Raw genomic sequence first — 57,671 nt, forward strand, 5'->3', positions numbered from 1 at the left:
CCGCGCTCGCGATGAAGGCGGGCGCCCGTTCCAGAAAGGCTTCGTAGCGCGGGCGGGCCGTTTTGGACGCCAGCGTCTTTGCCAGGATCAGCCGCTGGCGGTTTCCGGGATCGCCATCGGCCGCGATGGCCGCCAGTGCCTGCTCCATATCGGCAATGCCAAGACCCGCATAGCGTAGCGCCTTTCCGGGCGATCCTTCCCCGGCGCGGACCAACGCGTCCAGTTCGGCGGGCGACAATGCTTCATCCGTCGCGCGCAATACCGTTCGCAGGGCTTCATCGCTCAAAGGTTCGAAGCGCATGGTGCGGCACCGGGAGCGGATGGTGGGGAGAAGGCGTCCGGGGGCATGGCTGACCAGCAGGAACAGCATGTCGGCGGGCGGCTCTTCCAGATTTTTGAGGAGGGCGTTGGCGGCTCCGCGCTCCAGATCGTCGGCGCTGTCGATCACCACGATGCGGCGCGTGGACATGGAGGGTGCGGACTGGATCAGCCGCTGAAGGCCGCGAATCTGGTCCACCGTGATGTTGCGCGCCGTGCCGCTATCCTTTTCCAGGCAGAAGAGTTCCGCATAGTCCGGATGCGCTTCGGCCTCGAACAGGCGACGGATCGGGTGATCCTGCGGCACGTAGAGCCCTTCGCCGGGCATGGCCGGGCCGGCAGCCTCGGCCAGCAAACGCAACGCCATGGCACGGGCAAAGCTGGCCTTGCCGATGCCCCGCGGCCCGGAGAGGATCCAGCCATGATGCAGCCGCCCGCTGCGCGCGGCGGCCAGCAAGGTGTGCCCCTGTTCATCATGGCCGAGAAGTGACGTCATGGCAGCAGGTCTTGCAGGGCGATGAGCAGGCGGCCGGTCACCACCTCGGCGGCGCCTGACGCGTCAATGGCAAGGAAACGATCAGGTTCTTCCCTGACGAAGCGCGCGAAAGCCGCCGCCACGGCGAGATGGAAGGCCCGGTCACGTCCCCCGATCCGATCGGAAGCCTCGCCGTCACGGCTGCGGGTCCGTGCGCTCGACTCCTCCTCCGGCAAGGTCAGGAAGAGGGTGCGGTCAGGCAGGAAGCCCTCGCTGCCGATCCGGTGAAGCGCCAATATGTCGGCATCGGTCAGTTCGCCCATGCCCTGATAGGCACGGCTGCTGTCCAGGAAGCGATCCGACAACACCCATGCCCCACGATCCAGTGCCGGACGGATCATCTTTTCGACATGGTCGGCCCGGGCGGCCGCGAACAGCAAGGCTTCGGCGCGGGGATTCCAGCGGTCGGCACCGCCGGTCAGCAACAATGCGCGGATCGCCTCCGCGCCTTCGCTGCCGCCCGGTTCGCGGGTTTCGACCACCTCCACACCGCGCGCGCGCAAAGCTGCCGCAAGTGCCCGAAGCTGGGTCGACTTGCCCGCCCCCTCCCCGCCTTCCAGAGAGATGAAACGCCCCTTTGTCGGCCGAACCGTCACCCGAAGAACGACTTCAACCCGTTCCACAGGCGCCAGAAAATGCCCGCTTCGGACACATCCTCGCCGGCGACCAGCGGCAGGATCTGCGGCGGAGTGTCAGGGGTGGAGATGATGAGCTGCGCGATCTTCTGGCCCTTGGCGATGGGTGCCTTGATCGGGCCGGTATAGGCGACCTTGACCGAAATCTGGGACGAAGCCGCCCGCGGCAGGGTCACGGCCATGTCCTGCGGCGCGACCAGCGCGACCTTGGTGGCGCTGCCCAACTGGACCTCGGCGGTTTCGACGGTCTGCCCCTTCTTGAACAGCGGCTGCGCCTTCCACGCGCGGAAACCCCAGTCCATGAAACGCACGGATTCGGCAATGCGCTGGTTTGCGCTGGTGAGACCCGCGACGACCATCACCAGGCGACGGCCTTCCTGCTCCGCAGAGCCGGTGAAGCCATAGCCCGCCTCCTCGGTATGGCCGGTCTTGAGGCCGTCGGCGCCCTGTACCTTGCCCAATATGGGATTGCGGTTGCCCTGCTCGATATCCGCGCCGCCCATGGTCTTGCCCCAGGTGAAGGCACGGGTGGCGTAGAATTTCTTGTAGAGGCTGGGCGTTTCCTCGATCGTCGCTTCCGCGAGCGAGGCAAGGTCGGCGGCTGTCACATAGGTCACGCCTTCATCCGGCCAGCCGTTGCTGGTGCCGAAATGGCTGTTCTTGAGACCCAGCCGCTTCGCCTCCTGGTTCATCAGCGCGACAAAGGCCTGTTCGGTGCCGGCAATGCCCTCCGCCAGAACGACGCAGGCATCATTGCCGGACAGCGTCACGATGCCGTGCAGCAGATTTTCCACCGACACCTGCTCGCCGGGCGAAAGGAACATGGTGGACCCTGCCTGGGGACCATGCCATTGCTGCCAGGTTTCGGGACGGACAGTGAATGTCTGATCGAGTTTAAGGTCCCCCTTCTGGATCATGCGGAAGGCGACATGGACCGTCATCATCTTCGCCATGGAGGCCGGAGGCATCCGGGTTTCGCCGCCCTGGTCGAAGAGTACGGCGCCGGAGGACAGATCCTTCATATAGGCGATCGGCGCTCCGCTGCTGTAGGGCGGCGCGGCCGCCACCAGCGGCTGGGACAGCAACCCGACGAACAGGAGGGCGGCGACGGACTTCTTCATGCAGGACAGCCTTCGGATGAATGGATTCTTGTTTCATTAGCCCTGACCGGGCCAATCGCAAAGAGGTCTATTGCCGGACCGCGTCCGCCAGCAGGCCGACGGACAGGGCATAGAAATTGGAGCAATTATAATCCAGGATCGCGCGGTAATTGCTGGTAAGCAGATAGGCCGTCTTGCCGGGGCCGTCCGGTTCCAGGAGCGTCGCCATCACCGGGTCGGCGGGCCAGTTGCCGCCGCTCGAGACCACCCCCATGCGCCGCCATTCCGCCATGCTGAGCCAGCGGCTGTGCCGGTTGAATACCCGCTCGCAGCGGGCCGGCCTGGTACGCGCGGCGATCGACGCGCGATCGAGCCCCATGGGCACGGACACGGCGATGCCCCAGGGCTGGCCGCGCCGCCAGCCGGCGTGGACGAAATAATTGGCGATGGAGGCCAGCGCATCCGCTTCGCTGTTCCAGATATCGACCCGGCCGTCACCATCGCCATCCTTGCCCAGGCGCAGATAAACGCTCGGCAGGAATTGCGGATAGCCGGTGGCGCCCGCCCAGCTTCCGATCAGGCGGCTGCGGGGTACGCCATTGTCCAGCATCTTGAGCGTTGCGAGCAATTCAGGTTCGAACAAGCTACGGCGGCGTCCCTCATAGGAGAGGGTGGCCAGCGAACGGATCAGATCGAAATCACCGGTATAGGCGCCGTAATTGGTCTCATGACCGTAAATGGCGACCATGATCTCCTCCGGCACGCCGGTCTCCGCCTCGATCCGGGCGAGCCGGGCGCGATTGGCGAGATAGGCGGTGCGCCCCCGGCCGATGCGTGCGGCATCGACATGGGTGCGGCGATAGGGCTCGAAATTCGGAATGGGTGCATAAGCGCCGCCGCCCGGCTGGTTCTGGTCCAGTTGCACGACGCGCGGATTGGGCGTCAGCGTGGCGAAGACGTCGTTCAATGTCGCGTCCCTGATCCCCATGGCGCGGGCGCGGGGGCGGAGGGATTCGAGATAGGACCGGAACGCGACATCCTCCTGCGCCATCACGCTGTCCGCCGTCAGGCTGCCCACCATGACGGCGGCCATGCCCAGCAACAGCGACACTATCGACGAACGCATTGAAGAATCTCCTTGTCCCCTTTTGTTGCACAGGGATGCCGCGGCGTGAATCCCCTTATTGGCACATGACCGGATAATGGCGACGAAAGCGATTTTTCATGATTTTTGCGCTTGGCATGGCTGCCCGGTTCGCTAGGAAGCGGGACGACGGACAGGTGGCCGAGTGGTTTAAGGCAGCGGTCTTGAAAACCGCCGTGGGTTTACGCTCACCGTGGGTTCGAATCCCACCCTGTCCGCCATCTGTTCACAAGATCTTGCCATATCATTCCAGGCCGGTCCTCCCATGCGCATTCGCTTGCACCGGCGCAATCCTCTCCCGCCAATTTGATCCCCGTTAATGTGGACCCGTCTTTTTCCTGCTAATGATGGCCTTCACTATCGGGAGATGACGATGTCTGTCGACACCGACGCGCGCTACCTGTTCCAGCGTGCCCGTGAAGAAGCCGCGAAAGCCGATGCCGCCTTGAAAAGAAGTGGCCCGCGGCAAGAAATTGCGGCGCATCGCGAATTGGCGCTCCGTTACAAGGTCAGAGCCCTGGCGATGTCCTGTTCCGATCAGGTCCTGCATGATGCCATGGAGAAGGACCAGGGTTGAGTCGGCTGTCTTTCCGCCGATGTGTCCGACCCGGTCGCCGGGCGGGAACCTTTTGCCAATGAGCGGATTGAGATAAAAAAAAGCGCTCCCGGGCAAGGGACTGCCGGGAGCGCGACTTGTCTGCTGTCGGGCATCCAAATCGCGTTCGCCATAACAGGAACATGCGTTTTGGACAATCTATCTAATGGGCTACCCTTCCATTTCCGTAGCGTCATTCCCAAAATTCACCTCAAAGTCGGTGCGCCCCGGCTATGAGGTCCCACGCCGTGGACAAAAAGCCCAATTGAACTGCGTCCAGGGAAATGCCATTCCGCATCGGTCAGGAAGACGGAATGATGGATCAGATGGAAACTCATGCAGCCCCTCCCTTGCCGACCGTTGAGGACGGTCAGCGCTGGAAGCGGCTTTCGCCCGTCGAAACAGGCCCCTTTGGCCGCTGTCCCCGCTGCGGCGAAGGCCATATATTCCACGGATTTCTAACCTTGCGCGACCGATGCGAGGTTTGTGGGCTTAGCTACGACTTTGCCGATCCTGCGGACGGCCCCGCCGTGTTCGTCCAGCTCTTCGCCTGCGTGCCGGGTGTCATCTTCATCGTCATGCTGGAGATACTGGCTCGGCCGGGCCTGTGGGTGCATCTGGCGGTCGGTATTCCCGTTCTGATCCTGACCGCGGTGTTGCCCCTGCGGCCGATCAAGGGATGGCTGGTAGCCGCCCAATATGTGAACAAGGCGCAGGAGGCAGGGACCGCCCAATTATGGGCGAAGCTGAATGATGAACGGCCTGCCGATTAGGCAGGATTCGGCCTGAGGGCGTCGATTCATCGGCATCAACGCCCCCTGGCATGAAGGCGCTTAGCTCAGCGCACCATGGCAATGTTTATATTTCTGCCCCGATCCGCAGGGGCATGGCGCATTGCGGCTGATATCCAGATTGGCGAATTCGTCCGGTTGCGCATTGCCGACCGGCGGCCGCGGAATGGTGGTCGTGATGCCCAGTTGCGCACCATCGACATCCGCGCTGTTATCCTCGCCCGAAAACGGGTCGATATGCGTCGTGATGAAGTCTGGCAGCACCGGCAGCTCGAATTCGGGCAGCGGCTCTTCCATCCGGAACTGGACGCGTGCGATCGATCCAGTCACATCCTCGCGGATATTGCCCAGCATGCGCTCGAACAGGGCGAAGGCTTCCTGCTTATATTCGTTGATCGGCGTCTTCTGTGCATAGGCGCGCAGGTGGACGACCTGGCGGAGCGCGTCGAGCGTCGACAGATGCTCCTTCCAATGATGGTCGAGGCTCTGGAGCAGGATCGACTTCTCGATCATGTGCCAGTTTTCGGGGTCGAGTTCCTTGACCTTCTCGGCCACGGCTTCGTCCGCCATGGCGGTCAGCCGTTCCTCGATCATCTCCGGATCGACATGGTCCTCCGCCAGCCAGGCGTCGAAATCGGGTTCGAGGTTCAGCACTTCGGCCGTGCGGACCTTCAGACGCTCCATGTCCCACTGTTCGGGATAGGTGCCCGGCGGGCAGGAGGCGCCGACCAGATCGTTGACCGTCTCATGCCGCATGTCGACGACGACATCGTCCACGGTTTCCGCATCCATGATGTCGCTGCGCTGCTCGTAGATGACCTTGCGCTGATCGTTCATCACGTCGTCATATTCGACGACCTGCTTGCGGATATCGTAATTGCGCGCCTCGACCTTCTTCTGCGCGGTCTCGATCGCCTTGCTGAGCCACTTCGACGGGGGCAGCGCCTCGCCATCCTCCAGGTTCGATCGGATCATCTTGGCGAACATCGTGTCCGGGCCGAAGATGCGCATCAGATCGTCATCGAGGCTGAGGTAGAAGCGGGACAGGCCCGGGTCGCCCTGACGGCCCGAACGGCCGCGCAACTGGTTGTCGATGCGGCGGCTTTCATGCCGCTCGGTCGCCAGCACGAACAGGCCGCCGGCAGCCAGCACTTCGGCCTTTTCCGCTTCGATCTCTGCGTCGATGCGGGCGATGGCGGCTTCGCGTTCCGGGCCTTCGGGCATGTCGCGCAGTTCGTCCTCGACGCGCATTTCCAGGTTGCCGCCCAATTTGATGTCGGTGCCGCGACCGGCCATGTTGGTGGCGATGGTGACGGCGCCCTTGCGGCCCGCCTGCGCCACGATATGCGCTTCGCTCTCATGGAAGCGGGCGTTGAGGACGGCGTGCTTCACCCCTTCCTGGTTCAGGAATTCGGACAGCATTTCCGACTTTTCGATCGAAACCGTGCCGACCAGGACCGGCTGCCCCTGATCGGCGTGGATTTTGATGGTCTTGGCGATGCCGCGGAACTTGTCTTCCAGATTCTTGTAGAAGCTGTCTTCCTCATCGACGCGCTGCACCGGCCGGTTGGTCGGGATGGTGACGACGTTCATCTTGTAGATTTCGAAAAATTCGGTCGCTTCGGTCGCGGCCGTGCCGGTCATGCCACCCAGCTTGGGGTACATGCGGAAATAATTCTGGAAGGTGATGGAGGCGAGCGTCTGGTTTTCAGGCTCGATATTCACCGCTTCCTTGGCTTCCACCGCCTGGTGCAGACCGTCCGACCAGCGGCGGCCATCCATCATGCGGCCGGTGAACTCGTCGATGATGATGACCTTGCCGTCCTTGACGATATAATCGATGTCGCGGCGGAACATGACGTTCGCGCGCAGCGCCTGATTCACATGATGGACGACGGCCGTGTTCTCGAAATCATAGAGGTTGGCGCCTTCCAGCAGGTTGGCTTCCTCCAGCATGCGCTCGATCTTCTCGGTCCCGTCCTCGGTCAGGGTGACGGTGCGCTGCTTCTCGTCCTTCTCATAATCGTTCTCGTCCAGCCGCTTCACGATGGCGTCGACGGCGACATACAGCTCCGACTTGTCGTCGGTGGGACCGGAGATGATCAGCGGCGTGCGCGCTTCGTCGATCAGGATCGAGTCCACCTCGTCGACGATCGCGAAGTTGAAGGGCCGCTGCACCATCGACGCGCGGTCATATTTCATATTGTCGCGCAGATAGTCGAAGCCGAGTTCGTTGTTCGTGGCGTAGGTGATGTCGGCGTTATAGGCCTCACGCCGCTGGTCTTCCGACAGATTGGGCACGATCACCCCGGTGGTGAGGCCCAGGAAGCGATAGACCTGCCCCATCCACTCGCAGTCGCGGCTGGCGAGATAGTCGTTCACGGTGACGACGTGGACGCCCTTCCCTTCGAGCGCGTTCAGATAGGTGGCGAGCGTCGCGACCAGCGTCTTGCCCTCGCCCGTGCGCATTTCCGCGATCTCGCCGCGATGGAGGACGATTCCGCCGACCATCTGCACGTCATAATGCCGCTGGCCCAGGGTCCGCTTGGCCGCCTCGCGCACCGTGGCGAAGGCTTCGGGCAGCAGATCGTCCAGCGTCTCACCCTGGGCCAGCCGATCGCGGAAGCGCACGGTCTGCACCGCCAGTTCCTCGTCTGTCATGGCGGAGATGGCGGGTTCGAAAGACGCGATCTGTTCGACGGTCTTGCCCAGCGACTTCACATAGCGGTCGTTGGAGGAGCCGAAAATGGACTTGGCGAGTGCGCCGAACATGCAAGTTCCTGACAAAAGGGGACGCGCCCGCCTTGATGGCGAAACACGCAAACATGCGCGGCGATTTAGGGTGCACACAGGCGTTAGTCAATCAGAGCAGACATGTCCCGAACCGGTCATGCAAGATAAGAGAGCCGATTTCCTCATGCCGAAAAATACAGGAATGACGGGATATTGGCGGCGCGCGGCGTCTTGTGGCACGTGTCGGAACATGGAAGGCGCTTAACGTGAATATCGGACCAGCCCGCCTGAAGTTGCGTGGCGCGACTTTGCTCATGCCCGCAATGGCTGCTCTGGCTTGCCTCTGGTTCGGGCTGGTCGCCCTCGCCACGCCGTTCGACCATGACGAGAGCCAATATATAGCCGGCGCCTATTTCAGTGCGCGCCTCCTCATTTATCGCGATTTCCTTTATCTCCAGCCGCCTCTGCATAGCTGGCTGTTTGCTCCCCTTGCTTTGGCTTTCCCGGCACAAACGGTCGTGGCGATGCGGCTGGCGACGGCGGCCTGCGCGATGGGCACGCTTTGCCTCCTTTTCGCTGCGCAGCGTGTCGCGGGCATTTCTCGCTGGAGTGCCTTGATCGCGACGGGCCTGATGGGGGCTACGGCCGCATTCCAGTTCACCGGCGGCGTGGTTCGCAACGACATGCTGCCGACGCTGCTCGCGACAACGGGCATGTGGGCAATGCTTAGCGCGCTAACGATGCGGAAGCGGTCATTTTGGTTCGTGGGGGGGCTGTGTTTCGGATTGGCGATCACCGCCAAGCTCAACTTCATCCCCCTCGGAGCCGCGGCAGGGGGCTTCGTCCTGCTCGACCGACGCCGGCACGGGTGGCGACCGGCGATCGGGTTCGCCCTGGGCGGGGTGAGCGGCATCCTGCCGGCTATCCTGGCCTGGGCCATGGCACCTGCCGCCTTCCTTTACGGCGTGATCACCTATGGCGCGACCGGCCCCTTCGCCTGGTACATGGCCAATGGCGCGGGCGACGAGCTCGCGCTGGGAGAGAAATTGGGAGATCTGGCGAAATATCTCTGGCGCGGGCCTTCCCTGGTGGCACTGGTCATGCTGGCGGGGCATGGATGGATGCGCCGCGCCCATGCCATCGAACCGGAAAGGCGGCTTGCCCTGTGGTTGATCGGCGGAGGACTGGTCGGCGCGGCCCTGCCCACGCCCTCCCAGCTCCAATATATCATGCCGCTCCTGCCGCCGTTGGGCCTTGCGCTCGGCCATATGCTGGACGATGCGCGACGATGGCGCGATATAGCGTTCGCAGCCATGGCCCTGGTGCTGGGCCTCGCCGCCCTGCCCGGCCTCCTGCCGACTGGTCGCCATGTCATCGCGATGGCGCGTCATGGCTCGCCTGTGCTGGCGGCCGCTGCCAATGCCCGCTGGGCCGGGGCGCAGGTTCGCGCGCTGACGGGCGATGACGAGGTCGTCAGCCTTTCGCCCCAGCAACTGGTGGATGGCGGTCTCGCCATGGACCGGCGCTTTGCGGCGGGACCTTTCGTCTATCGCACCGGATGGACGATGGACAAGGGCGATGCCCGCCAGATGAACGCCATGATCCCTGCGACTCTGAGCGATCTCGACCGCGATCCGCCCGAGGCGATCCTGGTCGGCTATGAAAAGGGCACACGCAAATTGCCGCTCCGCCCCGACGACAGCCTGATCGCCTATGCCCGGAAACGGGCCTATCGGATGCTGATCATGCCCGATGGCGTGGGCAGGCTCTACGTCCGGACGGCCCTTCGAAAGCGGTGAGCCCATCTCGGCGTTGACGGGCGGGCATATTGCGCTAAGCGACGGGCATGACACAGCGCTCTCCCCTCGCCCCCGCCGCCTTCCCCGCTCTTCCCGCCATTGCCGGCGTGACCGCGCGCGCGGCACGAGCGCGCTACAAGAATTGGGACCGGTGCGACCTCACCTATGTCGAACTGGCCGAGGGCACGACCGTCGCGGGCGTCACGACGCAGAGCAGATGCCCCTCCCCCGAGGTCGAATGGTGCCGGGACGCGATTCCGCTCGGAAGCGCGCGGGCGCTGGTGGTGAATGCGGGAAATGCCAATGCCTTCACCGGGCATCGGGGCCGCGCCGCGGTGGAAGCGATCGCGGCGAAGGTTGCCAATCATCTGGATTGCAAGCCTTCGGACATCTTCATTTCCTCGACCGGCGTGATCGGCGTGCCGCTGCCGGTGGAAAAGGCCGAGGCCGGTCTTGAAGCCGCCTTCACCGCCGTGCCCTGTAGCTGGGAGGATGCGGCAACGACCATCGGTACGACCGACACCTATGCCAAGGGCGCCCATGCCGCGGCCATGATCGGCGGCACGCGCGTCGAACTGGTGGGGATCATCAAGGGCTCGGGCATGATCGCGCCCGACATGGCGACGATGCTCGGCTATATCTTCACCGACGCGGCGATCGATGCCAGGCTGTTGCAGCAGATGCTGTCCGCCGCCAACAGGCAGAGTTTTTCCTGCATCACGGTCGATAGCGACACCTCCACCAGTGACACGGTGCTGGCCTTTGCGACGGGTCAGGCGGGCAATGCGCCTCTGGCCACGATGGACGATGCCGGGGCGGACGCCTTTGCGGCGGCGCTCGGCGATCTCTGCCGCCAGCTCGCGCATCTGGTGGTTCGCGACGGCGAAGGCGCATCGAAGTTCATCGAGATCGTGGTCGAGGGCGCGGAGACCGACGCCAGCGCGCACCGCATCGCCCTGTCCATCGCCAATTCGCCGCTGGTCAAGACCGCCATCGCGGGCGAGGACGCCAATTGGGGCCGCGTCGTCATGGCCGTCGGCAAGGCGGGCGAGCCTGCGGATCGCGACAAGCTCTCGATCCGCTTCGGCGCGACCCAGGTGGCTTCGGGCGGCCTGGCTCTGGAGGGGTATGACGAAGCGCCGGTGGCGGCCCATCTCAAGGGACAGGATATAGAGATCGGCGTCGATCTGGGACTGGGCAATGGCCGGGCGACGGTTTGGACCTGCGACCTGACGCATGGCTATATCTCGATCAACGCGGATTACCGTAGCTGAGAATAAGGCGAAGCTGATGCCGATCGAATTGCACGAGCCGGTCGTCGCGCTGATGCGTGGGGTGGCGCGCGACATCGTCATGCCGCGCTACCGGAATCTCGCCAGCCATGAAGTGAGCGCGAAAACGGCCGCCGACGACCTTGTCACCATCGCGGACAAGGAAAGCGAGTTGCGCCTGGCCGAAGGATTGTCCGCCATCCTGCCGGAAGCGGGCGTCATCGGGGAGGAAGCCTGCGCCGCCGATCCTGCGATCCTTGACCAAGCGGGCAACGGCCTCAACTGGATCATCGATCCCATCGACGGAACGGGCAATTTCGCTGCGGGCCAGCCGCCCTTCGGCATCATGGTCGCGCTGGCCGATGCGGGGACGATCCTGGCAGGCTGGATATTGGACCCGCTGACCGGACGCCTGTGCCATGCCATATTGGGTGCGGGCAGCCATATCGATGGCGAACAGGTCCATGCGCGGGAAAGCGGCGAAGCTTTACCCATTGCCGCGCTGGCCGTCTATTTCATGACCGAGGAAGAGCGCGCCGACATCCAGCGTCGGTCGAAGGCCAGTTTCCGGTTGGTGGATATTCCCCGCTGCGCCGCCGAACAATATCCGCGCCTGGTATTGGGGCAGAATGACGTTTCGGTCTTCGCGCGCACCTTGCCCTGGGATCATGCGGCGGGGACGCTGTTCCTGAATGAGGCGGGCGGGCAATGCCAGCGGCTGGACGGATCGCCCTACGTCGTGGGCGATCTGCGGCGCGGACTGCTGGGTGCTTCCTCCCCGCGTCTTTGGGATCTGGCGGCGGAGCGGCTGTTTCTCTGAGAATGGAAAGGGACGGATATGCTGACGATCTGGGGACGCCTCAACTCGCATAATGTGAAGAAGGTGGCCTGGTTCGCCGGCGAAATCGGCCTGCCTCATGTCCGCCATGATGTCGGCGGCCCATTCGGCATGAACGACGCCTATCTCGCGATGAACCCCAACCGGCTGATCCCCACCATCGAGGATGGCGATGTGGTGCTGTGGGAGTCGAACGCGATCCTGCGCTATCTGGCGGCACGATATGCGCCGGATGCGATGTGGCCCACCGATCCTGCCGCGCGGGCGCAGGGCGACAAATGGATGGACTGGCAGTTCAGCTTCGCCGACGCACAGCGCGATGCCTTTCTGAACCTCGTCCGCAAAAAGCCCCAGGATCGGGATGCCGTAGCGCTGGCCGGCTCGGCCCAGCGGTCAGGCGAGCAGATGCGGATTCTCGACCGGGCGCTGGCCGCTCAGCCCTGGCTGTCGGGCGGCGATTTCGGCGTCGCGGACGTGCCGATGGGCGTTTATGCCCATACCTTCTTCACGCTGGAGATCGACCGACCCGACGTGCCGCATCTACGCGCCTGGTATGACAGGCTGCGGGAAAGGCCGGCTTACGTCGAAACGGTCATGATTCCGCTGACTTAAGCCGGCCTTTCCGAAAGATTTCAGAGGACGCTTTCGATCCATCCCTTGAGCGCGCTCTTGGGCGCCGCGCCGACCTTGGTCGCGGCGGCTTCGCCATTTTTGAAGAGGATCATCGTGGGAATGCCGCGCACGCCATATTTGCCGGGTGCGTCGGGATTCTCGTCGATATTGATCTTCGCGATGACGACCTTGTCAGCCAGTTCCTCGGAAATCTCTTCCAGAGCGGGGCCGATCATCTTGCAGGGGCCGCACCATTCCGCCCAGAAATCGACAAGGACGGGCTTGTCCGCATCGATGACGTCCTGCTGGAAGCTGTTGTCGGTGACTGCCTTGGTAGCCATGTTGGAATTCTCCTTCAGTTGGGAGCTATCTAGGACGGGTGCGCATCCGTCTCAACGGGTGGAAGCGGCAAATTCTCCTGTGCGCTGGAAAAGCCCGGCTTGTGGTGGGCCAGAAGCTCGGGCGGCAGCGTGATCAGGCGCGGCGCTGCAGTGTAAAGCAGGGACGCCTCGACCCGGTGGCCGGGGAAGATCACCTGCAAGGCCGCCGTATAGGCAGCCATCTGCCGGACATGCGCGAGCGGCACCTCCGCCACCGAAAGCGGAGATATGCGCCCGGTCTTGAAATCGACCAACTGGATCAGATCGTCGCCGATCAGCAGACGGTCGACAGTACCCGCAATCACCGCCTCGCCCACGACGGCGGCGATGGGAGCCTCCGCCAACGCGCCGGTTCCGAAAAGCGAAGAAAATTGCGGGTTTTCGATCACGCCCAAGGCCTGTTCGATGACGTCATGCCGCCGCGCTGGATCGCCAAGCCCCTGTTGCGCCAGCCAGCTATCCGCGCGGGGCCGGCGGCTTTCGCTCGGCACGTCGGCCAGTCGCTCGAACAGCCGGTGCAGCCAGCGGCCACGCTCGGCGGCATCGCGCATGGCGGGGGTCGGCGGTGGATAGGGCACGTCATCCTCCACGGCGGCGGAGGGCGCAAGCGGCCGCGGCGGCCGCGCTTCCGCCGGTGCGGGCTGTCGCAGCCAATGCGGTTCGGCCTGTACGGGTCGATCCTCGGCCACGACGGTATCGTGGTCTTTAGCGGCGAGAAGCTCGCTCCCGCGCCAACTGCGCCGCGCCCCCCAGAGCGGATCGGCCTCCCATTCGGCATCCAGCGAAACGAGCGCGCCTTCGACGGCCGCGTACCAGCTTTCCGGTTTCACCTCGCCCTTGGCCCGAGGCCCGAGCGAACCGGCGACGACAAGCCTTTCCTCGGCCCGGGTAAGGGCGACATAGAGCAGCCGCCAATGTTCCGCCCGTTCCACGGCGGCGGCGGCTTGCGCCACCTCCCCGATCGCCCCCTGCCTTTCCGCCTTGCGCGGTGCGATGATCGGCAGGCCGTTCCATTCCAGCGAATCCGCGCGATTGCCCGCGTCGGGATCAAGGCAGGCATCGGCCAAGATGACGATCGGCGCCTGCAGGCCCTTGGCGCCGTGGACCGTCAGCAGGCGCAGCGAATCGCCCTGCGCGGCGGCGTCGCGCACGATTTCCACCTCGCCCCGGTCGAACCAGTCGATGAAGCGCTGGAGCGAAGGATGGTCGTCGCTTTCAAAGGCCAGCGCGGCATTCAGCAATTCCTCGATCGGATCGGCCGCTTCGGAACCCAGCCGCTCGATCAGGCGGCGGCGGCCATCCATCGGCCCGGACAATATGGCTTCCAGATAGCGATAGGGCGTGGTGAAGTCCGCCTGCCCCAGCAAAGCCCGCAATGGCGCCAGCTGCGCTTCGTCCAACGTCCGGTTGAGATGCTGCCACAGGCCGATGCGCCGCCCGATCAGGCGCTCCATCAATTCATCCTGCGTCCATCCGATCAGCGGCGAAACGAGCAGCGCTGCCAGGTTCAGATCATCCTCCGGCTGCACCGCGAAACGCAGCGCCGCCAGCAGATCGCGCACCGCCAGCGGCGCGTTCAGGCGGAGCCGGTCGATGCCCGCCACCGCGACCTTCTCCTCATAGAGCCGCGCGACGATCAGCCGCGCCAACTCGCTGCGGCGGCGGACCAGGATCATGATATCGCCTGCCGTCACCGGGCGTCCGCGGCTTTCGAGCATCAGCCCGTCATCGATCCACTGCCTGATCTGGCGTGCAATCGTCTGCGCCAGGACCCGTTCCTGATCGGCGGCCCAATCCTCCTCGCCCTCGGCATCCTCGGACAGACCGGCAATGATCGGCTTCCAGAGCAGCACTTCGCCGGGAAAGCGGTTGGCACTGATATGGCGGACTTCACCGGCATCGAGGCCCAGCCGCTCGGCACGCAGCGTCTCGATCGTCCGGTCCACCACGTCCAGCACGGCAGGCGTGGAACGGAAGCTGTGCTGAAGCGACAGGTCGTGGAAGACATGGCTCGCATCCTCCGCATGGCGCTGGAAGACGATCTGCGCGGCGCGGAACGCTTCCGGGCTGGTTCCCTGGAAGCCGAATATCGCCTGCTTGAAATCGCCGACGGTGAAGATGGTGCGGACCTTGTCGCCCTTCGCTCCTTCGCCCGCGAAGAATTCCGCCGCCAGCGCGCCCACGATCTGCCACTGGCTGACATTGGTATCCTGCGCTTCGTCCACCAATATATGATCGATGCGCTGGTCGAGCTTGAACCTGATCCAGTCCGCAATGCCGGGCTGTGACAGCAATTGGGCGGTGTTGGTGATCAGATCGTCGAAATCGACCGCACCCGCCAGTTGCTTCGCCTCGGCATAGGCCCGCGCATAGGCACGCCCCGCGTGCAGCGCCCGGGCAAGCAAGGCGGCATAATCCGCCTGCGTTTTCAGGCCCAGCAGTTCCGTACAGCGCTCGTGCATCCGGGCGATGGCGTCGCCATAGCCGTCGACCGGGGGTGCCCATCCCTTGGCCGTGGAAATCAGTTCGCCATCGGACTTGGCCCAGACGCCATGCAGATCGGAAAGCGCCGCCGCCCGCGCCGCGGGATCAAGGCTCCGCCAGCGCGCAATCCGGTCGCAGCGATCCAGCGCCCGGCCCGTCCCCCAATCCGCATTCGCCTGCGCGATCCACGCCAGCGTCCGCATGTCGAACAGATCGTCTGCGCATTGCGCGGCGATATGCGCGTCGACATCGCCTTCGGGCAGGCCCAGTTCCCGCAGCAGCCAGGGCGCGATATCTTCCGGCAAAGCCGCCAGCGCCTCCAGCCGGGCGGCGCAGCGGAGCAGGAAATTCTCCGCGCGCCCTTCCCCCATGCGCAGGCTGAGAGCCTGTAGCGCCTCGATCAGCGCATCGTCTCGCCGTTCCTGCGCGACCACCACCATGTCGGCCAGCGTCTGGCGCGCCAGCGTCGCCTGCTCCCGCTGGTCGAGCGGGCGGAAGCCCGGCGGCAGGTCTGCCTCCAACGGGAAGGCCGTCAGCAGTTGCTGGCAAAAGCCGTGGATCGTCTGGATGCGCAGGCCGCCGCCCGTCGACTCCAGCACTTCGGCAAAGAGGCGCCGCGCCCTGTCACGGGCTTCGGGACCGGACGCCTCGCCCAATGCCTCCAGATCGTGGAAGAGATCGCCCTCCTCCATCTGCACCCATGCGGCCAGCCGGTCATGGACGCGATCCGCCATTTCCGCCGCGCCCGCCTTGGTGAAGGTGAGGCAAAGGATATTTTCCGGCCGCACGCCTTGCAGCAGCAGCCGGAACACGCGCGCGGTCAGCACATGGGTCTTGCCCGTGCCGGCGGAGGCCGACAGCCAGACATGCGCGTCGGGCGCGGCGGCCTGCGCCTGCGCGCCGGCCAGCGGTTGCAGGGCTCTGGCCTTCCTAACCATCGTCGCGGCCATACCATTCCTCCAGCCGCATGAGCTGGTCATAATCGCCATAATTCGCGACTTCGGGATTCACCTGCGCATCGAAGGGCGCCGATCCGTTGAGATAGGCGGCGACAAGCGTGTCGAACTGGGCGTGGGCATGGGAGGTGAAGTCGGCGGTCACGATCTTGTCCCGCTTGCCCATCGGATCGACCGGGCTTTCGCGATAGCCGAAGGCATCGCCCTTCTTGGCCAGCGACCAATATTCGAAACCGCCCGCCACCGGCGCCGCATCAGTGCCCGGAAAGCCGCCATATTCGGCGATCAATCCGAGCAGCCCCAATTGCAGCGCATAGCCTGCCCTGACCTGCCGGGCGCTGGGGGGCTTGCCGGTCTTGTAGTCGACGATGCCGAGTTTACCGTCGGGCAGCAGGTCGATGCGGTCGGCCTTGCCGGTCAGCGTGACCCCTGCGATTTCCGCGCGGCCTTCGATCTCGACCGCAAGGATCTTGCGCCCGGCGGCAAGGTCGCTCGCCACTTCCTCGGCGATCCAGCGGATCGCCTCGATCAGGCGCGGCTGCCAGAGCGCCTTCAGCAAGGGGTGGACATCGGGCCGATCGAACATCGCCCGCGCGCGTGCCTCCAGATCGGCCAGATCGCCGTTGCCCGCCTCCGCCCATTGCTGGAGGATTTCATGCACCGCCGTCCCGCGCCAGGCCGGTCCCGCATCGGCATCCACCGGATCGAGCCGCGCGAGGCGCAATATGCGCTTGGCGTAAAAGGCATAAGGATCGGCCTTCAGCCGGTCGACATCGGTGACGGGAATGAGCTTTGGCCGGACCGACAGGGGCGGAACTGGCGCGGGACGGCGCGCGGGCCTGTGCGCGGCCGGATGGTCGAGCGCCCCTGCCAGCGCGGCATAGCGGTCGGCGCTTTTCCATTGCGCGCCCGCCATCGCCTTCAGCCGCAGCCAGAAGCGCGAGGCGACGGCGGGGCCGCCCGATCCACGCCGGGCACGGGTGATGAGGACGTGGGGTGCGCCCAGCGCGCTCGCGAAATCATGGGCGGCAAGGCCGATGCGGCTTTCCAGTCCGGGCAAGCCCAGTTCCCGGCGGATGCGCGGCGCCAACCAGGGATCGGGCGCAGGCAGACCCGGCCATGTGCCTTCGTTGAGGCCGCCCAGGATCATGAGATCGGTCTGCACCAGCCGCGCCTCGATGAGGCCAAGGATGCCGATGCGCGGATGACCACCCTGGGGCGGCCGGACCGACAGGCCGCTCAGCAGGTGATCGAGCAAGGCGGGGAGCGCGCGGACGTCCGCCTGACGCGGGCCTTCGCCGGCGGCTTCCTCCATCTCGGCGAAAAGGTCGGCGGCGGCGTGACCCTGATGCCCGGCCCAGATCGCATCCTGCGTCAGACGGCCCGCATGCTCGCGAATGGCGGCAAGCTGCGCGGCAAGATCGGATGCCGTGAGGAAGGCCTGTTCCAGTGGTTCCAGCAGGATGCGCGCTTCCCCCCACCATTGGCGCGTGCGGGCGCGCAGGACACGCTGCCGGTCCTCACCCTCCCGCTCCTGAAGCAACAGGTCGAGGCCGTGTATCCCTGCCTGTGGCCGAGGTCCGCGCAGCAGCAGGTCAAGCCCGCGCACGCCCTCCAGCCAGGTCACGCGTCCCTCGCCCCGCATCACCAGCGGATGCTTGAGCAGGGTCAGCAGCGCGACCGGCGCAAAACGTTCGGCCAGGGCCTCCGCCATGGCGATCAGCAAAGTGCCGGGCGGCAGGCGGGACAGCGGCTGACCTGCCGAATCGTCGGCTTCGATGCCCCAGCGGCGCAAATGCGCCGACACCCGCGTCGCCAATTGCCGGTCCGGCGTCACGAGCGCGGCTGTGCGCCCCTCCGTCTCCACCGCCTCGCGCAGCGCGATGGCGATGGCCTGCGCCTCCTCGCCGGGGGTCGCGACTTCCAGCGCCTCCACCCCGGCCAGCGATCGATCCGCCGTCCTGAGGTCACGCCAGCGGCTGGTCAGACGTGGCGGCAGCATGGCGTTGGAGATGTTGCGTCCCCGCACCGCCCGGGCGTCATGCTCACTGCCCCAGCGCCAGAGCGCCACGTCCTCGCGGGTCGCACTCATCCGGTCGAGCAGACGCTTGAGCGCATATTGCGGATGGGTTTCATGGCCTGCCGGGGCGCGGCCGGTGATCGGATCGGGATCGAAGGGGCCGATCGCGTCCCAGCTCTCGCCGTCCATCTCCTGATCGAGACCGGCGAACACGACCGCGCCATTCGGCATGATCGCGATCCGGCGCAGCAGGGCGGCGATGGCGGGGGCCGTGGTGGAAATGCCCGCTGCGATCACGAATCCTCCCGGCGGCTCCTTTGCCCAGCGCGCCGCCATGCGATCCAGCAGCCGGTTGCGGCGATCGGCAAGATCGATGCACCCCAGCCGCGCCAGTTCATCCGGCCAGCGCGCCAGGAGGATGGAGAAGAGGTCGAGCGATGTCTGCCAATGCCGGGAGAGTTCATCGGACAGGCCAAGATCGCCCAGCGCCGTGACCGGCACACGCTCGACCTGCATCTGGTCGAGTACCGCGCCCAGCGCCTGGCCAAGCATCAGCGCCTGCCCCGCGTCCACCGGATGCGCCGATGCCTGCTGCACCATGCGGGCAAGGATCATCTGGCGGCGCATGGCGGCGATGGCGGGCGCAACAGCCTCCCCTTCGCCCAGCGGATCGAGCGCGCCGCCGATTTGCTCGCCCAGATCGGGATCACCCAATGTCACCAGTCGGGGCAGCAACAATCCGCCCCCCGATTTGCGCACGAAGGCGTCGCTGACAGCGCGGACGGCGCGGTTGCTGGGCAACAGGATCATCCCCTGCGCCAGCCTCATCGGATCGGCGCCATGCTGGGCGAGGATGCCCGCTACCAGCGCATCGGAAAAGGCGCGGTGCGCGGGGATGTTGAACAGGGCTGGCCGGGTGCGATCACCCATGGGCCAGCATCGACTCCACGACCGGGATCGCCTGTGGCGTGCCGACATCGAACCACAGGCCCTGATGCGAAACGCCGTACAGGCGCCCGGCCTCTATCGCCCGGTTCCAGAAGATATTGGTGGAAAAGACCTCGGCCGGTGGATCGACCAGCAGGCGGGGCGACATGATCTGCACACCCGTGAAGACGAAGGGCGCGACATGGGCCGTCTTCCGCCGGGTGAGGCGGCCGTTCGCATCCATATGGAAATCGCCCGGCCCCCTGTGGCAATTCGCGCGCGCAAGCGGCACCAGCAGCAGCAGTGCATCCATCCGCTCGGGGTCCCAGAGTCGGCGCATCATCCCCAGCGTTTCCTGCGGCCCGTCGATCCACAGATTGTCGCTGTTGGCGCAGAAGAACGGAGCATCCCCCAACTGCTCCCTGGCGTGCATCAGCCCGCCGCCCGTTTCCAGCAGCTTGCGCCGTTCATCGGAAATGGCGACGGCCATGCCGTTGCAATGGGAATGAAGATGCGCTTCGACCGTATCCGCCAGATAGTGGACGTTCACCACCACCTTCCTGATACCGCCAGCCGCCAGGCGGTCCAACGCATGATCCATCAGCGGCTTGCCCGCCACCTTGACCAGCGGCTTCGGGCGGGTGGCCGTGAGCGGGCGCATGCGCTTGCCCAATCCGGCGGCCATCAGCATCGCGGTGTCGATCATGCGGGGGCAAAGTCCTCAAGGGCGTTGTGGCGCCTGTCGGCGGGGATGTTGGCCGCAAACCATTCCGCCACGGGAGCGAGCGCCGGATGGGTAAGGTCACGTTCCAGCAAATCCCACATGCGCGGCAGGAAGGAGAGGTAACGCGGCTTGCCGTCGCGCTTCCACAGCCGGGTGAAGATGCCGATGATCTTCGCGTTCCGCTGCGCGCCCAGCACCGCGTAGGCGGCGTCGAAATCGACAGGCGGATTGGCGAGGGCGCGATAATGATCCAGCATCGCGGCCTCAAGCGCGGGTGGAACGTCGCGCCGCGCGTCCTGGAGCAGCGACACCAGATCATAGGCCGGGTGCCCCGCCAGCGCGTCCTGGAAATCGAGCAGGCCCAGACCATGCGAAGCCGCCCGGTCGATCAGCATGATATTTTCCGCATGATAGTCGCGCAGCACCGTGACGACCGGGCTGGCCGACTGCTCGACGATCGGCAGGACCGCATCCCAGGCCCGGACATAGGCATCCTCGTCCACGGCCAGGCCGATGGCGGGGCAATACCATTCGGTCAGCAGGCCCGCCTCGCGCTGATAGACCGCCCGGTCATAGGGCGGAACATCGGCCGCGGGCAGGCGATGCAGTTCGGCCAACAGGTCGACCGCGCGGCTATACACCTCCACCTCGGCGGCGGGCAGTTCCTCGACATGCTCCTTGACGCGCAGGTCGCCGAAATCCTCGATCAGCACCAGGCCCTCTTCCAGATCGCGGGCCAATATCCGGGGTGCGGCAAAGCCGTTACCCGTCAGATGCTCGGCAATGGCGATGAACGGCCGCGGGTCCTCGTGCGGTGGCGGCGCATCCATCAGGACCGCGCGGCGCGAACCGTCTATCACCCGGAAATAGCGGCGGAAGGATGCGTCGCCGGCCAGCGGGACGATCGCCGCATCCCCCCATCCGGCAGCTGAGAGAAAGGCGGGGGCAGCGGCGGGCGGGATCATATCTGTGACCATCGCTCCGTCCAAGCGCCCGGCACGCGTGCTGTCAAGCGCCGAGCGCCGTCGGGTTCGATGTCGATGTGGAACCGCAGGGCGTCGGGCCACGCGCCCTCCCCCAACCGGTCCGGCCATTCGACGATCAGCAGGCTGTCCGTCAGATAGTCGTCCAGCGCCAGTTCCTCCGCCTCTGCCGCTCCATCCAGCCGATAGAGATCGACATGGGCGACGGGCAGGCGGACTTCCGGAATATCATAGGGCTGCACGATGGCGAAGCTGGGACTCGGCGCCTCCTCCTCCAGCCCCAAACCCTCCAATATGCCCCGCGCGAGCGTGGTCTTGCCCGCGCCAAGGCCACCTTCGAGCGCGATGACGTCGCCGATCCGCACCAGCCCGGCCAGTTTCTGCCCGAAAGCCAGCATCGCCGCCTCCCCGGCCAGGATGATTTCTGACTCAGCCACGCGGCAGCTCGATCACCACCATGGTGCCCTGACCTGGTTCGGAGACCAGTTGCAGCGTGCCGCCATGGGCCTGCGCCAATTGGCGGGCGAGCGGCAGGCCGATGCCCGCCTTGCCGCCATTGCGCGCCTGCTCCGTGCGGGATGACGCGTCAAAGATCGTCGCCTGCCGCTTGGTGCTGATGCCCGGTCCATTGTCCGACACCACCAGCCGGGCCTTGTCCGTCTCGCCATCGCCATGCAGCAATACCCGTCCGCCCCGGCTGCAATAGCGCACCGCATTTTCCAGCAGATGGTCCAGCGCCTGGCCGATCCGGCGCTTGTCCCCCTGCACCGTGCCCAGCGTGGGTTGGAGCGACAAGGCAAGGTCGATGCCCTTGGCCGTCGCATCGCCCCTGATCCGCGCCACCGCATCGCGTGCCTCGGCGGCAAGGTCCACCGGGGCCTTGTCCACCGGCAGCATCCCGGCCTCGCCCTGGGTCAGGTCGAGCACATTGTCGATCAGCATCGAGAGGCGATTGGTGCTCTGCAATATGCCGTCGACATATTCCCTGGCGGAATCGCTCATTTCCCCGGCATAGCCCGCGCTCATCATCTCCGCGAAGCCGGCAATGGTGGTCAGCGGCGTGCGCAGTTCATAGCTCATATTGGTGACGAAAGCGGTCTTGACCTTGTCCGCCTGCTCCAGCGCGTCGTTGCGGTCGCGCAGCACCTGCTCGACCCGGCGGCTGTCCGTGACGTCCAGCATGGTGAACAACGCATTGCCGTCGGGCAGCGGGATCGCCGCGAATTCGAAGATGCGCCCGTCCGCAAAGCCGACATGGCCGACGCGCTGCTTGCGCTCCACCGTGGCGGCGCGCACCAGTTCGCGGACCAGATTGGCCTGCTGCGGCTTGGCGAGGCGCGACTGCACGGCGCGCATCAATTCGTCGATACGCGGATGCTTGGCGAGCAGGTCCTCCGACACGTCCCAGATCGTCCGGAACCGGCTGTTCCAGAGCGATAGGCGGCCGTCGGAGGAAAAGACGCCGATCGACTCGAACAGATTGTCGAAGGTGGCCGTGCGCACCCGCAACAGCGTGTCGCGGGCGCTCGACAACTGCACCTGCTCGGTCCGATCCTCGAAGATCAGCAGCAGCCCGCCGTCCGGCAGCGGCTGGGCATAGACGCGCAAATGGGTGCCGTCGGCCAGCAGCCAGTTCTCCTCGCGCGGATCGGGCGAGAGGAACCAGTCGCGCCGCTCCGCGCGCCAGGCGGGGAAGTCCCGATTTTCCGGCAGGCGCCGCGCTTCTCGCATCTGGTCCAATACGCGCTCGAACGGCGGATTGTCGGCCAGCCGCTCCTGGTCCAGCCCGAACAGGCTCATGAAGGGCTGGTTCCAGAAACGCAGCGCCCGGTCGGAGCCGAAACGGGCCACGCCCGCCGACAACCGGTCGAGCAGATCGCGCTGGGCCGATTCCAGCCGCCGATGCTCGACCCGGGACTGCTCCAGTTCATTCTGGTCCATGGCGAAACCGGCGACGCCCGCCGCGCCCAACGGCACGTCGACCACGCGCATGGTCCGCCGTTCGCCGTCGATCGTGGCAGGCACCATGCGCTCGATGGACCTGCCTTCCTCCAGCGCCTGACCGGCAGCGGCCTGGGGCGAAAGCCCGCCCACCGTTTCGACCAGTTCGATCCCGTTGGCGATGACCTCGCGCGCGCTTTCCCCGTCCACGGCACGGACATAGGCGGTATTGACAAGGTTGAGGCGCATGTCCGCCGCGCGGTGCCACATCGGAAAGGGCGCCGCTTCCACCAGCCCGGCCAGCGCTTCCAGCGCCTCGCGCAACTGTTCGACCTTGCCCTTGAGCGCCTGGATTTCGGACTGGCTGTCGGTGGCGTCGAAGATCCACAGCACGACCCCGCCGCTTTCGGCCAGCACCGGCCCCGCGGGCGCGCCCCGGACCAGGAGCAGGCGGGACGAATCGACCCCACGCACCGGCAGGGCAAAGCTGCGCCCCGCGCGCTGGGACGCCGCGATTTCCTGTGCCAGAGCGGCGGCATCGTCAGGCTCCAGCCCGCCCTCGGGCGCTGTCAGTTCGGATACGAAGGTCGGCACCCGTTCCTTGCCAAGCCACTTCGCCAGCCGGTCCGCCGCCTCCAGCCGTCCGTCGGGGTGGATCACGATCGGTGCCGCCGGGGCGGAGGCGAGCAGCACGGCCAGCCGGTCCAGCTTGCCCTGCGCCTGCATTCCTTCGCGGCGGCGGCGCTGGCCGCTCGACAGCGCCCATATCGCCGCACCCAGCCAAGCGGCCAGAACGACCCCCAAAATCACAGCGGCAAAAGGCGTCAACGATACCATTGCGCCCTATTCCACCCTCATCGCGATATGCTTGCCCATGATCATGTTCGATGAGGGGACTAACCCAAGTCGGATGCAGCGTGAAGCACCGAGATACAAAGAATTACGGGATGGACAACAATCGGAATGCGGCACCCGTAACGGCGTAGGCGCTTTGCAAGAAAAAAGGCAGATTGGGCCGAAGCATCGGCCTGCTCCTGCGAAGGCGGGAGCAGGTGTCACTTAAGCGGCGACATTCAACGTCCTAACAAAAAAGGGGAGGCCACAGCCTCCCCTTTCCATCCGCATCAGTAGCGGTAGTGATCCGGCTTGAACGGCCCCTCCGGCGTCACGCCGATATAGGCGGCCTGCTTGGGCGTCAGCTTGGACAGCTTCACGCCCAGCTTCTCCAGGTGAAGCGCGGCGACCTTCTCGTCCAGATGCTTGGGCAGCACATAGACTTCGTTCTTGTAGGTATCCGCCTTGGTCCACAGTTCGATCTGCGCCAGCACCTGGTTGGTGAAGGATGAGGACATCACGAAGCTGGGATGGCCGGTCGCGCAGCCCAGATTGACGAGACGGCCCTTGGCCAGCACGATGATCTTCTTGCCGTCGGGGAACTGAACCTCGTCCACCTGCGGCTTGATCTCGGTCCATGCCATGTTGCCCAAACCGGCAATCTCGATCTCGCTGTCGAAATGGCCGATGTTGCAGACGATCGCCATATTCTTCATCGCGCGCATGTGATCGACCGTGATGACGGCTTCGTTGCCGGTCGCGGTGACGAAGATGTCGGCGCGGGTGGCCGCTTCTTCCATCGTCACGACTTCATAGCCTTCCATCGCGGCCTGAAGCGCGCAGATCGGATCGATTTCGGTCACCAGCACACGGGCGCCGCCGTTGCGCAGCGAAGCGGCCGACCCCTTGCCGACGTCACCGAAACCGGCGACGCAGGCGACCTTGCCGGCCAGCATGACGTCGGTGGCGCGACGGATGGCGTCGACCAGCGATTCCTTGCAGCCGTAGAGATTGTCGAACTTCGACTTGGTGACGCTGTCGTTGACGTTGATCGCCGGGAAGGGAAGCTTGCCCTTCTTCGCCAGCTCATAGAGGCGGTGGACGCCGGTCGTGGTCTCTTCCGACACGCCCTTGATCGCGGCGACGGTCTGGGTGAGGTAGCCCGGACGTTCGGCCAGGAAGCGCTTGAGCGTCGCGACGAAGATTTCCTCTTCCTCATTGCCGGGGGTGAACAATTCTTCCCCGGCCTCGACGCGCGCGCCCCACAGCGCGAACATGGTGGCGTCGCCGCCATCGTCCAGGATCATGTTGCAGACCGTGTCACCCCAGTCGAAGATGCGGATGACATAGTCCCAATATTCCTCCAGCGTCTCGCCCTTGACGGCGAAGACGGGGATGCCGCTCGCGGCGATGGCGGCGGCGGCGTGGTCCTGGGTCGAGAAGATGTTGCACGAGGCCCAGCGTATCTCGGCGCCCAGTTCCGCCAGCGTCTCGATCAGCACGGCGGTCTGGATCGTCATGTGCAGCGAACCGGTGATGCGCGCGCCCTTCAGCGGCTTCGACGCACCGAATTCGGCGCGCAGGGCCATCAGGCCGGGCATTTCGGTTTCGGCGATCTCGATTTCCTTGCGGCCGAAAGCGGCAAGGCCGATGTCGCGGATCACATAATCCTGCGCCTGGGTGGCGGGTGCGGTGGCCACGAGCGTGTCTCCATTGGTTCTAGATGAGGCGACCGCTCGCACAGGCGAACGGCGGCGATGGGCTGGGCTTTACCAATCGCCGCCGAACAAGGCAACTCAATATAAAGTTTTCTTTATGTCCTAATCGAAGAGGACCCGATATGCTAATCGGCGGGCCCCCGCGCTGCGACCTTCACCGGCTCATTATCGACTATTCTGCCTGAATTGCTTACTTTTCCTGCGACCGCCATCACCACATCGCAGCGTGCGCCGGACAGGTGCGGGCTGATCCCCGCCGCGTCGGCCAGTTCCAGCAACGCCGATCGCGTCGGCGGCAGGGCATTGGCCGCATCGGTGATCGACTGGAGATCGCGGCAGGCAAGGCCCTCCGCCCCCGCGCCATAGACATTGGCCAGCCCGGTGACATAATTGTCATAGGCGCCCAGCGCTCCCACCGGCCCCACTGCGGAACGGAAATGGTCGCGCAGTTCGTCATTCACCTGCGTCAGCGTATCGCGCTTTTCCCGAATGAAACGATTGTAGCCGGCCAGGAAATCGTTCCCCGTGGCCCGGCATCGTAGCGCCGACACCATCAGCATCATTTCGAAATCCCGGATTTGCGCCGCTTCCACCGCCGTTTGCTTCCAGCAGGTGGCGGCTGTCGCCGGCGCAAGCGGCATCGTGGCGGCGAGCGCCGCTGCGATCAGTTTCCTCATGGTTTGAACCCCCGTCCAATTGCCCGGGGATGAGGGTGCGCTCGCCCGATTGCCGGAATCTCAACGGCAAAGGTTAGCCGAATTTTACCGTAAACGGTTCAGTTACGTAAGGGAAACAAGCCGCCTCAACGGCCATATCCCATCACAGCACGAAAGAGGGTGGGTCAAGCCGACCCGGCGCCGCTGACCAGATGAGAGGCATCGACTCCGGCGGCGGCATAAGCCGCCGACCATTTCCGTGTCGCGGGTACATCGAACAGCAGTTCGGCGGTGCAGGCCGTTGGAAACCAGCTTTCTCCGCTCATCTCCTCGTCGAGCTGGCCCGCTCCCCACCCGGCATAGCCCAAGGCGACGAGATAGCGACTCGGTCCCCTGCCCTCCGCAATGGCCTTCAGGATTTCGAGCGAGCCGGACAGGCCCCACCCTTCGCCCACCTCGACCATGTCATGGCCGGTCCAGTCGAGCGAATGCAGTACGAAGCCGCGCCGCGGTTCGACCGGTCCGCCGCGCAACACCGGCAGGTCCGGAACGTCGCCCGGCTCGATATCGAAGCTCTCCAATAGTTCGTGCAGGCTGACGCCGTCGATCTCGTCGCTGACGGCGATGCCCAGCGCGCCGTTTTCATCATGCACGCACATGGCGATGACGGAATGATCGAAACGCATGTCCTCCATGCCCGGCAGGGCGAGCAGGAACTGGCCGGCGTAAGAGCGCGCAGTGGTCATGGCGCGACTATACGCCCCCTGGCGTCTTTGCCAATGGCGGCCTGTCGCTTTGGCAAGGCGGCGTGCCATATTCCTTGACCGCCCCCTTGACAGGAAGGCGCCCCGCGCCAACTTGCGCGGCGTCCAAAAAGGCCAGGAGACAGGAAATGACCATTTCGAAGGGTGATCGCATCCCCAGCACCACTTTCGTCAAGATGACCGAGAACGGCCCTGAAAAGGTAGCGTCGGACGAGTATTTCGCGGGCCGCACGATCGCGCTCTTCTCAGTGCCGGGCGCTTTCACGCCGACCTGCTCGGCGCGCCATCTGCCGGGCTTCGTCGACAAGGCGGCGGATATCAAGGGCAAGGGCGTGGACGAAATCGCCTGCACCGCCGTCAATGACGCCTTCGTGATGGGCGCCTGGGGCAAATCCGCCAATGCCGATGGCAAGGTCACGATGCTGGCGGACGGCAACGGCGATTTCGCCAAGGCCGTGGGCCTCACCATGGACGGCAGCGGTTTTGGCATGGGCACGCGCGGGCAACGTTTCTCGATGATCGTCAAGGACGGCGTGGTATCCGAACTCAATGTCGAGGCACCGGGCGATTTCAAGGTTTCGTCGGCCGACTATCTGCTGGAACAGATCTGATTTTGGGGGATGCGCGTCCGCTGTTGGGGCGCGCATCTTTCTTCCGTCATATAAAAGCGTTACCACATGTCGATGACAAGAAGCATCGGCAGTGCCATCGTCGCCGAACTCGACGACATCTATCGGAAATCCATCGAAAACCTGCGCGAGGCCATGCGCGCCTATGCCCGCGACGGCAGCGTCCCGCCGCCCGAGGCTGCGCGCGACAGGCGTTTCTGCTATCCCGAATTGCGGATCACCCATCATGCGGAAACCGACGCGCCTCCGCCCGGACGATCCTTCGCACGCCTGTCGAAACCCGGCCAATATGTCACCACGGTGACGCGGCCCGCCATGTTCGCGGAATATCTGGCCGAGCAGATCGACCTGCTGGTCCGTGACTATGGCGTGGAAGTCGAAACCGCGATCAGCGATCAGCAGATCCCCTTTCCCTATGTGCTGGACGGGCTGGACATCAGCGCGCTGGACGGCACGCCCCCGACCGAACTGGCACGCCACTTCCCCGCCACCGAACTGGCCGAGATCGGGGACGAAATCGCTGACGGCCTGTTCGCGCCGGATGCGGAGGGCGAACGCCCGCTCGCCCTGTTCGATGGCCTGCGCACGGATTTTTCGCTCGCCCGGCTGAAACATTATACCGGCACCCCTGCCGATCATGTGCAGCGCTATATCCTGTTCACCAACTATCACCGCTATGTGGACGAGTTCGTCTCCTGGGCCTGCGCCGAACTGCAACGGCCGGACAGCCGCTATACCGCGCTTTCCGGTGCGGGTGGGGTCTATGTGACCCCCGAAACCGCCGACCCTGCGCAGATGATCGCGGACAGCGCCTGGCGGAAGCATCAGATGCCCGCCTATCACCTGATCGCGCCGGATCGCAGCGGCATCACCCTCGTCAATATCGGTGTCGGCCCGTCCAATGCGAAGACGATCTGCGATCATCTGGCGGTGGTGCGGCCGGAGGCGTGGCTGATGATCGGCCATTGCGGCGGCCTGCGCCCCAGCCAGCGGATCGGCGACTATGTGCTGGCCCACGCCTATCTGCGCGACGATCATGTGCTGGACGAGATGCTGCCGCCGGAAATTCCGGTCCCCGCCATTGCGGAGGTTCAGGTCGCCCTCGCCAAAGCGGCGGAAGCCGTTCTTGGAGGCAGCGACCGGGAGGATTTCAAGAGGCGCCTGCGCACCGGCACGGTCGTCACGACCGACGATCGGAACTGGGAACTACGCTATTCCAGCTCGGCCCTGCGCTTCAGCCTGTCGCGCGCGGTCGGCATCGACATGGAGTCGGCCACCATCGCCGCACAGGGCTACCGCTTCCGCGTGCCCTATGGCACGCTGCTCTGCGTGTCGGACAAGCCGATCCATGGCGAACTCAAGCTGCCGGGCCAGGCGAACCGCTTCTATGAGGAAGCGATTGCGGGACATCTTCGCGTCGGTCTCACGACCTGCGAACTGCTGCGCCAGGAAGGACCCAAATTGCACAGCCGCAAGCTGCGCGCCTTCAACGAACCCCCGTTCCGGTAAGTGCGATAGGCTCCTGCAAAGGCAGGAGCGAATGGTGGTTCAAGCCGTCAGGAAATCCACCATCGCCTGCCCCAGCTCCTTGCGGGTCACCGCATTCATGTGATTGCCGGGAACCTCGACATAGCGGCCATGAGGCAGCACATCGGCCAGTTCCTGCGCAACCCCATTATCGCGATCGTCCGCGCCACAAATCACGTCGACCGGCTGCTGGAATCCGGCAATGACCTCTTTCGGCGTATCGACGAAGGTATTGAGGATATGCAGCATGGCCACCGGATCGCCCTTGGTGGTCTTGAGAAAGGCCTCCGTCATCCATTCGGACGTACCGCGTTCGAAGGTGCCGAGGTTGGTCAGGACATTGCGATAATAGCCGCCATTGTCGAGCGTCTGAACCAGCCCACGCAAGCCCATGCCCGCCAGGATCACCTTTCGCGGCGCAGCGCCCCGCGCCAGCATCCGTACCGTCGTCCGCGCTCCCAGCGAATAGCCGCCGAGGTCGTAATCGGTCAGGCCAAGCTGTTCGACCAGCGCCAACCCATCCTCGGTCAGCGCATCGGGCGGATAGGCGGCTGCGTCATGGGGCTTGCCGCTTTCGCCATGCCCGCGCAGGTCCGGCAGGATCAATCGGAAACCCGCCTCGACCAACTTCGCGGCATGGCCGTAGCGTATCCAGTTGGTCCAGGCGTTGGAGAAATAGCCGTGGATCAGCACCAGATCACGCCCTTCTCCCGCCACATGCACCGCGATCGGTAGCCCACCCAGCCCCTTGATCTCCAGTTTTTCCAGCGGCAGGTCCGACACGGGCGATACTCCTTGGGGCTAGAGCATGTTCCGATTAGATTGAACCGGAACATGCTCTCATCTTCTTTGTTTGCCATGATTTCCGAGCCGTGAGATGTTCCATCTCACTTGAAATCACTATAATCAGCCTCCGCCGATATGGCTTCCACCCGCCCTTGTCGAGTGGCAGCAAGCCACATCAACGCCAGCGCGCTGCCGGCTTGCGCCGCCGCCATGTCCTTCTGCGGGTCCCACATGTCGCCCTGCTGGCCGTTATACCAGTCCGCCGTCTGCCCAGCCGCGACCACGCTCAACAGCCATTCGAAAATCTCGTAAAGCGCGCCCACGAAACCGACCGCCGCAAAGGCAAAGGCCAGGCTCCAGCCCATCCGCATGGCGCCGTAACGCCGTGCCGCTTCCGCGAAAGGCGCGGTCAGCAGGGCGCCGAAGGCGAAGTGCACCAACCGGTCGTAACCGTTGCGCGCAAAGCCGAACATGCCGGAAATATCATGCCCGCTCACGGCCCGCGCCCAGCTGTCATAGGGCACATAGGAATAGATGTAGCGTCCGCCCAAAGTGTGCAGCAGCAGGAAAAGGAGGATGCACCCGACAACGCCGTTGGACAGGGGCCAACGGCGCAGCAGCCATGGCGCGGCCAAGGCCAGCAGGACGGTCGGCCCATGCTGGAGCGGCGCAAGTTCGGGATAGGGCTGATCGATGTTGGCGGCGGCGATGGCCGCGATCAGAAGAAGGATCATCCGGCGCTGCGCGACTGGAACCGCTTTCCAGACGGACGCAGCGCCGGAGATCATTTAAAAGGCCTCAGCCCTTCTTCAGATGACGGCGGCCCAGCAGTTCCGCGATCTGCACGGCGTTGAGCGCCGCACCCTTGCGCAGATTGTCGCTGACGCACCAGAGGTTCAGGCCATTGTCGATGGTCGAATCCTCGCGCACGCGGCTGACGAAGGTGGCATAGTCGCCCACGCATTCGACGGGGGTGACGTAACCGCCATCCTCGCGCTTGTCGACGAGCATCACGCCCGGCGCTTCACGCAGGATGTCCTGCGCTTCCTTGGCCGAGATTTCCTTCTCGAACTCGATGTTCAGTGCCTCGGAATGACCCACGAACACCGGCACCCGCACGCAGGTCGCCGTGACCTTCACCTTCGGATCGAGGATCTTCTTGGTCTCCGCGACCATCTTCCACTCTTCCTTGGTCGAACCATCGTCCAGGAAGACGTCGATGTGCGGGATCACGTTGAAGGCGATTTGCTTGGTGAACTTCTTGGGCTCCGCCGGATCGCCGACGAAGATGTTGCGCGATTGCTCGAACAACTCGTCCATGCCTTCCTTGCCCGCGCCGGAAACCGACTGGTAAGTGGCGACGACGACGCGCTTGATCGTCGCGGCGTCGTGCAAGGGCTTGAGCGCCACGACCATCTGCGCGGTCGAGCAGTTCGGGTTAGCGATGATGTTCTTCTTCTTGTACCCGTCGATGGCGTCCGGGTTCACTTCGGGCACGATCAGCGGCACATCCGGGTCCATACGGTAGAGCGACGAATTGTCGATCACCACGCAGCCGGCCGCCGCCGCCTTGGGCGCATATTCGGCCGTCGGGCCGGAGCCGGCGGCGAACAGGGCGATGTCCCAGCCGGTGAAGTCGAAATGCTCGATATTCTTGCATTTGAGCGTCTTGCCAGTGTCACCGAAATCGATTTCAGTGCCCTGCGACCGGGGCGAGGCAACCGCCGCGATCTCGTCAATAGGGAACTCGCGTTCGGCGAGAATGGTCAGCATCTCGCGGCCCACATTACCGGTGGCACCAACGACGACGACCTTATAGCCCATGACTTAACACTCCACTCCATGCACAAATGCGGAAGTGGGCGCCATAGCGGCATTGCGCGGTTTGTCCAGCGCCAAGCCATTTATTGCGCGAAAGCGCAGCTTTCCGCGCCCGGCATTGCCGCGAACGTCAATCCGCGGCAACCTGCCTGCGCGCTATTGGGCGGGCGTTTCCGGCGCGGTGCCATGCCGGGCCAGGAAATCCTCGATCGTGTGCCACAGATGCACGCTGATACCCGGCCCGCCCACGCGATGGGTCTGGCCCGGATAGACCATCATCTCGAACGGCACGGCGGCGCCCTGCATTTTCGCCATCAGCGCCGTCGAATTGTCGAACACCACATTGTCGTCGGACATGCCGTGGATCAGCAGCAGCGGGTCCTTGATCTTCACCGCCTCATCCACCGCGCCGGAGCCGGGATAGGCGCTCGGCTTTTCCTGCGGCCGACCCAGATAACGCTCGGTATAATGGGTGTCGTACAGTTCCCATTTCGTCACCGGCGCGCCTGCCACCGCCGCCGAGAACACACCCGGCGCCTTCTCCAAAAGCTTCAGCGACATATAGCCGCCATAGGACCAGCCATAGGTCGCGATCCGCCTGGGATCGACATAGGGCTGGGCCTTGAGCCAGTTGACGCCCGCCAACTGGTCCTCCACCTCGACTGTGCCCATGGCATGGTAGATATGGTCCTCAAACGCCTTGCCGCGATCGGGCGTACCCCGATTGTCGACGACGAAGACGATCCATCCCCTGTCCACCAGATATTGGTAGATGGGCGATCCCCATGAGTTGGTGACCTGCCGCCCCGTGCCCGGCCCGCCATAATGCAGCATGAAGACGGGATAGCGCTTTCCGGCCTCCAGTTGGGGCGTCATGATGCGGGTATAGAGCGTCGATCCGTCCGCCGCCTTGATGGTGCCGAACTTGGTCTTCGCATGGCTGGCGAGATAGGGCGCGTAAGGATGGTCGCCCACCATCGCATTCTCCGACAGCCATTGCACTTGCTTGCCCGCGCTGTCGGCCAGATAGACCTGTTTGGGCTGATCCGTATTGCTGCGCGCGACGACGATGCGGCTCGCGGCGCTGTCCATCACCGCGTCATTCCACCAGCCGGTCGAGGTCAACTGCCGGAGCGGCCCGGCCTTGGCGAGCGATGTCACATAAAGCTGCTGCTCCAGCGGCGTTTCCCTGTTGCCGGTGAAATAGACAAGGCCCTTCCCCTCATCCACGCCCACCACGTCGCGCACTTCCCAGTCGCCGCCGGTAAGCGCCGTCCATTTGCCGCCCCGCACATGATAGAGGTGGCCATGGCCGGTCCTTTCCGACCACCAGAGGAAGCTGCCGTCCTTCAAGGCATGGAAATTGTTGCTGAGGTTGATCCAGCTCTTCGCCTTTTCGGTCAGGATCACCTTGCTCACGCCGGTCGCCGGATCGACGGCCAGCAGGTCCAGCCTCTTCTGGTCCCGGCTTTCCCGCTGGACATAGAGCGTCCTGCCGTCCTTCGACCAGTCGACGCGGGCGAGATAGACATCCCCGTCCGTGCCCAGGTCGACCTTCACCTGCGCCCCGCCCTCCGGCTTCATGACATAAAGGTCGACCAGCGCATTGGGCGTACCGGCGGCCGGATAGCGCTGCTCATAGACCTTGGTGCCCTCCCCGCCGATCGCCGTGCGGGTGACGATGCCGATCGGGCCTTCATCGACGCGGGCGACGGCGATCTGCTTGTCGTCGGGCGACCACCAATAGCCGGTACGCCGGTCCATTTCCTCCTGGGCGACGAACTCCGCGACGCCCCAGCTCACCGTATCGCTGGCGCCCTGCGTCAGTTGCTTTTCCGTCCCGCCCATAGACTGCACGAAGAAATTGCCGCCACGCACGAAGGACACATAGCCGCCCTTGGGACTGACCACGCCGTTCAGTTCGCCGTCGGGCGTATCGGTGAGCCGCGAGACCTTGCCGTCCAGCCCGGCCAGATAGAGATCGCCATCGACGGGTACGAGAATGGACTTGCCGTCCGGCGCCCAGTCATAGCTGACGATGCCGGTGCTGCCCGCAACCGATCGATCCCGCTCCCGCTGCATCTTCTCCGCTTCGGAGAGTTCCGCGCCGCTGCCGGTCTTCTTCGAATCGACCAGCATCCGTTCCGCGCCGGTCGAGGTGTCGACGGCCCAGAGGTCCAGCCTCTCCTTCTCGTCCTTGCGGGGCTTGAGCAAGGTCACCAGCCTGCCGTCGGGCGAAAGCTTCAACGCGCGCGGTTGCGGCCCCGACAGGTCCGGGCTGGCAAAAACCCGTTCCAATGTAAGCTTTTCCTGTGCCTGAGCGGAAAGGCTCAAAAGCAGCGCGCCCACCGCGGCACCGCATTTCAGATATGGCGACATGATCTTCCCTTGCTGGCTCGCGGCGCATGGAAACGCCGCGTCACATGCGCCCGGAATTAGCGCGACGCAGATGAAAAGATCAATGTTGGGAAATAATATTTCTCCGCCATGATCGCCCGGATCATGGTGGGCGCGACAGGGATTGAACCTGTGACCCCACCCGTGTGAAGGGTGTGCTCTACCGCTGAGCTACGCGCCCCCTGTAAGGAGGAGGCGGCCATTGGCATCCACCGCGCGCCCTGTCAAGCGCCCCGCCAACCTAATTTCCGAAAATGGACTTATTCGCGTCAAGCGCGTTATAATCGATACGCTATCAAAAGGAGTGCATATCCCATGCGTCAAACCGTCGCCCTTGTCATTGCAGGGCTGCTTCTTTCCTCGCTCGCAGCCTGCAACACCGTGAAAGGTGCCGGCCGGGACATCGAATCCGTCGGCCGCGCCGGAGAAAAAGCGATCAACTGATCGGGTTTGATGACCGGATCATTGGAGGATGCGGCTGGTGACGCCGGCCGCATTCTTCTCCAAACTCACGCCGTCGCAATCCGGTTCGCCGCAATCGCAGGCGGCAATGGTGTAGCGCACACCGCACATGACCAGCCCCTCCTGGTCGAAGGAATAGTTGGATATTCCGGCACGCTCGACCTTTTCCTGCGCCCTGGCTCTCAACAGCCGGTCTACGAGGGTCATGCTCTTACCTCTCTGCAACATGCGTGAATGATTGTTGCTGCGTTGCACAATGTCAATCGAGGCAAGTTGGTTCCTGAACGAATTGAAATAAATCTGTCCAGAAAATGACACGATCCGGCGCTTAGGAGCATGGTGCTTGCACGCTGCTTTCATCGCTCCCATATGCCGGGCCATGAACGACCAACGCTCCCATTCCATGCCGGTCTGGCATGGCACGACCATCATGTCGGTACGCAAGAACGGAAAGGTGATCGTGGCCGGTGACGGCCAGGTCTCCATGGGCCAGACGGTGATGAAGCCCAATGCCCGCAAGGTCCGCCGCCTCCATGACGGCTCCGTCATCGGCGGTTTCGCGGGTGCCACGGCAGACGCCTTCACCCTGTTCGAAAGGCTGGAGGCCAAGCTGGAACGGCATAATGGCCAGCTCATGCGTGCCGCCGTCGAACTTGCCAAGGACTGGCGGACCGACAAATATCTCCGCAATCTCGAAGCCATGATGATCGTCGCGGACAAGGAAGTGACGCTGATCCTGACCGGCAATGGCGATGTGCTGGAACCGGTCGCCCACCCCCAGGGCACCGTCGCAGCCATCGGTTCGGGCGGCAATTTCGCCCTCGCCGCCGCCCGTGCGCTGGTGGAATATGAGGAAGATGCCGAGACCCTCGCCCGCAAGGCGATGAAGGTGGCGGCGGAAATCTGCGTCTACACCAACGACCAGCTCGTCGTGGAAGAGCTGGAAAGCGTGAACTGAACCCTTTTTCCGGAAATTTGCCGAACATCATGAACGACAACCTGACCCCCAAAGCCATTGTCGCCGCGCTGGACGCGCACATCATCGGCCAGGCGGACGCCAAGCGCGCCGTCGCCGTGGCGTTGCGCAACCGCTGGCGCCGCCAACGCCTCTCCGCCGACCTGCGTGACGAGGTGACGCCCAAGAACATCCTGATGATCGGCCCCACGGGCTGCGGCAAGACGGAGATCAGCCGCCGCCTTGCCAAGCTGGCCGATGCGCCCTTCGTGAAGGTGGAAGCGACCAAGTTCACCGAAGTCGGCTATGTCGGCCGCGACGTGGAGCAGATCGTCCGCGATCTGGTCGAGGAAGCGGTGCGCCTGGAACGCGACCGCCGCCGGGAAGCCGTGCGCGAAGCCGCCTCCGAGGCCGCCATGGCCCGCCTGCTCGACGCGCTGACCGGCAAGGAAGCGAGCGAGGCCACCCGCCTCTCCTTCCGCCAGCGGATCGAGAACAACCAGATGAACGATGTCGAGGTTGAGGTGGAAGTGACCGACAGTCCCTCCATGCCGATGGAAATCCCCGGCATGGGTGGCCAGATCGGCATGATCAACCTCAGCGACATGATGTCCAAGGCGTTCGGCCAGCAACAGAAGAAGCGGCGCAAGCTGCGCGTCGCCGAAGCCTGGGACAAGCTGGTCGAGGAGGAACAGGACAAAAGGCTGGACCAGGACGACGTCGCCCGCGTCGCCATCACCAGCGCCGAGCAGAACGGCATCGTCTTCCTCGACGAGATCGACAAGATCGCCGTCAGCGACGTGCGTGGCGGATCGGTCAGCCGTGAAGGCGTGCAGCGCGACCTGTTGCCGCTGATCGAGGGTACGACGGTCTCGACCAAATATGGCCCGCTCAAGACCGACCATATCCTGTTCATAGCCTCGGGCGCCTTCCATGTGGCGAAGCCCAGCGACCTGCTGCCCGAGCTGCAAGGCCGCCTGCCGATCCGCGTCGAACTGAAGGCGCTGACCGAGGATGACTTCGTGTCGATCCTCTCCGACACCAAGGCGAGCCTTGTCGCGCAATATCGCGCGCTGCTGGCGACCGAGGGCGTCACCATCGACCTGACGTCCGACGGCATCCGCGCGGTGGCGAAGATCGCGGCGGAGGTGAACGGCGAGGTCGAGAATATCGGCGCCCGCCGGCTTCAGACGGTGATGGAAAAGCTGCTGGAGGATGTGAGCTTCGACGCCGAAGATCGTCAGGGCGAAACCCTGGTGGTCGACGCCGCCTATGTCGACAAGCAACTGTCGTCCGTCGCGCGGAACACCGACCTCAGCAAATATGTGCTGTAAGGGCGAACCTGGCCCTTATTAACGCCGTGTTCCTGCGCAGGCAGGAACCCAGTTCAAACGCCGGGACTGGGTTCCTGCCTGCGCAGGAACACGGAGCGTATTAACAGACGCCTCTGTCAATCAAGTGAAGTCGGGAATGGTCCCGACTCCACCTACTGATTAAAAGTCAGTAGCTCCGCCCCACCAACACCCGCTCCACCGCCTTCTCGCCGGTGAACACACACAGCCCATCCGCCGCTTCCGCATCGGTCGGCACATTGCGCAGCGTCAGCTTCTCGCCCTTCAGCCACTCAATCACCTTGTCGAGCGCCGCGCCCGTCGGCTTGGCCCACTGCACCAAAGCCCAACCCGGCTTCTTGCTCGCTTCGAAATAGGCCTTGAGCGCATCGAGTGACGCAATCGACTTGTCGATATTGCCGTGCAACCGTGCCTGCGCATCCGCGAACAGCGCCTGCTGGATCTCCTCCAACTTCCCGGTCGCACCCGCAACGAAATCACCTTTCGCCACGATCTGGCTGTCGAGCTTGCCATCCTCGCGATAGAGCCGGTCGCGGCGGATGACGGACACATTGCCGCCCGCCACATCGCGTCCGCCAACCTCGATCACGATCGGCGCGCCCTTCTTCACCCAGCCCCAACGCTTGTTGGCAGCCTTGGCCGGGCGACGATCCAGCAACGCGCGAACCGGCTCGCGGAACACGTCCAGCTTGTTCAACTCCGTCACCAGATCACCGCAATAAGCCAGGATCGCCGCATCCTCGTCATTGTCGCGCAGCATCGGCACGACGACGACTTGATAGGGCGCCACACGCGGCGGCACGCGCAGACCGTCATCATCGCCATGCACCATGATCAGGCCGCCGATCATCCGCGTCGACACGCCCCAGCTCGTCGTCTGCGCCAGTTCCTGCTGCCCTTCGGCATTCTGGAACTTGATATTCTGTGCCTGCGAGAAGGTCGTGCCCAGGAAGTGCGAAGTCCCCGCCTGCAACGCCTTGCCATCCTGCATCATCGCCTCGATGGAATAGGTCGCGACCGCTCCGGGAAAGCGCTCATTCTCCGGCTTCTCGCCCGCGATGACGGGAAGCGCCACGCACTCCTCGGCAAAGCTGCGATAGACTTCCAGCATCTTCATCGTCTCTTCCATCGCCTCATCGACGGTGGCGTGCGCCGTATGCCCCTCCTGCCAGAGGAACTCGGCGGTGCGCAGGAACATGCGGGTCCGCATTTCCCAACGGACGACATTGGCCCACTGGTTGATCAGTACCGGCAGGTCGCGCCAGCTCTGCACCCAGCGGGAGAAAGCCGCGCCGATCACCGTTTCCGAAGTCGGGCGAACCACCAGCGGTTCCTCCAGCTTCGCCTCGGGATCGGGCACCAGCCGCCCATCCTTCTGGATCAGCCGATGATGGGTGACGACCGCCATTTCCTTGGCGAAGCCGTCGACATGCTCGGCTTCCTTCTCGAAATAGCTAAGCGGGATGAACAGCGGGAAATAGCAATTCTCGTGGCCGGTCGCCTTGATGCGCTCGTCCAGCAGTTTCTGCATGCGTTCCCAGATGCCATAACCCCATGGCCGGATGACCATGCAGCCCCGCACGCCGCTTTCCTCGGCCATGTCGGCTTCGGAAATGACGGCCTGATACCAGGCGGCGAAATCCTGTTCGCGGGTAACGGAAAGGGCGTGCTTCACGGGATCGACCTTAAAATTTCGAATGGATGGCGCGCCATAGGCCAAGCGCGCCCTCCCTGTCGACTCCCAAGGATAGCCGGAAGCGCGGCTTAGCTCAGCTTGTCGATCTTCGCGTTGAGCGCGGCAAGCTGCGCCTTCAACTCAGCAATCTCGTCATCCTTGGCCTCTTCGGAAGCGGACGACGGCGTGGGCGTGGGCGTGGGTGCGGCCATTCCCGGCATGCCCGGCATGCCCGTTCCAAAGGCGCTCGCCGCCGCCTCGAACATCTGCATGTTGCGCTTGGCGATCTCGGCCAGCGGGCCTCCGCCGAAGGCTCCCTTCATGGCTTCCTGGAACTGCTGCTGGTTCTTGCGGAACGCATCCATCGACGCTTCCAGATATTGCGGCACCATGGACTGCATGGAATCGCCGTACATGGCGATCAGCTGGCGCAGGAAGTTGACGGGCAGCATGTTCTTGCCGCGCTGCTCCTCCTCCATGATGATTTGCGTCAGGACATTATGCGTGATGTCCTCTCCGGTCTTCGCATCGACGACAACGAACTCCCGCCCCTCGCGAGTCATCTGCGACAAAAGATCCAGCGTGATGTAGCTCGACGTTTCTGTGTTATAGAGCCGCCTGTTAGCGTACTTCTTGATAACGACCGGTTCGGATTCGTTCGCGGTCTTAGATTTGGCCATGGATACCTCTCCCACACCTGCATTTTCCGCATTAGCACAGCAATATGCCGCGTCGCAACATGGGCCGCGGCCCTTACCCCTTTTTCTCAATATTTTATGGCGAGAAACGCAGGGCGATCCCGAACTGCGAAAGCGCGCTTTCCAGGGTTTGCGGAAATATCAAGAGGCTAGGCGTCCCGTGCGCGCCCCAGCCCCGCCCGCTTTCGCATCCGCGGGCAGCGCGAAACTGATCCGATATGGCACGGAAAACGGGCGCGCGCCGGTGGTGTTCGTGCCCTCGCTGATCAACCCGCCGCATGTGCTGGACCTGTCGCCCGGCCGGTCCATGCTGCGCCATATGAGTGCAGCAGGGCACGACGCCTATCTGGTGGATTGGGGCACCCCGGCACAGGATGATGGTACGCTGGGCCTGGACCGCCACGTGACGGAGCGGCTGTTGCCAATGCTGGACCGGTTGCCGCGCGATCCGATCCTGGTGGGCTATTGCCTGGGCGGAAATCTGGTGATCGGCGCTGCAACATTGCGGAAAGCCAGGGCCGTTTCGACCATCGCCGCCCCCTGGAATTTCGAAGGCATCCCGCCTGCGGACCGCGAGCATATCGGTGCCCTGTGGCGCGGAGCGAAACCCATGTGCCAGCGCCTGGGCTATGTTCCGATGGAGGTACTGCAATCGGGCTTCTGGGCCATGGACCCGCATCGGACCATCCGCAAATATGCGGCCTTTGCCGAAATGGCCGCCGGATCAGACGAGGAGCACGCCTTCATGGCGGTTGAGGATTGGGCCAATGGCGGTCCTCCGCTCAGCTATGCGGCGGGGTGCGATCTGTTCGAAAAATTCTATGCTGCAAATGCGAGTGGACGGGGGCAATGGCGCATTGGCGACCGGTCGATCGATCCCGCCGGCCTGACTTGTCCAACGCTCTCAATCCGTTCCGCGAGCGATCGCATCGTGCCGGCGCAAGCCGCGCCGGAAATGGCGGAAGCACGGACATTGTCGCTCGGTCATGTCGGCATGATCGTCGGCGGAAACGCGCCACAGCAACTGTGGCACCCCCTGTCCCAATGGCTTTCCAGCCACGACGGATGATGATATGTGCGGCTGCGAAAACAACCACTGGAATTGAGGATCAAGGCTTTGTCAGACATCGTCATCACCGCCGCCAAGCGTACTGCCGTCGGCAGCTTCCTGGGCGCATTCGGGTCCACTCCGGCCCATGAACTTGGCCGCACGGCGATCGTCGCCGCTCTCGCCCAGGCCGGCGTCGCGCCCGAGGAAGTGGACGAGGTCATTCTGGGCCAGGTGCTTGCCGCTGGCCAGGGTCAGAACCCCGCGCGTCAGGCCGCCGTCAATGCGGGCATCCCGGTCGAGCGCACCGCCATCGGCCTCAACCAGCTTTGCGGCTCGGGCCTGCGCGCCGTGGCCTTGGCGGCACAGGCGATTCGTGCCGGTGACGCGCGCATCATGGTCGCGGGCGGCCAGGAAAGCATGTCGCTGGCGCCCCATGCCCAGTTTTTGCGCAGCGGCACCAAAATGGGTGCGGTCTCGCTGGTGGACACGATGATCCATGACGGCCTGACCGACGCCTTCAACAATTATCACATGGGCATCACCGCCGAAAATCTGGCCGAAAAATACCAGATCAGCCGCGAAGCGCAGGACGAGTTCGCCGTCGCCAGCCAGAACAAGGCCGAAGCGGCGCGCGCGTCGGGCCGGTTCAAGGACGAAATCGTCCCCGTCACGATCAAGGGCCGCAAGGGCGACACGATCGTCGACACCGACGAATATATCCGCGCCGGCGCCACGATCGAGGCGATGCAGGGCCTGCGCCCGGCCTTCAAGAAGGACGGCACCGTCACCGCGGCGAATGCCAGCGGCGTGAATGACGGCGCGGCCGCGCTGGTGGTGATGACCGCTGACGAAGCCGCGAAGCGCAATGCCGCGATACTCGGCCGTATCGCCGGCTTCGCGACCTGCGGCGTCGATCCGTCGATCATGGGCATCGGCCCCGCTCCGGCGACCCGCAATGCGCTGGCCAAGGCAGGCTGGACGCTGGCCGACCTCGACCTGATCGAGGCCAATGAAGCCTTCGCCGCGCAGGCGCTGGCCGTCGGCCAGGAATTGGGCTGGGATCCGTCGAAGGTCAATGTGAACGGCGGCGCGATCGCGATCGGCCACCCGATCGGCGCTTCGGGCGCTCGCGTGCTGACCACCCTGCTCTACGAAATGCAGAAGCGCGACGCCAAAAAGGGCCTCGCCACGCTCTGCATCGGCGGCGGCATGGGCGTTGCCATGTGCATCGAACGCTAAGCGAAGTTTCGACCGTAAAAAAGGCCGCCGGTCCATCAGGGATCGGCGGCCTTTTTTGGTTCAGTGCCAGATCCGGTCGAACCGCGCGCCTAATCCCGTCAGCAACTCATATTGCGACAGCCCCGAAATAGCGGCGGCTTCCTCCAAAGCATAATCGACGGTCAGCCAATCTCCCTCCGCCACTTCGGGCAGGCCGGACACATCCACCGCCGTCAGGTCCATCGACACCCGCCCGACCACCGGCAGGATCATATCCCCCACCCGCATCGACCCGCGCCCGGAAAATCCCCGCAAATAGCCGTCGGCATAGCCCAGGTTCAGCACGGCGATCTCCATATCCGCACTGGCGACATGGGTGGCATTATAGCCGATCGCATCGCCCGCCAGAACGCGGCGGCGTTGCAGAACCTGCGCTTGTGGAACCACGACCTGCCGGATGTGCCCCGCCGCCTCCCGGCGCGGGATGCCGCCATAAAGGGCTATGCCCGGCCGGGTCATGTCGAAGGCATAGGCATGCCCCAGACAGATACCGGCGCTGTTCGCCAGGCTGTAACGCGCCGCCGCCACGCTGTTTCGTAGCCCGGAAAAGCGCTCAAGCTGGCTCCGGCTGAGCGGCGTATCCTCATCGGCCGACGCCAGATGACTGAGCAATGTCACGATTTCAAGCCCCGCCACCTGCGCTCCGACATCGCCGCGCCAGTCGAGCCCCAGCCGGTTCATCCCCGTATCGACCATGACGTCGCAGGCCCCGCCACCGGCGCCTTTCCATCGCGCGACCTGGCTTTCCGTGCACAGGACCGGCCGGGCGCGCGAGTGCAGCGCCACCGCCATATCCTCCGCGCGCACGCCATGCAGCACCGACAGCGACACGCCCACATCGAGCAACGGCTCCAGAGCCATGGCCTCAGCCCAATTGGACACGAAGAAGTCGCGGCAGCCCGCTCCCAGCAACCGCCGCATCACCTCCGCAGCGCCCAGCCCATAGCCATTGGCCTTGATCGCCGCGCCGCAGGCAGCCGCGCCGCCCTGCCCCTTCAACCAATGCCAGTTGGACAGCAGCGCGTCTCCATCCAGGCGCAGACGCAACGGGGCCGAAAAATCAGTCATGCCCCAGCGGATAGCGCCCCACGGCGCCATCGTCGAGGCATCATGCCTCCAGCTTCGCGCCGCGCGTCTCGGGCAGGGCGACAAGGCAGGTCAGCAGCGCCGCCGCCACCACGGCGACGGTATACCACAGCCCCGCATAGGGATCGCCCGTCCTAGCCACGATATATTGGCTGACCAAAGGCAGGAAACCGCCAAAATAGCCGGTCCCGATATGATAGGGGATCGACAGCGAGCTATAGCGTATCCGCGCCGGAAAATATTCCGAAAGCAGCGCAGCCACCGGCCCATAGGTCGCCCCGGACAGCGTCCAGAGCAGCAGCAAGGCCAGGAACAGCAGTATCGCGCGCGGCCAGTCCGGCGTCACCGTCCCCGAATCATAACCCGCCGCCCTCAGCGCCGCGTCCAGCCCCCCGGCGCTCAGATCGCCGACCACCTTGCCGCCGATGCTGACCGATGGCGCGGCAGCCTCCCTCTTCTCATAAGCGATGCCGCGCTTGGAAAAATGGTCGAGCAGCTTGCCGCAGGCGGTCGGCTGGACCTTGGCGAAGGGATGGAAGCTGCAATCGGGACCGCTCACGACCACCGGCGCCTGCTTCGCCGTGCGATAGAGCGTCGGATTGGCCGTGCTCCCCATGAACTGGTAAAGCGGCATCAGCAGCAGGAGCACCAGCGCATAGCCGATGACGATGGGCTTCTTCCGTCCGATCCGGTCCGACAGCCAGCCGAAGAAAATGAAGGACGCGATCCCCGCAAAGGCGCTCCCGCCCACCAGCAACTGCGCCATACCGGGCGAGACATGCAGCCCGCTTTGCAGGAAATAGAGCGCCTGGAACATCGCCGTATAGGCAATGACGGTAAAGCCCGCGGCAATGCCGATCATCGCCACCAGCATGCGCCGCCTGTTACCGGGATAGGTGAACGCCTCCTTCAGCGGATTGCGCGATTGTCCGCCGGCCGCCTTCATCGCGGTGAAGACCGGGCTTTCGCGCAGCATCAGCCGCATCCAGAGCGAAATCGCCAGCAACGCCAGGGAGAAGATGAAGGGCAGGCGCCAGCCCCATGCCTCCCACGCCCCCTTGCCCACGATCGATTGCGTGCCCACGACGACGATCAGGGACAGGATGAAGCCGCCGATCACGCCCGCCTGGATGAAACTGGTGTAGAACCCCCTTTTCCCGGCAGGCGCATGTTCCGCGACATAGATGGCCGCGCCGCCATATTCGCCGCCCAGCGCCAGTCCCTGCGCGATCCGCAGCAGGATGAGGATGACCGGCGCCGCCACCCCGATGCTGGCGGCCGAAGGGGTCAGCCCCACACCCGCCGTCGCCGCGCCCATCAGGACGATGGTGGCCAGAAACGTGTATTTGCGGCCCCATCTGTCGCCGAGATAGCCGAACAATGCCGCACCCAGCGGCCGGAACCCGAATCCGATGGCAAAGCCCGCCAGCGAATAGAGCAGCTCGACGGTCGGATTGTCGGTCGGAAAGAAGGTCCGCCCGATGATCGGCGCAAGCACGCCGTAGATATAGAAATCATACCATTCGAACACGGTGCCCAGCGCGGACGCGGTGATGACCAGCCGGTCCCGCTTCGCATCCATCACATAGTCGCCGCCGACCGTCCCCTCGCTCATTCCACCCCCTGCCCGTGCGCCTCGTCCGGAGCCGTTCTAATGAAGTGCCCCGATCCGGCAAGCGGCATGACCGCAGCGATCGATATGGGTGAAATCGGACTTTCCCTCTCCCAACGGGAGAGGGAGGGAGCCGCGCAGCGGCGGAAGGATGAGGGCGAAAGGTGGCGTAAAGGGCCGCTCTCCCCTTCCCACTCGGCCGCAGCCAAGCGGACCCCTTCCTCCCCCTCTGGGAGAGGAGATATGTCCATTCCTGCCCAACAACGCCAACTGCTCAAAACAGCCGCGATCCATTCGGCACCGCCTTGTCCGGCGCAAACAGCATCACCGCGCCCGCCTCATCCGCGAACCCCAGCGTGAGCACTTCGGACAGATATTTCCCGATCTGGCGCGGCGGAAAATTGACGACGGCAGCCACCTGTCGTCCAGGCAGATCCCCCAGCGCATAATTTTCGGTGATCTGCGCGCTCGATTTCTTGCGGCCGATCCCCGGCCCGAAATCGATCAGCAGCTTGTAGGCCGGCTTGCGCGCCTCCGGATAGGCTTCCGCCGACAGGATCGTGCCGACGCGGATATCGACCTTCAGGAAATCGTCGAAGCCAATGGCCTCGCCGGCTGGCGAGTTGGGGTCATGATCCAGATGCATGCCCCATCACAGCATGTCCGCCGCGCAAGGAAAAGGCCTTATCCCTTCTCCTTGCACAGCGGCCTCGCGTCCGATTTATTCCAGTTCGAGGATGATCGCGTCGACCGGCAGGCTCTCGCCCTGCGCCGCCGACACGCTCTTCACCACGCCCGCTTTTTGCGCGCGCAGGATATTCTCCATCTTCATCGCCTCGATCACGGCGAGAGGCTGGCCGACCTCGACCTTGTCCCCTTCCTTGACGTTCAGCGCGACCAGCAGGCCCGGCATCGGACAGATCAGGAAACGCGACAGATCCGGCGGAATCTTCTCGATCATATGCTTGGCATGCACCGCCGCATGAGCGGGCAGGATGCGCAGCTTGTGGCTGGCGCCGTGGGCGGTCAGCACGAAGCCCGAACGCACCGGCGCGATCTTCACCGCCAGTTGCTCCTCGCCGAACTCCGCCTCGATCAGCCGGTCGCCGGGCGTATATTCGAGCGCCAGCTCGATCGCCTCGCCGTCCACGGTGACATCGTCGCCGTTGATCACGACGTCATGGATCGCGTCCCCGATCTTCACCTGCCAATCGGTCGGCGGAGCAAGGCGCTTGCCCAATTGCCCCTCGATCCGGCGAGCGCGATCCGCCTGCGCCATGGCGGCAAAGGCGCCAATGGCCGACAGCCGCTTCAACAGCGTTTCGGAAGCCGGGGCGCCAGTGAAGCCCTCCGGATATTCCTCCGCGATGAAGCCGGTGGTGATGTTGCCCGAGCGGAACCGCTCATGCTGCATCAGCGCCGAGACGAAATCGATATTGTGGCCCGGCCCCTCAATCTCGAACTGGTCGAGGGCCGTGATCTGCTTATCGATCGCCTCCAGACGGGTCGGCGCCCAGGTGATCAGCTTGGCGATCATCGGGTCGTAGAACATGCTGACCTCGCCGCCTTCGACCACGCCGTCATCGACACGCACCTTGGCTCCGGTTTCATCGGCTCCGGACTCAGGCGGATTGTAGCGGATCAGGCGCCCCGTCGAGGGCAGGAAGCCGCGATAGGGGTCTTCGGCATAGACGCGATTCTCGATCGACCAGCCGTTGATCTTCACATCCTCCTGCCGGAAGGACAGTTCCTCGCCATTGGCGACGCGGATCATCTGCTCGACCAGGTCGAGGCCGGTAATCTCCTCCGTCACCGGATGCTCGACCTGCAAACGGGTATTCATTTCCAGGAAGTAGAAGCCGTCGCCAGTCTTGTCCGCGCCCGACACGATCAGCTCGACCGTACCCGCGCTGAAATAGCCGACCGCGCGTGACAGGGCGACGCACTGCTCGCCCATCTTCTTGCGCATTTCGGGGCTGACGAAGGGCGAAGGCGCTTCCTCTACCACCTTCTGATGGCGGCGCTGGATCGAGCATTCGCGCTCGTTCAAGTAAACGATGTTGCCGTGCTGATCGCCCAATATCTGGATTTCGATATGGCGCGGGCTTTCGATGAACTTTTCGATGAACACGCGGTCGTCACCGAAGCTGTTGAGGCCCTCCCGCTTTGTCGCTTCGAAGCCCTCACGCACGTCCTGCTCGCTATAGGCCAGGCGCATACCCTTGCCGCCGCCGCCGGCCGACGCCTTCATCATCACCGGATAGCCGATCTCGTTCGAGATGCGGACGGCATGCTCGGTATCCTCGATCACGCCGACATAGCCGGGAACGACGTTGACGCCGGCAGCCTTGGCCAATTTCTTGGATTCGATCTTGTCGCCCATGGCGGCGATGGCGTTGGCGGGAGGGCCGACGAAGATGATGCCCTCAGCGTCCAGCGCCTTGCGGAAGCTCTCACGTTCGGAGAGGAAGCCGTAGCCCGGATGCACCGCATCGGCGCCGGTTGCCTTGCACGCCTCGATGATCTTGTCGGCGAGCAGATAGGACTGGGCGGCGGGCGGCGGGCCGAGATGCACCGCCTCATCCGCCATCAGCACATGGGGGCTGCGCGCGTCGGCGTCCGAATAGACGGCGACGGTCTTGATACCCATCTTCCGCGCGGTGCGGATGACGCGGCACGCAATTTCGCCACGGTTCGCGATCAGGATCTTGGTGATTGCCATTATCTGTCCTTGCCCCAGTCCTATTCCTCTCGCCCTTTGGGCGAGTTGCCGAAGACCCGCTCTCCCTGTCGGGAGAGATAGGTCGCCAGCGTGCGTGTAAATTACTCCGCCGCCTCCAGATGCCCATGCGGCTGCGCCATCATCGGCGCCAGCCCGAGCTTGGAAAGCAGCGCGCTATCCTTGTCATCCCCGGCATTGGCCGCCGTCAGCAGCTTGTCGCCGGTGAAGATGCTGTTCGCCCCCGCCATGAAGCAGAGCGCCTGACAGGCCTCGCTCATGCTCTCGCGTCCGGCGGACAGCCGCACCATCGAGCGCGGCATGACGATCCGCGCCACGGCAACGGTGCGGACGAACTCCACCTCGTCGATCTTGGCGAGCGGCGTATCCTTCAACATATCGCCCAGCACGGTCCCGGCCACCGGCACCAGCGCGTTGATCGGCACGCTTTCCGGATGCGGCATGGTGCCCAGCGCGTGAAGAAAGCCGATGCGGTCGCTCCGCGTCTCACCCATGCCGACGATCCCGCCGCAACACACATTGATGCCCGCGTCGCGGACATTTTTCAGCGTCTCGATCCGGTCCTCGAAGGTCCGGGTCGTGATGACGTTGGCGTAATTTTCCGGCGAAGTGTCGATATTATGGTTGTAATAATCCAGCCCAGCATCCGCGAGCTGCTTTGCCTGACCGGACGACAGCATGCCCAGCGTCATGCAGGTTTCCATGCCCATCTGGCGAACACCCTTCACCATTTCGATGAGCTTGGGCATGTCCCGTTCCTTGGGATTGCGCCACGCCGCGCCCATGCAGAAACGGCCCGAACCATGGTCCTTCGCCTGCGCCGCCGCCTGAAGCACGGCCTGCACGTCCATCAGCTTGGTGGCTTTCAGGCCGCTTTCCGCCTCGGTCGACTGGCTGCAATAGCCGCAATCCTCCGGACAGCCGCCGGTCTTGATCGACAGCAGGGTCGAAAGCTGCACTTCATTGCGCGGAAAGTTCGCACGATGGATCGACTGCGCCTCGAACATCAGGTCGTTGAAGGGCAAGTCGAACAGCGCGGCGATCTCGTCGCGGGTCCAGTCAGTGCGAGGCGTAACGGTCATTATGCGGCTTCCTCCAGCCCCGCCGGGGGCATGTTGTGGCCGAGGAGACGCAGCACATCGGCGGCGCATTCCACGACGTTGGAGCCCGGTCCATAAATCCCTTGAACGCCCGCGTCACGGAGGAAGTCATAATCCTGCGGCGGAATGACCCCGCCCGCGATCACCTTGATGTCGTTGCGGCCCTTTTCCCGAAGCTGCCGGATGAGGTCGGGGATCAGCGTCTTGTGCCCGGCGGCAAGCGACGAAGCGCCCACCACGTCCACGCCGCTCTCCAACGCCAGCACCACCGTTTCGTCGGGCGTCTGGAACAGCGGCCCCGACACGATGTCGAACCCCATGTCCCCAAAGGCCGACGCGATCACGTTGGCACCCCGGTCGTGACCGTCCTGCCCCATCTTGGCGATGAGGATTTTCGGCTTGCGACCGAGGCGCCGCTCGACGGCCTGCACCCCGTCAAGAACCTGTTTCCACCGGCTGTCCTGCGCATAAGGCTTGCCATAGACGCCCTTCACCGGCGTCGGCTGCGTGCCGTAGCGGTTGAAGCTGTCCTCCATGGCGGCCGAAATTTCGCCCAGCGTGGCACGCGCCCGCGCCGCTTCGACCGCATGGGCAAGAAGGTTGTTCTCGATCGACTGATCGCCCGCAGCCGCCTGACGCAACGATTCCAGCGCGGCCTGACACGCTTCCTCGTCACGCTCGGCCTTGACCCGGTTGATGCGGGCGATCTGCGCCTCGCGAACCTTGGTGTTGTCGACTTCCAGCGTCTCCAGCAGGTCTTCGTTCGCCAGGCGATATTTGTTGACGCCGACGATGACGTCCTCGCCCCGGTCGACGCGGGCCTGACGGGCGGCGGCGGCGGTTTCGATCATCGCCTTGGGCCAGCCTGCGCCCACGGCCTTCGCCATACCGCCTTCGGCCTCGACGCGGTCGATGATCTCCTGCGCGGCGTCGACCAACTGCTGGGTCAAAGCCTCGATATAATAGCTACCGCCCAGCGGATCGACGACATTGCACATGCCGGTCTCTTCCTGGATGACGATCTGCGTGTTGCGCGCGATACGGGCCGAGAAGTCCGTCGGCAGCGCGATCGCTTCGTCCAGCGCGTTGGTGTGCAGCGACTGCGTGCCGCCCAGCATCGCCGCCATCGCCTCGATGGTGGTGCGCATGACGTTGTTATAGGGGTCCTGCTCGGTCAGCGATACGCCCGACGTCTGGCAATGGGTGCGCAGCATCTTGGAGCGCTCGTCCTTGGCGCCGAGCTTTGTCATCACCCGATGCCACAGCACGCGGGCGGCGCGCAGCTTGGCGATCTCCATGAAGAAGTTCATGCCAATCGCGAAGAAGAAGCTGAGCCGCCCGGCGAACTTGTCGATATCGAGGCCCGAAGCCACCCCGTAGCGCACATATTCCGCGCCGTCCGCGATGGTGAAGGCCAGTTCCTGCACCTGCGTCGCCCCGGCTTCCTGCATATGATAGCCGGAGATGGAGATGCTGTTGAACTTGGGCATCTCGCGGCTGGTATAGCCGAAAATGTCCGAGATGATCCGCATGCTGGGTTCGGGCGGATAGATATAGGTGTTGCGGACCATGAACTCCTTCAGAATGTCGTTCTGAATGGTTCCGTCCAGCAGCTTGCGCTCGACCCCCTGCTCCTCGCCCGCGACGATGAAGAAGGCCAGGATCGGGATCACCGCGCCGTTCATGGTCATGGAAACGGACATCTGGTCGAGCGGAATGCCGTCGAACAGGATCTTCATGTCCTCGATCGTATCGATCGCCACGCCCGCCTTGCCGACGTCACCGACGACGCGGGGATGATCGCTGTCATAGCCGCGATGGGTGGCCAGGTCGAAAGCGACCGATAGCCCCTTCTGCCCTGCCGCCAGATTGCGGCGATAGAAGGCGTTGGATTCCTCAGCGGTGGAGAAGCCCGCATATTGCCGGATGGTCCAGGGACGCCCCGCATACATGGAGGCGCGCACGCCACGCGTGAACGGCGCGAAGCCGGGCAGGCCCGGATCGACGGTCACGTCCTCCGCCGTGTAGAGCGGTTTCACCGTGATCCCCTCCGGGGTTTCCCAGTTGAGATCCTTGCCCTTCACTTCCTTGGCGGAGGCGGCGGCCCACTGATCCAGCGTCGGCTTCTCGGTCATCTTTCCTACCCTTATTCCTCTCCCGCAGGCGGGAGAGGATACGCAGGCTTGGCGGCTTGTCCGCCTAGCCGAAGTTGGAGTGGGCTGTTCCGGCCCACCCCGCTGCGACTAGGGCCTGCTGCGCAGCCCCAAGTCTCGCTGCCCCTCCCGCATGCGGGAGGGGTGGTGTTAATGTGCGCCCTCTTTCGGCGTCTCCATGATCTCCGTCAGCACCCCGTTCATATCCTTGGGATGGACGAAGAAGATCAGCGTCCCATGCGCCCCGATGCGCGGCTCGCCCAGCACCTTCTTGCCGAGCCCCTCGAACCACTTCTTGGCTTCATGGATGTCGGGCACTTCATAGCACATATGATGCTGCCCACCCGCCGGGTTCTTGGCGATGAAGCCGTGGATCGGGCTGTTCTCACCCAGCGGCTCGATCAGTTCGATCTGCGTGCCGTCGGTGCCATTCTCGCCGGGCGTGTCGACGAAGCACACCTTCACCCCCTGCGCGGGCAGGTCGAAGGGCTCGTGCGTCAAAGTCGCGCCCATGACGTCGCGATAATAGGCCAGCGAAGCCTCCAGCGAAGGCGTCGCCACGCCGATATGGTTCAAGCGACCGAGTTTCATACTACTTCACCATTCTCGTCACCCCAGCGAAAGCTGGGGTCTCATGCCCCAAAAGCTCCGTCTGGCCGCCTGAGATCCCAGCCTTCGCTGGGATGACGGCCCGGGCCGTCACAACGGAATATTGTCGTGCTTCTTCCACGGATTTTCGAGCGCCTTGTTGCGCAGCTTGCGCAAGCCAAGGGCGATCCGCTTGCGGGTCGAATGCGGCTGGATCACCTCGTCGATGAAGCCCTTGCTCGCCGCCACGAACGGGTTGGCGAAGCGGTCTTCATATTCCCTGGTCTTTTCCGCGATCTCCTCCGGCGTCTTGCCGCGGAAGATGATCTCCACCGCGCCCTTGGCGCCCATCACCGCGATCTCGGCCGTCGGCCACGCATAGTTGAGGTCGCCGCGCAGATGCTTGGACGCCATCACGTCATAGGCGCCGCCATAGGCCTTGCGGGTGATGACGGTGATCTTCGGCACGGTCGCCTCGGCATAAGCGAACAGCAGTTTCGCGCCATGCTTGATGATGCCCGAATGTTCCTGCGCTGTCCCCGGCAGGAAGCCCGGCACGTCGACGAAGGTGACGATGGGGATTTCGAACGCATCGCAGAAACGCACGAACCGCCCGGCCTTCTTGGACGAATTGATGTCCAGCACGCCCGCCAGCACCATCGGCTGGTTGGCGATGATGCCGACGGTCTTGCCCTCGACACGCCCGAAACCGCAGATGATGTTGCCCGCATGGGCCGGCTGCACTTCGAAGAAGTCGCCCTCGTCCACCACCTTGCGGATCAGCTCATGCATGTCATAGGGCTGGTTGGCATTGGCTGGGATCAGCGTGTCCAGGCTCTCCTCGATGCGATCCCACGCATCGGCGCTCGGCCGTTCGGGCACCGGCTCCTTGTTGGAAGCGGGCAGAAAGTCCACGAAATCGCGCACCGCCAGCAGCGCCTCAATGTCGTTCTCGAACGCCACGTCGGCCACGCCCGACTTGGTGGTGTGCGTCACCGCGCCGCCCAGTTCCTCCTGCGTCACGACCTCATTGGTGACGGTCTTCACCACGTCCGGCCCGGTCACGAACATGAAGCTCGAATCCTTCACCATGAAGATGAAGTCGGTCATGGCGGGCGAGTAGACCGCACCACCCGCGCACGGCCCCATGATCACGCTGATCTGCGGCACCACGCCCGACGCCAGCACGTTGCGCTGGAAAATCTCCGCATAGCCGCCCAGCGAGGCCACGCCTTCCTGGATGCGCGCGCCGCCCGAGTCATTCAGGCCGATGACCGGCGCGCCGACCTTCATGGCGATGTCCATGATCTTGCAGATCTTCATCGCGTGCCGCTCGGACACGGCGCCGCCGTAAACGGTGAAGTCCTGCGAAAAGACATAGACCAGCCGGCCGTTGATCGTGCCCGATCCGGTCACGACGCCGTCGCCGGGGATATGCTGCTCGTCCATGCCGAAGTCGATGCAATTATGCTCGACATACATGTCCAGCTCTTCGAAACTGTCCTCGTCCAGCAGCACTTCCAGCCGCTCGCGGGCCGTCAGCTTGCCCTTGGCATGCTGGGCGTCGATGCGGCGCTGGCCGCCGCCCAGCCGCGCGGCATCGCGCTTGGCTTCGAGCTGTTCAATGATGGCGAGCTTCGACATATAAGACTTCTCTCCGGCTTGTCGCGGACTCCTGCGCCCGCCCTTTCCAACCTTTTCGCATTTTCGCAAATGCGATTTTGCCAATTTGCAAATCGCGATTTTGCAAATTATGGACAAATCATGGCTCGCGGCAATCGAATCTTTGCAGGACCCCGCCTGCGGCAACTCCGTCTGGACCATCGCATGGATCAGGCGACCATGGCACAGGCGCTTGGGATTTCCGTATCCTATCTCAGCCAGATGGAAAATGACGATCGCCCCCTCACCGCCAAGGTGAAGGCCGCGCTCGCCAGTGCCTTTCCCACCGACTGGGCCAGTTTCGACAGTCGTGAGGACGAACAGTTGCTGGGCGCCTTCACCTTCGCGCTCGCCCATCCCGAACTTCCCGGCGTCCCGATGGAGCCGGAACGGATCGAAAAGCTGCACCTGCAATTCCCCGAATTCGCGGCGCGCTATGTCGATCTCTACAACGCCCATATGCGCGCCAACGAACGCATCAACATGATAGAGGAGGCGATCGCCAACGATCATGCGGTGCAGGCCCGCCTCCCCTGGGAAGCCGCGCGCGACTGGTTCCATGAGGCCGGCAATTACGTCCACAGCCTCGATTGCCTGGCCGAGGACATGGCCGCCAGCTTCACCGCCGGGCAGGTTCTGGACGAAGGCATGCTGGTCGAAGCGCTCGCGCGCCGCCACGGCATCGAAACGCTGATCGCGGAGACGCCCGATTCCGCGCTCCGATCCTATACCAGCGTGGAGAAGCGGCTGTTCATCAACGCCGCCCTGCCGACGGAGAGCCGCAAATTCATGCTCGCGCATCAGCTCATGATGCTGGAGGGGCAGGCCGTCATCGCCGACGTGGTGAACAAGGCCGCCCTGCCGGTCCTGGGGGCCGATCGCCTTCTCGCCATCGGCCTCGGCAATTATGCGGCGGGCGCGCTGCTGATGCCCTACGCCCAGTTCCGCGAAGTCGCCCGCGAGGTCCGCCATGACATCGACCGCCTCGCCCGCCGCTTCGGGGTGAGTTTCGAACAGGCCTGCCATCGCCTCTCGACCCTTCAGCGGCCGGGGCTGCGCGGCATTCCCTTCTTCTTCTGCCGCGTCGACATGGCCGGCAACATCACCAAAAGGCACAGCGCGACCCGCCTGCAATTCGCCCGCTTCGGCGGTGCCTGCCCTTTGTGGAACGTCCACGAAGCCGTCGCCATCCCCGACCGGATCAACGTCCAGCTCGGCGAAACGCCGGACGGCGTACGCTATGTCTCCATGGCGAAGGGTCTCGTCAAACCGCTGGGCAGCTACAGCCGCACCCCGCGCCGTTTCGCGGTGGTGCTGGGCTGCGAGATCGCCCATGCGGCCAATTTCGTCTATGCCGACGGCCTGCAACTGGAGGTGGAGGGCGCCGCCACCCCGATCGGCATCACCTGCCGCCTCTGTTCCCGGCAAAGCTGTGATCAGCGCGCCTTCCCACCCGCCGACCGCCCGATCCACGTCGATCCCGACAACCGGCAGATCGTGCCCTACTGGATCGGTTAGCCGGGCAATTCCAGTGCCTCGTCCAGAAAGTCGAGAAAGGCCCGCACCCGTGCGGCCAGCCGGTCCTGCGCGGAATAAAGCGCGTGGATATCCTCTCCGTCCCCCGTGCTGAAATCGCCCAGTACCTCCACCAGCCTCCCTTCCCGCACATCGCGCGCGACATGAAAGCGCCCGTGTCGCGCGATACCGCCTCCCGCGATCGCCATCTGCCGCACGACCTCGCCCGAATTGCCGAAAAACCGCCCCTGAACCGGGCGCTGCACGACCCGCCCACCGATCCGGAAGGGCCAGCTGTCCACCGACCGGCGAAAGCTGAATTGCAGGCAGTCATGCCCATCCAGTTCCTCCGGCGTGCGCGGCGTTCCCCGCGCGGCGAGATAGGCGGGACTGGCGACCAACAGCATGCGGCTATGCCCCAGCTTCTTCGCTCGCAATCGCGTATCCCGCAAAGGTCCGATGCGAATGGCGATATCGGCCCGTTCCTCCACCAGATCGACCACCGCATCCGACAAGGCCAGATCGACCGCCACGGCCGGATGGCGCCCCAGGAAATCGGGCAGGATCGGCAGGAGGCACTCCGTACCGAAGGAGACGGACGCATTGACCCGCAAAAGCCCGCGCGGTCCCTGCTCCTGCTGCCCCAACCCCGCTTCGACGTCGGCCATCTCCGTCATCAGCGCCATCATCCGGTCGCGATAGGATGCCCCCTCCAGGGTCAACGCCAGTGACCGCGTGGTCCGCCGCAACAATGTGACGCCAAGACGCTGCTCCAGCCGCCCGATGCTCCGGCTCACGGCGGACGGCGTCAGCCTCAGCGTCTTGGCGGCCGCTGCGAAGCTGCCTTCCCGCGCGGCGGCCAGAAATGTCTCGATATCCCCAAAGCGGTTGTCCATCTCTCATCCATGATTTGAAATCACTTCTATAGTGATAGATGTCCTTCTAATCATCAATGGCAACGTTTCTTATTCTTGCACTCATTCACGGAAAAGGAGTGCCCCATGGATCTGAAACTCGCCGGAAAGACCGCCCTCGTCACTGGATCGACGGCCGGCATCGGCTTCGCCATCGCCAAACGTCTCGCAGAAGAAGGCGTGGAAGTCGTCATCACCGGCCGCAACCAGGCGAAGCTGGACGAGGCCGCTGCCCAGATCGCGCCGGTCGGCAAGGTTCGCCCGATCCTGGCCGATCCCGCAACCGCCGACGGAGCGGCCGCATTGATCGCCGCCGCGCCCGACATCGACATTCTCGTCAACAATCTGGGCATATACGAAGCCAGGCCCTTCACCGAAATCTCGGACGAGGATTGGCATCATTTCTTCGAGGTCAACGTCGTCAGCGGCGCGCGCCTCGCCCGCCATTATTTCCCCCGCATGATCGAACGGAATTGGGGCCGCATCATCTTCATCGCCAGCGAAAGCGCCCTGCTGCCGCCTGGCGAGATGATCCACTACGGCATGACCAAGACCGCCCAGCTCGCCATCGCCCGCGGCCTTGCCGAACAGACGCGCGGCACGGGCGTCACGGTCAATTCCGTCCTGCCCGGCCCCACCCGGTCGGAAGGGATCGTCGACTTCATCCGCTCGGTCGTGGAAAACAAGGACGCACCCGAGGCCGAGCGCGAGGCGGAATTCTTTGATAAACTGCGCCCCCTCTCCCTCATCCGCCGCCTGATCGAGGCCGACGAGATCGGATCGATGGTCGCCTATCTCGCCAGCCCGCTCGCCGCCGTCACCAATGGCGCCGCGATCCGGGCGGAAGGAGGGATCATACCCACCATCGCCTGAGATTCCGGCACCCGAAGCTCCGTGCAATCCTGCTTGCGGGAACTGGCCCTGTCGCTCGTCTGTCCCTCCGGTTAAGGAAAGATAGATGAGCGATACGGACATTCTGACGGACACGCCACTGGGCCGCGCACTGGATGACAGCGGTTATGCCCGACTGTCCGGCACCCTTCTGTTCGACCAACTTGCCATCCCGGCCGCCGATTGGGAGGCGTTCGCCCAAAGCTGGGATCATCTTGGTCCCGATCTCTATATGGCCGATGGCGGTCGTTATCGCCGCCGCCGCCATGCCATCCTTGGCTTCGAGAATGGCGGCTTCAGCCGCAAGCCCCATCAGCCGCATTTTCAGAGCCGGGACTATAATCCCCTGAATGGCGATGTGCAGCGCTGGTTCGATCCCGTCGATCAAGCCACCATCGACAATGCCGTGATGCGGTCGATCCTCGCCTTCTGCGCCCGCAATTTTCCCCTGATCGGACGGCAGCATGTTGAACTCCACCAGTTCCGCATCGAAGCGCGCACCGGCGAACTCGGCCGCCCGACGCCCGAAGGCATGCATCGCGACGGGGTGGACTGGGTCTTCGTGATGCTGGTCAAGCGCTGCAATGTCCGTGAAGGCGTCACCCGCATCGGCACGCCCGATGGCAAGGAGCTTGGCGAATTCACCCTCGCCCGCCCCGGCGACGCCGTGCTCGTCGACGACCATCGGATCATGCATGGCGTCACCGAAATCCACCCGGTGGACCCGGCGCAACCCGCCTGGCGCGACGCTCTGGTCGTCACCTTCGCCGCGGAATAGGACCTATTTCAGCAGCACCAGTTCCTCAGCCATGCTGGGGTGCAGGGCGACCGTGTCGTCAAATTCCTGCTTGGTGAGACCCGCCTTCACCGCAATCGCCGCCGCCTGCAAGATTTCGGGCGCATCCGGCCCGATCATGTGCAGTCCGACCACGCGATTGGTCGTGGCATCCACCACCATCTTGTAAAGCGCTCGCTCATCCCGCCCGGCCAGCACATTCTTCATCGGCCGGAAATCGGACGTATAGACCTTGACCGTCCCATATTTGTTCTTGGCCTGCGCCTCGGTCAGCCCCACGCCCGCCAGCGGCGGATGGCTGAACACGGCGGAGGGCACGCAATCATAGTCGACCGTGCGCGGATTATCCCCGAACACCGTGTCCGCAAAGGCATGGCCCTCGCGGATCGCCACCGGCGTCAACTGCATCCGGTCCGTGACGTCGCCCACGGCATAGATGCTCTCGCAGCTCGTGCGGCTATGGTCGTCGACCTTGATCGCGCCCTTGTCGTTCAGCTCCACCCCGGCATTTTCCAGCCCCAGCCCGTCGACATGCGGCTTGCGCCCGGTCGCGAACACCAGCAGGTCGCAGGCGATCGGATCGCCGCTCTTGAAACGGACGCAGAGCGTGCCGTCCTCATTCTTCTCGATCTTCTCCATCTCCGCATTGAAGCGGAAATTGATCCCCTTCATCGTCGATATCTGGAGCAGCCGGTCGCGTATCTGCTCGTCATAGCCGCGCAGCAGCGTATTGGACCGGTTCACGATCGTCACATGGCTGCCGAACTGGTGGAAGATGCCGGCAAATTCATTGGCGATATAGCCGCCGCCGACGATCACGATCAGCTTGGGGCATTCCTCCAGATGGAAGACCTCATTGGAGGTGACGCCATGTTCCGCGCCCTCGATCTCCGGCACGATCGGCCAGGCGCCGGTCGAAACGAGGATATATTTCGCGCTGACCTCCCGCCCGCTGGCCAGCTTCACGCTATGCGGCCCGGTGATCGTCGCGCGCTCGGGGATCAGTTCGACCTTATGGCTGTCGAGCGTATTCTTGTAGAGCCCCTCCAGCCGGTCCACATCGGCCAGCACATTGTCGCGCAGCGTCGTCCATTCGAAGTCGCAATCCGGCACATTCCAGCCGAAACGCCGCGCATCCTTCAGATCCTCGGCAAAATGCGCGCCGTAAATGAGCAGCTTCTTGGGCACGCAGCCGCGAATGACGCAGGTGCCGCCGACGCGATAT

At 64.1% G+C, this 57,671-nt stretch carries 48 protein-coding genes and 2 tRNA genes (2 of these 50 only partly in view); 17 read left to right on the top strand and 33 right to left on the bottom strand.

Annotated features, from left to right (window positions below):
- The 4 genes from CAF53_RS15565 to CAF53_RS15580 all read right to left on the bottom strand — a co-directional run.
- Positions 1-814 carry the 5' portion of an AAA family ATPase gene (locus CAF53_RS15565; RefSeq protein ID WP_100238548.1) on the bottom strand. The gene continues 149 nt to the left of window position 1, outside the view, so only the first 814 of its 963 coding nucleotides appear in the window; the start codon lies at positions 812-814; its stop codon lies beyond the left edge, outside the window.
- Positions 811-1,476 (bottom strand): dTMP kinase, encoded by a 666-nt coding sequence (gene tmk / locus CAF53_RS15570; protein ID WP_242443450.1) that lies wholly within the window; start codon positions 1,474-1,476, stop codon positions 811-813. The genes CAF53_RS15565 and tmk overlap by 4 nt, the downstream gene beginning before the upstream one ends.
- A complete protein-coding gene (locus tag CAF53_RS15575; RefSeq protein ID WP_046762827.1) occupies positions 1,446-2,609 on the bottom strand; it encodes a D-alanyl-D-alanine carboxypeptidase family protein in 1,164 nt (387 codons plus the stop codon). The genes tmk and CAF53_RS15575 overlap by 31 nt, the downstream gene beginning before the upstream one ends.
- 67 nt (positions 2,610-2,676) lie before the next feature.
- The gene (locus CAF53_RS15580) at positions 2,677-3,714 is read right to left on the bottom strand and encodes a lytic murein transglycosylase (RefSeq protein WP_100238550.1); all 1,038 of its coding nucleotides are present in this window, start codon (positions 3,712-3,714) and stop codon (positions 2,677-2,679) included.
- A gap of 149 nt (positions 3,715-3,863) precedes the next feature.
- Here CAF53_RS15580 and CAF53_RS15585 point away from each other — a divergent pair.
- From CAF53_RS15585 to CAF53_RS15595, 3 genes are all read left to right on the top strand, one after another.
- A tRNA-Ser gene (locus CAF53_RS15585) sits at positions 3,864-3,953 on the top strand.
- 152 nt (positions 3,954-4,105) lie between these two features.
- Positions 4,106-4,309: a hypothetical protein gene (locus CAF53_RS15590; protein WP_046762829.1), complete on the top strand. Its 204-nt coding sequence runs from the start codon at positions 4,106-4,108 to the stop codon at positions 4,307-4,309.
- Between the two features lie 332 nt (positions 4,310-4,641).
- Complete coding sequence (locus tag CAF53_RS15595) at positions 4,642-5,100, top strand: DUF983 domain-containing protein (RefSeq protein WP_242443451.1); 459 nt, start codon at positions 4,642-4,644, stop codon at positions 5,098-5,100.
- A gap of 60 nt (positions 5,101-5,160) precedes the next feature.
- Here the strand turns inward: CAF53_RS15595 and secA are convergent, their stop codons facing one another.
- Positions 5,161-7,890: a preprotein translocase subunit SecA gene (gene secA / locus CAF53_RS15600; protein ID WP_100238551.1), complete on the bottom strand. Its 2,730-nt coding sequence runs from the start codon at positions 7,888-7,890 to the stop codon at positions 5,161-5,163.
- A gap of 227 nt (positions 7,891-8,117) precedes the next feature.
- Here secA and CAF53_RS15605 point away from each other — a divergent pair, with 227 nt between their 5' ends.
- From CAF53_RS15605 to CAF53_RS15620, 4 genes are read left to right on the top strand one after another with little or no spacing between them, the layout of a single operon-like run.
- Complete coding sequence (locus tag CAF53_RS15605; protein WP_242443452.1) at positions 8,118-9,650, top strand: glycosyltransferase family 39 protein; 1,533 nt, start codon at positions 8,118-8,120, stop codon at positions 9,648-9,650.
- Positions 9,651-9,697: 47 nt separating this feature from the next.
- Positions 9,698-10,924 (top strand): bifunctional glutamate N-acetyltransferase/amino-acid acetyltransferase ArgJ, encoded by a 1,227-nt coding sequence (gene argJ / locus CAF53_RS15610; RefSeq protein WP_100238552.1) that lies wholly within the window; start codon positions 9,698-9,700, stop codon positions 10,922-10,924.
- Between the two features lie 16 nt (positions 10,925-10,940).
- Positions 10,941-11,741: an inositol monophosphatase family protein gene (locus tag CAF53_RS15615; protein ID WP_100238553.1), complete on the top strand. Its 801-nt coding sequence runs from the start codon at positions 10,941-10,943 to the stop codon at positions 11,739-11,741.
- Between the two features lie 18 nt (positions 11,742-11,759).
- Positions 11,760-12,371: a glutathione S-transferase family protein gene (locus CAF53_RS15620; RefSeq protein ID WP_046762833.1), complete on the top strand. Its 612-nt coding sequence runs from the start codon at positions 11,760-11,762 to the stop codon at positions 12,369-12,371.
- A 20-nt stretch (positions 12,372-12,391) separates the two neighbouring features.
- Here the strand turns inward: CAF53_RS15620 and trxA are convergent, their stop codons facing one another.
- The 10 genes from trxA to CAF53_RS15670 all read right to left on the bottom strand — a co-directional run bounded on the left by trxA (position 12,392) and on the right by CAF53_RS15670 (position 26,740).
- Positions 12,392-12,712 carry a thioredoxin TrxA gene (gene trxA / locus CAF53_RS15625; protein ID WP_046762834.1) on the bottom strand — a complete coding sequence of 107 codons (321 nt, stop codon included), beginning with the start codon at positions 12,710-12,712 and terminating at the stop codon, positions 12,392-12,394.
- Between the two features lie 29 nt (positions 12,713-12,741).
- Complete coding sequence (gene addA, locus CAF53_RS15630; protein WP_100238554.1) at positions 12,742-16,185, bottom strand: double-strand break repair helicase AddA; 3,444 nt, start codon at positions 16,183-16,185, stop codon at positions 12,742-12,744.
- The gene (gene addB / locus CAF53_RS15635) at positions 16,166-19,141 is read right to left on the bottom strand and encodes a double-strand break repair protein AddB (protein WP_100238555.1); all 2,976 of its coding nucleotides are present in this window, start codon (positions 19,139-19,141) and stop codon (positions 16,166-16,168) included. Before addB ends, addA begins: the two co-directional genes overlap by 20 nt.
- A complete protein-coding gene (locus CAF53_RS15640) occupies positions 19,134-19,844 on the bottom strand; it encodes a nucleotidyltransferase family protein (protein ID WP_046762837.1) in 711 nt (236 codons plus the stop codon). The genes addB and CAF53_RS15640 overlap by 8 nt, the downstream gene beginning before the upstream one ends.
- Complete coding sequence (locus CAF53_RS15645) at positions 19,841-20,827, bottom strand: phosphotransferase (protein ID WP_100238556.1); 987 nt, start codon at positions 20,825-20,827, stop codon at positions 19,841-19,843. Before CAF53_RS15645 ends, CAF53_RS15640 begins: the two co-directional genes overlap by 4 nt.
- Positions 20,824-21,282, bottom strand: coding sequence for a tRNA (adenosine(37)-N6)-threonylcarbamoyltransferase complex ATPase subunit type 1 TsaE (tsaE, locus tag CAF53_RS15650; protein WP_046762839.1), 459 nt, complete (start codon positions 21,280-21,282; stop codon positions 20,824-20,826). Before tsaE ends, CAF53_RS15645 begins: the two co-directional genes overlap by 4 nt.
- Complete coding sequence (locus CAF53_RS15655) at positions 21,275-23,623, bottom strand: PAS domain-containing sensor histidine kinase (RefSeq protein ID WP_100238557.1); 2,349 nt, start codon at positions 23,621-23,623, stop codon at positions 21,275-21,277. Before CAF53_RS15655 ends, tsaE begins: the two co-directional genes overlap by 8 nt.
- Before the next feature lie 287 nt (positions 23,624-23,910).
- Positions 23,911-25,320: an adenosylhomocysteinase gene (gene ahcY / locus CAF53_RS15660; protein ID WP_100238558.1), complete on the bottom strand. Its 1,410-nt coding sequence runs from the start codon at positions 25,318-25,320 to the stop codon at positions 23,911-23,913.
- Between the two features lie 143 nt (positions 25,321-25,463).
- Positions 25,464-26,015 (bottom strand): hypothetical protein, encoded by a 552-nt coding sequence (locus CAF53_RS15665; protein WP_197707425.1) that lies wholly within the window; start codon positions 26,013-26,015, stop codon positions 25,464-25,466.
- A gap of 164 nt (positions 26,016-26,179) precedes the next feature.
- A complete protein-coding gene (locus tag CAF53_RS15670) occupies positions 26,180-26,740 on the bottom strand; it encodes a YqgE/AlgH family protein (RefSeq protein ID WP_046762843.1) in 561 nt (186 codons plus the stop codon).
- Positions 26,741-26,886: 146 nt separating this feature from the next.
- Here CAF53_RS15670 and CAF53_RS15675 point away from each other — a divergent pair, with 146 nt between their 5' ends.
- Both CAF53_RS15675 and CAF53_RS15680 read left to right on the top strand, forming a co-directional pair.
- Positions 26,887-27,369 (top strand): peroxiredoxin, encoded by a 483-nt coding sequence (locus CAF53_RS15675; protein WP_046762844.1) that lies wholly within the window; start codon positions 26,887-26,889, stop codon positions 27,367-27,369.
- Between the two features lie 72 nt (positions 27,370-27,441).
- Positions 27,442-28,896 (top strand): AMP nucleosidase, encoded by a 1,455-nt coding sequence (locus tag CAF53_RS15680; RefSeq protein WP_046763256.1) that lies wholly within the window; start codon positions 27,442-27,444, stop codon positions 28,894-28,896.
- 39 nt (positions 28,897-28,935) lie between these two features.
- Here the strand turns inward: CAF53_RS15680 and CAF53_RS15685 are convergent, their stop codons facing one another.
- The 5 genes from CAF53_RS15685 to CAF53_RS15705 form a co-directional block, all read right to left on the bottom strand.
- The gene (locus CAF53_RS15685; protein WP_046762845.1) at positions 28,936-29,697 is read right to left on the bottom strand and encodes an alpha/beta fold hydrolase; all 762 of its coding nucleotides are present in this window, start codon (positions 29,695-29,697) and stop codon (positions 28,936-28,938) included.
- Positions 29,698-29,801: 104 nt separating this feature from the next.
- Positions 29,802-30,488, bottom strand: a complete 687-nt coding sequence (locus tag CAF53_RS15690; RefSeq protein ID WP_100238559.1) for a DUF2238 domain-containing protein — start codon at positions 30,486-30,488, stop codon at positions 29,802-29,804.
- A 10-nt stretch (positions 30,489-30,498) separates the two neighbouring features.
- A complete protein-coding gene (locus CAF53_RS15695) occupies positions 30,499-31,524 on the bottom strand; it encodes an aspartate-semialdehyde dehydrogenase (protein ID WP_046762847.1) in 1,026 nt (341 codons plus the stop codon).
- Positions 31,525-31,677: 153 nt separating this feature from the next.
- On the bottom strand, positions 31,678-33,900 hold the full coding sequence (locus CAF53_RS15700; protein ID WP_100238560.1) for a S9 family peptidase: 2,223 nt from the start codon (positions 33,898-33,900) through the stop codon (positions 31,678-31,680).
- A gap of 124 nt (positions 33,901-34,024) precedes the next feature.
- Positions 34,025-34,099 (bottom strand) — tRNA-Val (locus tag CAF53_RS15705).
- Positions 34,100-34,233: 134 nt separating this feature from the next.
- On the opposite strand from CAF53_RS15705, the gene CAF53_RS15710 reads away from it, so the two are divergent.
- Entirely contained in the window at positions 34,234-34,362 is a 129-nt protein-coding gene (locus CAF53_RS15710; protein WP_013846709.1) for an entericidin A/B family lipoprotein, read from the top strand.
- 18 nt (positions 34,363-34,380) lie between these two features.
- On the opposite strand, the gene CAF53_RS15715 is transcribed toward CAF53_RS15710, so the two are convergent.
- Positions 34,381-34,587 (bottom strand): hypothetical protein, encoded by a 207-nt coding sequence (locus CAF53_RS15715; protein WP_046763264.1) that lies wholly within the window; start codon positions 34,585-34,587, stop codon positions 34,381-34,383.
- A gap of 196 nt (positions 34,588-34,783) precedes the next feature.
- Between CAF53_RS15715 and hslV the strand changes: the two genes are divergently transcribed.
- Positions 34,784-35,338: an ATP-dependent protease subunit HslV gene (gene hslV / locus CAF53_RS15720; RefSeq protein WP_100238561.1), complete on the top strand. Its 555-nt coding sequence runs from the start codon at positions 34,784-34,786 to the stop codon at positions 35,336-35,338.
- A gap of 29 nt (positions 35,339-35,367) precedes the next feature.
- Positions 35,368-36,669 (top strand): ATP-dependent protease ATPase subunit HslU, encoded by a 1,302-nt coding sequence (hslU, locus tag CAF53_RS15725; protein WP_100238853.1) that lies wholly within the window; start codon positions 35,368-35,370, stop codon positions 36,667-36,669.
- Between the two features lie 166 nt (positions 36,670-36,835).
- Here the strand turns inward: hslU and proS are convergent, their stop codons facing one another.
- Positions 36,836-38,362 (bottom strand): proline--tRNA ligase, encoded by a 1,527-nt coding sequence (proS, locus tag CAF53_RS15730; protein WP_100238854.1) that lies wholly within the window; start codon positions 38,360-38,362, stop codon positions 36,836-36,838.
- A gap of 89 nt (positions 38,363-38,451) precedes the next feature.
- A complete protein-coding gene (phaR, locus tag CAF53_RS15735) occupies positions 38,452-39,042 on the bottom strand; it encodes a polyhydroxyalkanoate synthesis repressor PhaR (protein WP_100238562.1) in 591 nt (196 codons plus the stop codon).
- Here phaR and CAF53_RS15740 point away from each other — a divergent pair.
- Complete coding sequence (locus CAF53_RS15740) at positions 39,041-40,129, top strand: alpha/beta hydrolase (protein ID WP_100238563.1); 1,089 nt, start codon at positions 39,041-39,043, stop codon at positions 40,127-40,129. The two genes, phaR and CAF53_RS15740, sit on opposite strands and share 2 nt — an antisense overlap.
- A gap of 48 nt (positions 40,130-40,177) precedes the next feature.
- Entirely contained in the window at positions 40,178-41,350 is a 1,173-nt protein-coding gene (locus CAF53_RS15745) for an acetyl-CoA C-acetyltransferase (protein ID WP_100238855.1), read from the top strand.
- Between the two features lie 60 nt (positions 41,351-41,410).
- Here CAF53_RS15745 and alr read toward each other — a convergent pair whose 3' ends face one another.
- The 8 genes from alr to CAF53_RS15785 form a co-directional block, all read right to left on the bottom strand.
- A complete protein-coding gene (gene alr, locus CAF53_RS15750; protein WP_100238856.1) occupies positions 41,411-42,457 on the bottom strand; it encodes an alanine racemase in 1,047 nt (348 codons plus the stop codon).
- 40 nt (positions 42,458-42,497) lie between these two features.
- Positions 42,498-44,090 (bottom strand): MFS transporter, encoded by a 1,593-nt coding sequence (locus tag CAF53_RS15755; protein WP_100238564.1) that lies wholly within the window; start codon positions 44,088-44,090, stop codon positions 42,498-42,500.
- 271 nt (positions 44,091-44,361) lie between these two features.
- The gene (locus CAF53_RS15760; RefSeq protein ID WP_100238565.1) at positions 44,362-44,733 is read right to left on the bottom strand and encodes a tRNA-binding protein; all 372 of its coding nucleotides are present in this window, start codon (positions 44,731-44,733) and stop codon (positions 44,362-44,364) included.
- 75 nt (positions 44,734-44,808) lie between these two features.
- Positions 44,809-46,809 (bottom strand): acetyl/propionyl/methylcrotonyl-CoA carboxylase subunit alpha, encoded by a 2,001-nt coding sequence (locus CAF53_RS15765; RefSeq protein ID WP_100238566.1) that lies wholly within the window; start codon positions 46,807-46,809, stop codon positions 44,809-44,811.
- Between the two features lie 101 nt (positions 46,810-46,910).
- Positions 46,911-47,909, bottom strand: coding sequence for a biotin synthase BioB (gene bioB / locus CAF53_RS15770; protein WP_100238567.1), 999 nt, complete (start codon positions 47,907-47,909; stop codon positions 46,911-46,913).
- The gene (gene scpA, locus CAF53_RS15775; RefSeq protein WP_046762931.1) at positions 47,909-50,062 is read right to left on the bottom strand and encodes a methylmalonyl-CoA mutase; all 2,154 of its coding nucleotides are present in this window, start codon (positions 50,060-50,062) and stop codon (positions 47,909-47,911) included. The genes bioB and scpA overlap by 1 nt, the downstream gene beginning before the upstream one ends.
- Positions 50,063-50,230: 168 nt before the next feature.
- Positions 50,231-50,671, bottom strand: a complete 441-nt coding sequence (gene mce / locus CAF53_RS15780) for a methylmalonyl-CoA epimerase (protein WP_100238568.1) — start codon at positions 50,669-50,671, stop codon at positions 50,231-50,233.
- A gap of 108 nt (positions 50,672-50,779) precedes the next feature.
- On the bottom strand, positions 50,780-52,312 hold the full coding sequence (locus CAF53_RS15785; protein WP_046762933.1) for an acyl-CoA carboxylase subunit beta: 1,533 nt from the start codon (positions 52,310-52,312) through the stop codon (positions 50,780-50,782).
- A 120-nt stretch (positions 52,313-52,432) separates the two neighbouring features.
- Here CAF53_RS15785 and CAF53_RS15790 point away from each other — a divergent pair, with 120 nt between their 5' ends.
- Positions 52,433-53,848, top strand: coding sequence for a helix-turn-helix transcriptional regulator (locus tag CAF53_RS15790; protein WP_046763269.1), 1,416 nt, complete (start codon positions 52,433-52,435; stop codon positions 53,846-53,848).
- On the opposite strand, the gene CAF53_RS15795 is transcribed toward CAF53_RS15790, so the two are convergent.
- Positions 53,845-54,741, bottom strand: coding sequence for a LysR family transcriptional regulator (locus CAF53_RS15795; RefSeq protein WP_100238569.1), 897 nt, complete (start codon positions 54,739-54,741; stop codon positions 53,845-53,847). The two genes, CAF53_RS15790 and CAF53_RS15795, sit on opposite strands and share 4 nt — an antisense overlap.
- Before the next feature lie 105 nt (positions 54,742-54,846).
- Between CAF53_RS15795 and CAF53_RS15800 the strand changes: the two genes are divergently transcribed.
- Both CAF53_RS15800 and CAF53_RS15805 read left to right on the top strand, forming a co-directional pair.
- Complete coding sequence (locus CAF53_RS15800) at positions 54,847-55,632, top strand: SDR family oxidoreductase (RefSeq protein WP_100238570.1); 786 nt, start codon at positions 54,847-54,849, stop codon at positions 55,630-55,632.
- Between the two features lie 85 nt (positions 55,633-55,717).
- Positions 55,718-56,428 (top strand): 2OG-Fe dioxygenase family protein, encoded by a 711-nt coding sequence (locus tag CAF53_RS15805; protein ID WP_100238571.1) that lies wholly within the window; start codon positions 55,718-55,720, stop codon positions 56,426-56,428.
- A 3-nt stretch (positions 56,429-56,431) separates the two neighbouring features.
- On the opposite strand, the gene gor is transcribed toward CAF53_RS15805, so the two are convergent.
- A protein-coding gene (gene gor / locus CAF53_RS15810; protein ID WP_100238572.1) for a glutathione-disulfide reductase crosses the window boundary here: on the bottom strand, positions 56,432-57,671 show its 3' portion. It continues 107 nt past the right edge of the window; the window shows 1,240 of its 1,347 coding nt (coding positions 108-1,347); the start codon falls outside the window, past its right edge; its stop codon occupies positions 56,432-56,434.

The organism is Sphingobium sp. LB126 (assembly GCF_002795205.1).
GTDB classification, from domain to species: domain Bacteria; phylum Pseudomonadota; class Alphaproteobacteria; order Sphingomonadales; family Sphingomonadaceae; genus Sphingobium; species Sphingobium chungbukense.

What these genes read in the sequence shown, in the direction of transcription:
- CAF53_RS15765 (WP_100238566.1), bottom strand. Translation starts at nt 46,809, where the DNA reads ATGGCAATCACCAAGATCCTGATCGCGAACCGTGGCGAAATTGCGTGC.
- CAF53_RS15645 (WP_100238556.1), bottom strand. Translation starts at nt 20,827, where the DNA reads ATGATCCCGCCCGCCGCTGCCCCCGCCTTTCTCTCAGCTGCCGGATGG.
- CAF53_RS15665 (WP_197707425.1), bottom strand. Translation starts at nt 26,015, where the DNA reads ATGAGGAAACTGATCGCAGCGGCGCTCGCCGCCACGATGCCGCTTGCG.
- CAF53_RS15575 (WP_046762827.1), bottom strand. Translation starts at nt 2,609, where the DNA reads ATGAAGAAGTCCGTCGCCGCCCTCCTGTTCGTCGGGTTGCTGTCCCAG.
- addB (WP_100238555.1), bottom strand. Translation starts at nt 19,141, where the DNA reads ATGGGTGATCGCACCCGGCCAGCCCTGTTCAACATCCCCGCGCACCGC.
- CAF53_RS15640 (WP_046762837.1), bottom strand. Translation starts at nt 19,844, where the DNA reads ATGATCGACACCGCGATGCTGATGGCCGCCGGATTGGGCAAGCGCATG.
- CAF53_RS15695 (WP_046762847.1), bottom strand. Translation starts at nt 31,524, where the DNA reads ATGGGCTATAAGGTCGTCGTCGTTGGTGCCACCGGTAATGTGGGCCGC.
- addA (WP_100238554.1), bottom strand. Translation starts at nt 16,185, where the DNA reads ATGGCCGCGACGATGGTTAGGAAGGCCAGAGCCCTGCAACCGCTGGCC.
- CAF53_RS15805 (WP_100238571.1), top strand. Translation starts at nt 55,718, where the DNA reads ATGAGCGATACGGACATTCTGACGGACACGCCACTGGGCCGCGCACTG.
- CAF53_RS15790 (WP_046763269.1), top strand. Translation starts at nt 52,433, where the DNA reads ATGGCTCGCGGCAATCGAATCTTTGCAGGACCCCGCCTGCGGCAACTC.
- CAF53_RS15800 (WP_100238570.1), top strand. Translation starts at nt 54,847, where the DNA reads ATGGATCTGAAACTCGCCGGAAAGACCGCCCTCGTCACTGGATCGACG.
- CAF53_RS15715 (WP_046763264.1), bottom strand. Translation starts at nt 34,587, where the DNA reads ATGACCCTCGTAGACCGGCTGTTGAGAGCCAGGGCGCAGGAAAAGGTC.
- CAF53_RS15710 (WP_013846709.1), top strand. Translation starts at nt 34,234, where the DNA reads ATGCGTCAAACCGTCGCCCTTGTCATTGCAGGGCTGCTTCTTTCCTCG.
- phaR (WP_100238562.1), bottom strand. Translation starts at nt 39,042, where the DNA reads ATGGCCAAATCTAAGACCGCGAACGAATCCGAACCGGTCGTTATCAAG.
- CAF53_RS15795 (WP_100238569.1), bottom strand. Translation starts at nt 54,741, where the DNA reads ATGGACAACCGCTTTGGGGATATCGAGACATTTCTGGCCGCCGCGCGG.
- argJ (WP_100238552.1), top strand. Translation starts at nt 9,698, where the DNA reads ATGACACAGCGCTCTCCCCTCGCCCCCGCCGCCTTCCCCGCTCTTCCC.
- CAF53_RS15690 (WP_100238559.1), bottom strand. Translation starts at nt 30,488, where the DNA reads ATGATCTCCGGCGCTGCGTCCGTCTGGAAAGCGGTTCCAGTCGCGCAG.
- secA (WP_100238551.1), bottom strand. Translation starts at nt 7,890, where the DNA reads ATGTTCGGCGCACTCGCCAAGTCCATTTTCGGCTCCTCCAACGACCGC.
- CAF53_RS15740 (WP_100238563.1), top strand. Translation starts at nt 39,041, where the DNA reads ATGGATACCTCTCCCACACCTGCATTTTCCGCATTAGCACAGCAATAT.
- alr (WP_100238856.1), bottom strand. Translation starts at nt 42,457, where the DNA reads ATGACTGATTTTTCGGCCCCGTTGCGTCTGCGCCTGGATGGAGACGCG.
- mce (WP_100238568.1), bottom strand. Translation starts at nt 50,671, where the DNA reads ATGAAACTCGGTCGCTTGAACCATATCGGCGTGGCGACGCCTTCGCTG.
- CAF53_RS15785 (WP_046762933.1), bottom strand. Translation starts at nt 52,312, where the DNA reads ATGTCGAAGCTCGCCATCATTGAACAGCTCGAAGCCAAGCGCGATGCC.
- hslU (WP_100238853.1), top strand. Translation starts at nt 35,368, where the DNA reads ATGAACGACAACCTGACCCCCAAAGCCATTGTCGCCGCGCTGGACGCG.
- CAF53_RS15675 (WP_046762844.1), top strand. Translation starts at nt 26,887, where the DNA reads ATGACCATTTCGAAGGGTGATCGCATCCCCAGCACCACTTTCGTCAAG.
- CAF53_RS15620 (WP_046762833.1), top strand. Translation starts at nt 11,760, where the DNA reads ATGCTGACGATCTGGGGACGCCTCAACTCGCATAATGTGAAGAAGGTG.
- CAF53_RS15655 (WP_100238557.1), bottom strand. Translation starts at nt 23,623, where the DNA reads ATGGTATCGTTGACGCCTTTTGCCGCTGTGATTTTGGGGGTCGTTCTG.
- CAF53_RS15580 (WP_100238550.1), bottom strand. Translation starts at nt 3,714, where the DNA reads ATGCGTTCGTCGATAGTGTCGCTGTTGCTGGGCATGGCCGCCGTCATG.
- CAF53_RS15760 (WP_100238565.1), bottom strand. Translation starts at nt 44,733, where the DNA reads ATGCATCTGGATCATGACCCCAACTCGCCAGCCGGCGAGGCCATTGGC.
- CAF53_RS15595 (WP_242443451.1), top strand. Translation starts at nt 4,642, where the DNA reads ATGATGGATCAGATGGAAACTCATGCAGCCCCTCCCTTGCCGACCGTT.
- hslV (WP_100238561.1), top strand. Translation starts at nt 34,784, where the DNA reads ATGCCGGTCTGGCATGGCACGACCATCATGTCGGTACGCAAGAACGGA.
- CAF53_RS15755 (WP_100238564.1), bottom strand. Translation starts at nt 44,090, where the DNA reads ATGAGCGAGGGGACGGTCGGCGGCGACTATGTGATGGATGCGAAGCGG.
- bioB (WP_100238567.1), bottom strand. Translation starts at nt 47,909, where the DNA reads ATGACCGTTACGCCTCGCACTGACTGGACCCGCGACGAGATCGCCGCG.
- CAF53_RS15700 (WP_100238560.1), bottom strand. Translation starts at nt 33,900, where the DNA reads ATGTCGCCATATCTGAAATGCGGTGCCGCGGTGGGCGCGCTGCTTTTG.
- CAF53_RS15590 (WP_046762829.1), top strand. Translation starts at nt 4,106, where the DNA reads ATGTCTGTCGACACCGACGCGCGCTACCTGTTCCAGCGTGCCCGTGAA.
- scpA (WP_046762931.1), bottom strand. Translation starts at nt 50,062, where the DNA reads ATGACCGAGAAGCCGACGCTGGATCAGTGGGCCGCCGCCTCCGCCAAG.
- CAF53_RS15680 (WP_046763256.1), top strand. Translation starts at nt 27,442, where the DNA reads ATGACAAGAAGCATCGGCAGTGCCATCGTCGCCGAACTCGACGACATC.
- CAF53_RS15670 (WP_046762843.1), bottom strand. Translation starts at nt 26,740, where the DNA reads ATGACCACTGCGCGCTCTTACGCCGGCCAGTTCCTGCTCGCCCTGCCG.
- CAF53_RS15615 (WP_100238553.1), top strand. Translation starts at nt 10,941, where the DNA reads ATGCCGATCGAATTGCACGAGCCGGTCGTCGCGCTGATGCGTGGGGTG.
- trxA (WP_046762834.1), bottom strand. Translation starts at nt 12,712, where the DNA reads ATGGCTACCAAGGCAGTCACCGACAACAGCTTCCAGCAGGACGTCATC.